The sequence below is a fragment of the Mesorhizobium dulcispinae genome, assembly GCF_033977345.1.
Classification (GTDB): Bacteria; Pseudomonadota; Alphaproteobacteria; order Rhizobiales; family Rhizobiaceae; genus Mesorhizobium; species Mesorhizobium dulcispinae.
In genome coordinates this window covers 1-57671 of record NZ_JAVIIY010000011.1, presented here as the reverse complement: position 1 = coordinate 57671, position 57671 = coordinate 1, and the positions used below count along the sequence as shown (strand labels likewise).

Annotated in this window: 46 protein-coding genes (1 of these 46 running past the window's edge); 24 read left to right on the top strand and 22 right to left on the bottom strand. The window is 62.3% G+C overall.

Features of this window, described 5'->3' with window-relative positions:
• The 3 genes in view from RFN30_RS22520 to RFN30_RS22510 are tightly spaced (at most 42 nt apart) and all read right to left on the bottom strand, a layout consistent with a single transcriptional unit that may run on beyond the window.
• Window positions 1-417, bottom strand: the 5' end (the start) of a protein-coding gene (locus tag RFN30_RS22520; protein ID WP_320264292.1) for a shikimate dehydrogenase. 417 nt of this gene lie to the left of the window's left edge; only the first 417 of its 834 coding nucleotides appear in the window; it begins with the start codon at window positions 415-417; its stop codon lies off the left edge, out of view.
• Window positions 410-1009 (bottom strand): Maf-like protein, encoded by a 600-nt coding sequence (locus RFN30_RS22515; RefSeq protein ID WP_320264291.1) that lies wholly within the window; start codon window positions 1007-1009, stop codon window positions 410-412. The genes RFN30_RS22520 and RFN30_RS22515 overlap by 8 nt, the downstream gene beginning before the upstream one ends.
• 42 nt (window positions 1010-1051) lie before the next feature.
• Window positions 1052-1873, bottom strand: coding sequence for a pyruvate, water dikinase regulatory protein (locus RFN30_RS22510; RefSeq protein ID WP_320264290.1), 822 nt, complete (start codon window positions 1871-1873; stop codon window positions 1052-1054).
• Between the two features lie 403 nt (window positions 1874-2276).
• On the opposite strand from RFN30_RS22510, the gene hemE reads away from it, so the two are divergent.
• From hemE to rho, 3 genes are all read left to right on the top strand, one after another.
• Window positions 2277-3305, top strand: a complete 1029-nt coding sequence (gene hemE / locus RFN30_RS22505) for a uroporphyrinogen decarboxylase (protein WP_320264289.1) — start codon at window positions 2277-2279, stop codon at window positions 3303-3305.
• Entirely contained in the window at window positions 3302-3856 is a 555-nt protein-coding gene (gene hemJ, locus RFN30_RS22500; RefSeq protein WP_320264288.1) for a protoporphyrinogen oxidase HemJ, read from the top strand. Before hemE ends, hemJ begins: the two co-directional genes overlap by 4 nt.
• 166 nt (window positions 3857-4022) lie before the next feature.
• A complete protein-coding gene (rho, locus tag RFN30_RS22495; RefSeq protein ID WP_320264287.1) occupies window positions 4023-5288 on the top strand; it encodes a transcription termination factor Rho in 1266 nt (421 codons plus the stop codon).
• A gap of 165 nt (window positions 5289-5453) precedes the next feature.
• Here the strand turns inward: rho and RFN30_RS22490 are convergent, their stop codons facing one another.
• Window positions 5454-7481 carry a thioredoxin domain-containing protein gene (locus RFN30_RS22490; RefSeq protein ID WP_320264434.1) on the bottom strand — a complete coding sequence of 676 codons (2028 nt, stop codon included), beginning with the start codon at window positions 7479-7481 and terminating at the stop codon, window positions 5454-5456.
• Between the two features lie 111 nt (window positions 7482-7592).
• On the opposite strand from RFN30_RS22490, the gene mnmE reads away from it, so the two are divergent.
• From mnmE to RFN30_RS22465, 5 genes are all read left to right on the top strand, one after another.
• Entirely contained in the window at window positions 7593-8906 is a 1314-nt protein-coding gene (gene mnmE / locus RFN30_RS22485; RefSeq protein ID WP_320264286.1) for a tRNA uridine-5-carboxymethylaminomethyl(34) synthesis GTPase MnmE, read from the top strand.
• 164 nt (window positions 8907-9070) lie between these two features.
• Window positions 9071-10945: a tRNA uridine-5-carboxymethylaminomethyl(34) synthesis enzyme MnmG gene (gene mnmG, locus RFN30_RS22480; protein WP_320264285.1), complete on the top strand. Its 1875-nt coding sequence runs from the start codon at window positions 9071-9073 to the stop codon at window positions 10943-10945.
• Window positions 10942-11586: a 16S rRNA (guanine(527)-N(7))-methyltransferase RsmG gene (gene rsmG, locus RFN30_RS22475; protein WP_320264284.1), complete on the top strand. Its 645-nt coding sequence runs from the start codon at window positions 10942-10944 to the stop codon at window positions 11584-11586. The genes mnmG and rsmG overlap by 4 nt, the downstream gene beginning before the upstream one ends.
• 17 nt (window positions 11587-11603) lie before the next feature.
• Entirely contained in the window at window positions 11604-12401 is a 798-nt protein-coding gene (locus RFN30_RS22470; protein WP_320264283.1) for a ParA family protein, read from the top strand.
• A gap of 67 nt (window positions 12402-12468) precedes the next feature.
• Window positions 12469-13359 carry a ParB/RepB/Spo0J family partition protein gene (locus tag RFN30_RS22465; protein ID WP_320264282.1) on the top strand — a complete coding sequence of 297 codons (891 nt, stop codon included), beginning with the start codon at window positions 12469-12471 and terminating at the stop codon, window positions 13357-13359.
• Between the two features lie 482 nt (window positions 13360-13841).
• On the opposite strand, the gene holA is transcribed toward RFN30_RS22465, so the two are convergent.
• The gene (gene holA / locus RFN30_RS22460) at window positions 13842-14885 is read right to left on the bottom strand and encodes a DNA polymerase III subunit delta (RefSeq protein ID WP_320264281.1); all 1044 of its coding nucleotides are present in this window, start codon (window positions 14883-14885) and stop codon (window positions 13842-13844) included.
• Between the two features lie 490 nt (window positions 14886-15375).
• Here holA and RFN30_RS22455 point away from each other — a divergent pair, with 490 nt between their 5' ends.
• The 4 genes from RFN30_RS22455 (at window position 15376) to lpdA (ending at window position 20701) form a co-directional block, all read left to right on the top strand.
• Window positions 15376-16608, top strand: coding sequence for a 3-methyl-2-oxobutanoate dehydrogenase (2-methylpropanoyl-transferring) subunit alpha (locus RFN30_RS22455; protein WP_320264280.1), 1233 nt, complete (start codon window positions 15376-15378; stop codon window positions 16606-16608).
• Window positions 16609-16610: 2 nt separating this feature from the next.
• Window positions 16611-17624 (top strand): alpha-ketoacid dehydrogenase subunit beta, encoded by a 1014-nt coding sequence (locus tag RFN30_RS22450; RefSeq protein ID WP_320264279.1) that lies wholly within the window; start codon window positions 16611-16613, stop codon window positions 17622-17624.
• A 19-nt stretch (window positions 17625-17643) separates the two neighbouring features.
• Window positions 17644-19005 carry a dihydrolipoamide acetyltransferase family protein gene (locus RFN30_RS22445; protein ID WP_320264278.1) on the top strand — a complete coding sequence of 454 codons (1362 nt, stop codon included), beginning with the start codon at window positions 17644-17646 and terminating at the stop codon, window positions 19003-19005.
• A 298-nt stretch (window positions 19006-19303) separates the two neighbouring features.
• Entirely contained in the window at window positions 19304-20701 is a 1398-nt protein-coding gene (lpdA, locus tag RFN30_RS22440; protein WP_320264277.1) for a dihydrolipoyl dehydrogenase, read from the top strand.
• Window positions 20702-20865: 164 nt separating this feature from the next.
• Here the strand turns inward: lpdA and RFN30_RS22435 are convergent, their stop codons facing one another.
• Window positions 20866-21969: a saccharopine dehydrogenase family protein gene (locus RFN30_RS22435; RefSeq protein WP_320264276.1), complete on the bottom strand. Its 1104-nt coding sequence runs from the start codon at window positions 21967-21969 to the stop codon at window positions 20866-20868.
• Between the two features lie 121 nt (window positions 21970-22090).
• On the opposite strand from RFN30_RS22435, the gene RFN30_RS22430 reads away from it, so the two are divergent.
• On the top strand, window positions 22091-22519 hold the full coding sequence (locus RFN30_RS22430; protein ID WP_320264275.1) for an Lrp/AsnC family transcriptional regulator: 429 nt from the start codon (window positions 22091-22093) through the stop codon (window positions 22517-22519).
• Between the two features lie 227 nt (window positions 22520-22746).
• Here RFN30_RS22430 and RFN30_RS22425 read toward each other — a convergent pair whose 3' ends face one another.
• The 5 genes from RFN30_RS22425 to RFN30_RS22405 form a co-directional block, all read right to left on the bottom strand.
• Complete coding sequence (locus tag RFN30_RS22425) at window positions 22747-24780, bottom strand: aldo/keto reductase (protein WP_320264274.1); 2034 nt, start codon at window positions 24778-24780, stop codon at window positions 22747-22749.
• Between the two features lie 57 nt (window positions 24781-24837).
• Window positions 24838-25923 (bottom strand): ABC transporter ATP-binding protein, encoded by a 1086-nt coding sequence (locus tag RFN30_RS22420; protein ID WP_320264273.1) that lies wholly within the window; start codon window positions 25921-25923, stop codon window positions 24838-24840.
• Window positions 25924-25933: 10 nt separating this feature from the next.
• Window positions 25934-26770, bottom strand: a complete 837-nt coding sequence (locus RFN30_RS22415; RefSeq protein ID WP_320264272.1) for a carbohydrate ABC transporter permease — start codon at window positions 26768-26770, stop codon at window positions 25934-25936.
• 13 nt (window positions 26771-26783) lie between these two features.
• Window positions 26784-27644 (bottom strand): carbohydrate ABC transporter permease, encoded by an 861-nt coding sequence (locus RFN30_RS22410; protein WP_320264271.1) that lies wholly within the window; start codon window positions 27642-27644, stop codon window positions 26784-26786.
• Window positions 27645-27899: 255 nt separating this feature from the next.
• Window positions 27900-29168, bottom strand: coding sequence for an ABC transporter substrate-binding protein (locus tag RFN30_RS22405; protein ID WP_320264270.1), 1269 nt, complete (start codon window positions 29166-29168; stop codon window positions 27900-27902).
• A gap of 106 nt (window positions 29169-29274) precedes the next feature.
• On the opposite strand from RFN30_RS22405, the gene RFN30_RS22400 reads away from it, so the two are divergent.
• Window positions 29275-30141 carry a helix-turn-helix domain-containing protein gene (locus RFN30_RS22400; RefSeq protein WP_320264269.1) on the top strand — a complete coding sequence of 289 codons (867 nt, stop codon included), beginning with the start codon at window positions 29275-29277 and terminating at the stop codon, window positions 30139-30141.
• Between the two features lie 8 nt (window positions 30142-30149).
• Here RFN30_RS22400 and RFN30_RS22395 read toward each other — a convergent pair whose 3' ends face one another.
• From RFN30_RS22395 to RFN30_RS22385, 3 genes are all read right to left on the bottom strand, one after another.
• A complete protein-coding gene (locus RFN30_RS22395) occupies window positions 30150-31514 on the bottom strand; it encodes a sensor histidine kinase (protein WP_320264268.1) in 1365 nt (454 codons plus the stop codon).
• 4 nt (window positions 31515-31518) lie between these two features.
• Window positions 31519-31899, bottom strand: coding sequence for a YkvA family protein (locus RFN30_RS22390; RefSeq protein ID WP_320264267.1), 381 nt, complete (start codon window positions 31897-31899; stop codon window positions 31519-31521).
• Window positions 31900-31967: 68 nt separating this feature from the next.
• Window positions 31968-32645 (bottom strand): winged helix-turn-helix domain-containing protein, encoded by a 678-nt coding sequence (locus RFN30_RS22385; protein WP_320264266.1) that lies wholly within the window; start codon window positions 32643-32645, stop codon window positions 31968-31970.
• Window positions 32646-32863: 218 nt separating this feature from the next.
• On the opposite strand from RFN30_RS22385, the gene RFN30_RS22380 reads away from it, so the two are divergent.
• Together RFN30_RS22380 and RFN30_RS22375 are read left to right on the top strand one after the other, a co-directional pair.
• Window positions 32864-33496 carry a methyltransferase family protein gene (locus RFN30_RS22380; RefSeq protein ID WP_320264265.1) on the top strand — a complete coding sequence of 211 codons (633 nt, stop codon included), beginning with the start codon at window positions 32864-32866 and terminating at the stop codon, window positions 33494-33496.
• A 119-nt stretch (window positions 33497-33615) separates the two neighbouring features.
• A complete protein-coding gene (locus RFN30_RS22375; protein ID WP_320264264.1) occupies window positions 33616-33813 on the top strand; it encodes a hypothetical protein in 198 nt (65 codons plus the stop codon).
• Window positions 33814-33826: 13 nt separating this feature from the next.
• Here the strand turns inward: RFN30_RS22375 and RFN30_RS22370 are convergent, their stop codons facing one another.
• Together RFN30_RS22370 and RFN30_RS22365 are read right to left on the bottom strand one after the other, a co-directional pair.
• A complete protein-coding gene (locus RFN30_RS22370) occupies window positions 33827-34045 on the bottom strand; it encodes a hypothetical protein (RefSeq protein ID WP_320264263.1) in 219 nt (72 codons plus the stop codon).
• Window positions 34042-34797 (bottom strand): COG4280 domain-containing protein, encoded by a 756-nt coding sequence (locus tag RFN30_RS22365; RefSeq protein WP_320264262.1) that lies wholly within the window; start codon window positions 34795-34797, stop codon window positions 34042-34044. Before RFN30_RS22365 ends, RFN30_RS22370 begins: the two co-directional genes overlap by 4 nt.
• A gap of 364 nt (window positions 34798-35161) precedes the next feature.
• Between RFN30_RS22365 and RFN30_RS22360 the strand changes: the two genes are divergently transcribed.
• The 5 genes from RFN30_RS22360 (at window position 35162) to RFN30_RS22340 (ending at window position 41329) form a co-directional block, all read left to right on the top strand.
• Window positions 35162-36181 (top strand): LLM class flavin-dependent oxidoreductase, encoded by a 1020-nt coding sequence (locus RFN30_RS22360; RefSeq protein ID WP_320264261.1) that lies wholly within the window; start codon window positions 35162-35164, stop codon window positions 36179-36181.
• 506 nt (window positions 36182-36687) lie between these two features.
• On the top strand, window positions 36688-37659 hold the full coding sequence (locus RFN30_RS22355; protein ID WP_320264260.1) for a sugar ABC transporter substrate-binding protein: 972 nt from the start codon (window positions 36688-36690) through the stop codon (window positions 37657-37659).
• 136 nt (window positions 37660-37795) lie between these two features.
• Window positions 37796-39298, top strand: coding sequence for a sugar ABC transporter ATP-binding protein (locus RFN30_RS22350; protein WP_320264259.1), 1503 nt, complete (start codon window positions 37796-37798; stop codon window positions 39296-39298).
• Window positions 39295-40311 (top strand): ABC transporter permease, encoded by a 1017-nt coding sequence (locus RFN30_RS22345; protein WP_320264258.1) that lies wholly within the window; start codon window positions 39295-39297, stop codon window positions 40309-40311. Before RFN30_RS22350 ends, RFN30_RS22345 begins: the two co-directional genes overlap by 4 nt.
• Before the next feature lie 16 nt (window positions 40312-40327).
• Window positions 40328-41329: a LacI family DNA-binding transcriptional regulator gene (locus RFN30_RS22340; RefSeq protein WP_320264257.1), complete on the top strand. Its 1002-nt coding sequence runs from the start codon at window positions 40328-40330 to the stop codon at window positions 41327-41329.
• A gap of 245 nt (window positions 41330-41574) precedes the next feature.
• Here the strand turns inward: RFN30_RS22340 and ocd are convergent, their stop codons facing one another.
• Together ocd and rocF are read right to left on the bottom strand one after the other, a co-directional pair.
• A complete protein-coding gene (gene ocd / locus RFN30_RS22335; protein WP_320264256.1) occupies window positions 41575-42633 on the bottom strand; it encodes an ornithine cyclodeaminase in 1059 nt (352 codons plus the stop codon).
• Window positions 42634-42635: 2 nt separating this feature from the next.
• Window positions 42636-43568 (bottom strand): arginase, encoded by a 933-nt coding sequence (rocF, locus tag RFN30_RS22330; protein WP_320264255.1) that lies wholly within the window; start codon window positions 43566-43568, stop codon window positions 42636-42638.
• Window positions 43569-43704: 136 nt separating this feature from the next.
• On the opposite strand from rocF, the gene RFN30_RS22325 reads away from it, so the two are divergent.
• Window positions 43705-44145: an Lrp/AsnC family transcriptional regulator gene (locus tag RFN30_RS22325; RefSeq protein WP_320264254.1), complete on the top strand. Its 441-nt coding sequence runs from the start codon at window positions 43705-43707 to the stop codon at window positions 44143-44145.
• Window positions 44146-44506: 361 nt separating this feature from the next.
• Here RFN30_RS22325 and RFN30_RS22320 read toward each other — a convergent pair whose 3' ends face one another.
• From RFN30_RS22320 to RFN30_RS22305, 4 genes are all read right to left on the bottom strand, one after another.
• Window positions 44507-45631, bottom strand: a complete 1125-nt coding sequence (locus tag RFN30_RS22320) for a DUF4268 domain-containing protein (RefSeq protein WP_320264253.1) — start codon at window positions 45629-45631, stop codon at window positions 44507-44509.
• A 212-nt stretch (window positions 45632-45843) separates the two neighbouring features.
• The gene (locus RFN30_RS22315) at window positions 45844-47334 is read right to left on the bottom strand and encodes a hypothetical protein (RefSeq protein WP_320264252.1); all 1491 of its coding nucleotides are present in this window, start codon (window positions 47332-47334) and stop codon (window positions 45844-45846) included.
• 417 nt (window positions 47335-47751) lie between these two features.
• Window positions 47752-48783: a substrate-binding domain-containing protein gene (locus RFN30_RS22310; protein ID WP_320264251.1), complete on the bottom strand. Its 1032-nt coding sequence runs from the start codon at window positions 48781-48783 to the stop codon at window positions 47752-47754.
• Window positions 48783-49862, bottom strand: coding sequence for a branched-chain amino acid ABC transporter substrate-binding protein (locus RFN30_RS22305; protein ID WP_320264250.1), 1080 nt, complete (start codon window positions 49860-49862; stop codon window positions 48783-48785). The genes RFN30_RS22310 and RFN30_RS22305 overlap by 1 nt, the downstream gene beginning before the upstream one ends.
• A 243-nt stretch (window positions 49863-50105) precedes the next feature.
• Between RFN30_RS22305 and RFN30_RS22300 the strand changes: the two genes are divergently transcribed.
• Both RFN30_RS22300 and RFN30_RS22295 read left to right on the top strand, forming a co-directional pair.
• Window positions 50106-51020 (top strand): tripartite tricarboxylate transporter substrate-binding protein, encoded by a 915-nt coding sequence (locus RFN30_RS22300; protein WP_320264249.1) that lies wholly within the window; start codon window positions 50106-50108, stop codon window positions 51018-51020.
• 1256 nt (window positions 51021-52276) lie between these two features.
• Window positions 52277-57671 (top strand): SpvB/TcaC N-terminal domain-containing protein (locus RFN30_RS22295; protein WP_320264248.1); only part of this gene is annotated, 5395 nt, incomplete at its 3' end.

The window sequence follows — 57671 nt, the reverse complement described above, 5'->3', positions numbered from 1 at the left end:
CGCGTGGATGACCGCGCGGGACGCGCCGCCTGCGCCCAACACCACAGCCGGGCCGTTCGCCGCCCAGCCAGGGGCGTGTTCGTCGAGATTGCCGGCAAAGCCGAGACCGTCCGTGTTGCCGCCCCACAGCACACCCTCTTCCAGCCAGAGCGTGTTGACCGCGCCAATCGCATCCGCCGCCTCGTCGCGGCGCTCGACCAAAGCGAAGGCCGCTTCCTTGTGCGGGGTCGTGACGTTGCCGCCGCGATAACCGTTCTCGCCCAGCGATTTCAGGAACACCGGGAAATCCTCCGGCCGAACGTCGATCGCCTCATAGCTGCCGTCGATGCCGTATTTCGCCAGCCAGTGGCCGTGGATCTTCGGCGAGCGCGAATGCGCGATCGGATGGCCGGTGACGAAGGCTTTCTTCTCAGCCATCGATAGCTCCCAGCGCGCGCAGTTCCTCGAGCAGCGGCAACAGCGGCAGGCCGACGATCGTGAAATAATCGCCCTCGATCTTTTCGAAGAGCTGGATGCCTTCGCCCTCGATCTGATAGGCGCCGACGCTTGCCAGAGCCTTGGCGCCGACCCGCGCCAGGTGCCGGCCGATGAAGGCCGGGTCGAGCTTGCGCATGGTCAGGCCGGCGATGCCGACATAGCGCCACAGCACCTCGCCGTCGCGGCAGAGCACGGCGGCGCTGTTCAGCTGATGGGTCTTGCCCGACAAAGCCAGGAGATGCCTTCGCGCGCCTTCCATGTCGGCCGGCTTGTGGAAGATTTCATCGCCCAGCGACAGCGTCTGGTCGCAGCCAAGCACCAGCGCGCCCGGCCTGCGCTCGCTGACCTCGGTCGCCTTGGCTTCGGCCAGGATCGAGGCGACATCCTCGGGAGACACACCGCTATCCTGCAAGGGCGCCTCGAGCGCGCGCTCGTCGACGTCTGCCGGAACAGCCTCGATGTCGAGCCCGGCATCGACGAGCATCGCCTTGCGGAACGGGCTGCCCGAAGCGAGGATGATTTTCTCGGCCATGATCTGTCGCGCTCTCGCGTCCCGGTTTATCGACGCAACGCGTTATCTCGTCTTTCCCCGCAGGGCAACGATGGCGGCCGCCGTTTCCTCGATCGAACGCCGGCTGACGTCGATCATCGGCCAGCCATGCCTGGTGCAGAGCTGGCGCGCATAGGCGAGCTCCTCGTTGATCGCGGCGCGGTCGATATAGTCGGTCGGCACATAGGCGCTGGTGTTGCCGAGGATGCGGTTTTGCCTGACATGCGATATGCGCTCGGCCGTGGCGACGAGGCCGACGATCAGCGGTGTCTTCGCGGCGATCAGGCTTTCCGGCAGCGGCACGCCGAGCACGATCGGAATGTTGGCGGTCTTGATGCCGCGGTTGGCGAGATAGATGCTGGTCGGTGTCTTCGAGGTGCGCGAAATGCCGATCAACACGATGTCGGCATCCTCCATATTGGCCGGCAGCTGGCCGTCGTCATGCTCCATGGTGAAATTCAGCGCATCGATGCGGCGGAAATATTCGGCGTCGAGCACATGCTGGGCGCCGACGCGGCGGCCGGCGGGCGTGCCGAGATAGGACTGGAAGACGGCAAGCACCGGCTCCAGCACCGAAACGCAAGGCAGGCCCATGGCGGCGCAGCGCTCGTCGATGCTGCGCGCCAGTTTCTGGTCGACGACCGTATAGAGGATGATGCCCGGCTCCTCCTCGATATCCTCGAAGACCTTGGCGACCTGCTTTTCCGTGCGGATCAGCGGATAGATATGCTCGATGGCTCGCGCGTCCTTGTATTGGGCCGACGCCGCACGGCCGGCCGCCAGCAGCGTCTCGCCGGTGGCGTCGGAAATCAGATGCAAATGGAAGAAGCTCTGGGGTTTGTTCACAAGGGTTGGTTCCAGGCTGTGGGCTATTGTGGACAAGGTCGGACAAAAACATCGCGCCGGCGGGAGCGACTGTATCAGATGGCACCTTGTCCACAATTCGCCCCGCTGTAGGCTTTGTCGCGGCGCTGGGGACAAAACCGGGGATCAACTTTTCTTGGGCCGCGTCGTCCACAGTACGGAATTCGAAACAGAGATGCCAAGCCGCTGACTCTAAAGCTTGAATCAGGTTCTTCCCCAGATCCCTCCAATTTGCGAATGAGGCCGCGCGACAATATGCTGACTGGCCTTTTCGAGCGGCAGACGGGACAGGTCGCAACCACCACAACCAACAGACTCTTAGAATCAGAAGACTCCTTTAAAATAGATATTTGATTTAATGGCACCCTGGAGAGGCAAGCGCTGGATGGCTGGGAAACGGATCATGCTGGACGTCCTCAAGGGCGAGACGGTTTCACCGCCGCCGCTCTGGATGATGCGCCAGGCCGGCCGCTATCTGCCGGAATATCGCGAGACCCGGAAGCGGGCCGGTTCCTTTCTCGACCTCTGCTACGATCCTGATCTTGCCGTTGAAGTGACGCTGCAGCCGATCGAGCGCTTCGGCTTCGACGCCTCGATCTTGTTCTCCGACATTCTCGTTGTGCCCAATGCGCTGGGCCGGGAAGTCCGCTTCGAAGAGGGGCAAGGGCCGATCCTGAAGCCGATTGCGGCGGCCGAGATCCCGGCGCTCAACGGCGAAACGTTTCACGTGAATCTCGAACCGGTCTACGAGACGGTCCGCCGGCTGCGCGCGAAGCTGCCGGATCAAACGACATTGATCGGCTTCTGCGGCGCGCCTTGGACGGTCGCGACCTATATGATTGCCGGCCACGGCACGCCGGACCAGGGACCGGCGCGGCTTTTCGCCTATCGCGAGCCGGAGGCCTTCGCCCGGCTCCTGAAGATACTGGCCGACCACTCGGCCGCCTATCTCATCCGCCAGATCGAGGCCGGCGCCGATGTGGTGCAGATTTTCGATTCCTGGTCGGGCGTGCTCGACGAGCCTTCCTTCGAGGCGTTCTGCGTCGAGCCCGTTGCCGAGATCGTCAGCCAGGTGAAGGCGGCGCACCCGGATATCCCGGTGATCGGGTTTCCGAAGGGCGCCGGCGAGCGCTATCGCGATTACAGGAAGAAGACGGGCATTACCGGGCTCGGGCTCGACTGGACCGTGCCGCTGTCGATGGCGAAGGAATTGCAGGGCGAAGGCGCGGTGCAGGGCAATCTCGATCCGGTTCGCCTGGTCGCCGGCGGCAAGGCATTGGCCGACGGTGTCGATGCCATCCTTCGCACGCTGGGCGACGGGCCGCTGATCTTCAACCTCGGCCATGGCATTACGCCGGAAACGCCGGTGGCGCATGTCGAGGCCATGGTGAAAATGGTGAGGGGCCACCGATGACCGACGACCGCAACAAGAATAGTGCGGGCAACGAGAACAGTACCGGCCAGGCGATGAAGCGCATGGTGATCGGCATTGCCGTTCTCGTCGTGCTGACGGCGCTACTCTATTTCGTAGCGCCGGACAGTTTCTACCCCTGGGCGAAGGCGATCCACGTCATAGCCGTCATCTCCTGGATGGCCGGCATGCTCTATCTGCCGCGGCTCTTCGTCTATCACGTCGATGCCGAGAAAGGCTCCGTGCAGTCCGAGACTTTCAAGGTGATGGAGCGCCGGCTGCTGCGGGGGATCATCAATCCGGCGATGATCGTCACCTGGGTGCTCGGGCTTTGGCTGGCCTGGAAGGGCTTCGCTTTTCAGGGCGGTTGGCTGCACGCCAAGATCGCGGCTGTGCTTCTGCTTTCGGGGCTTCACGGCTATCTCGCCGGCGCGGTGCGGAAATTCGCCGAGGACAAGAACGAAAAGCCGGCGAGGCACTGGCGGATCGTCAACGAGATCCCCACATTGCTTATGATCGTCATCGTCATCCTGGTCATTGTGAAGCCCTTCTGAGGCTCGAACGACCCCGCAAAAGGCGGCTTGCTCTTTCAGGCGACCGACGATAAAAGACGGGTCTTCCTTCCCGTCATGCGCCGCCCCTTTCTCGCTTTCGGCCGCGCCCGGCATTTGTCGCATACCAGCCGATATTTCTCCCCAAAGCCTGCCCAGAGTCTATCTAATGCAAGAAATGAAACTCACCGAGTTCAAGAACAAGAAGCCGCCGGAGCTGATCGCTTACGCCGAATCGCTCGAGGTGGAGAACGCCAGCGTCATGCGCAAGCAGGAGCTGATGTTTGCGATCCTGAAGAAGCTCGCCACCCAGGATGTCGAGATCATCGGCGATGGCGTGGTGGAGGTGCTGCAGGACGGTTTCGGCTTCCTGCGCTCGGCCAACGCCAACTACCTGCCCGGCCCCGACGACATCTATATTTCGCCCTCGCAAATACGGCGCTTTTCGCTGAAGACCGGGGATACGGTCGAAGGGCCGATCCGCAGCCCCAAGGAGGGCGAGCGCTATTTCGCGCTGCTCAAGGTCAACACCATCAATTTCGACGACCCGGAGAAGATCCGCCACAAGATCCACTTCGACAATTTGACGCCGCTCTATCCGACTTCGCGGCTGAAGATGGAGGTCGAGAATCCTACCAGCAAGGACATCTCGCCCCGCGTGATCGACTTGGTGGCACCGATCGGCAAGGGACAGCGCGCGCTGATCAACGCTCAGCCGCGCACCGGTAAGACGGTGCTTTTGCAGAACATCGCGCACTCGATCACTGCCAATCATCCCGAATGCTACCTGATCGTGCTTCTTATCGATGAGCGTCCGGAAGAAGTGACCGACATGCAGCGCTCGGTTAAGGGCGAAGTGATTTCCTCGACCTTCGACGAGCCGGCGGCGCGCCATGTGCAGGTCGCCGAAATGGTGATCGAGAAGGCCAAGCGCCTCGTCGAGCATGGGCGCGACGTCGTCATCCTGCTCGATTCCATCACGCGCCTCGGCCGCGCCTACAACACCGTGGTGCCGTCATCCGGCAAGGTGTTGACCGGCGGTGTCGACGCCAACGCGCTGCAGCGCCCAAAGCGTTTCTTCGGCGCCGCCCGCAACATCGAGGAAGGCGGGTCGCTCACCATCATCGCCACCGCGCTGATCGACACCGGCAGCCGCATGGACGAAGTCATCTTCGAAGAGTTCAAGGGCACCGGCAACTGCGAAATCCAGCTCGACCGCAAGGTAGCCGACAAGCGCATCTACCCGGCGATCGACATTCTGAAGTCCGGTACCCGCAAGGAAGACCTGCTGGTGCCGCGTTCGGACCTGCAGAAGATCTTCGTGCTGCGCCGGATTCTCGCGCCGATGGGAACGACCGACGCGATCGAGTTCCTCATCGACAAGCTCAAGCAGACCAAGACCAACACCGATTTCTTCGATTCGATGAACACGTGATTGGAGGATAGAGCCACTCTACGCTTCGTCATTCTAGGGCGGAGCAAGGAGCGAAGCGACGCGGCGCAGACCCTAGAATCCATGCCGTTCCTTCTGAGCTTTGCGGCGGTGCAGAATTCTGCTCCGCTGCGTTCTTCGGCAAACGTCACGGCATGGATCCTCGGGTCAAGCCCGAGGATGACGAAGCAACAATCCTTCCAACTCCGCCGCGTCCGTAACCGCCGGCAAACAAACCTGCCCCGTGCAATACCAGGCGCCGGGCTTGTCCATCGGCGGCAGCACGCCACCGGGCAAAAGCGGTCGATTCGCTTCCGTACCGATCGGCACGACGATATCGACCCGACGCGGATCGGGATTTCGATTCACGACCGGAACGAGGCTTGGGGACTCTGGCTTGTCTATGATAACGAGCTTCAGCGGTTCGAGAGCCAGCGCGCAGGCGTTGACGATGCCGGCCTGGCCGTAGGCCTGTTGCGCGGCGCGGCCCATGGCGTGTTCGGCGGTCGTCCAGGCTTTTTCCCATAACTCGGTATCGCCGGTGAGCGAAGCGAGCCTTACCAGCGCCTCGACGATCTGGCTGGTGGCCGAAGGGATCGCCTCGTCGACGTCGCCGCGGATGCGGATCGGCACGTCGGCGCTGTCGGATGCCGTCAGATAGTAGCCGGACTTCTCGCCGTCCTGATGCCAGCGGTCGAGCTCGGCGATGAATTGCCGGGCGCAGTCCGAATAGGCCGAATCGCCGGTCGCTTCGAACAGCGCGATCGCGGCATTGGTCATGGCGGCATAGTCGCTCGACAACGCCGGAAAGAGTTTTTTCTCGCCCAGCATTGAATGCGGCAGGCGGCGGTCCCGGCTGGCGTCGACGATATACGCGAAGGCCTTTGCCGAGGCGTCGACCCAGTCGGATCGTCGAAGCGAGCGCCCCGCTTCCGCCAGTGCTGCGATCATCAGGCCGTTCCAATCGGTAAGCGCCTTGCCGTCGCGGCCCGGCCTGACCCGCTTTTCGCGCGCCGTCAGCAGTCTCGCCTTCAGCGGCGCGAGCTCGGCATAATCTGCAATGCCCTGGCGCTGCTGGGCTTCGCTTTGGCGGATGATCGGCTTGCCTTCCCAGCCATGCGGGGCGGCGAGCTCGAAATATCGAAAGAACGAGGCCGAGTCGCTGCCGAGTGCTGCGTCAACCTCCTCCTTGCTCCAGGTGTAAAAAAGCCCCTCCTCGCCGTCGCTGTCGGCGTCGAGGCTGGCGGCGAAGGCGCCGCCTTCGACCCGCATCTCGCGCAGCAGCCAGGCGACGGTTTCTTCGATTCGTATCCGGAACAAGTCATTGCCGGTAGCGGCATAGGCCCAGTTGCACATGCGTACGAGCTGGGCGTTGTCGTAAAGCATCTTCTCGAAATGCGGCACCAGCCATTCCGCGTCGGTCGAATAGCGGCTGAGGCCGCCGCCGACGTGATCGTAGATGCCGCCGGCGAGCATTTTTTCGAGGCTGGTGAGCACGGCGTCGCGATGCGCGGTCTGGCCATCGCGCAGCCAGGACAGCCACAGACTGTGCATGAAGGGCGCATTGGGGAATTTCGGCGCGCCGCGCAGGCCGCCGAGGTCGCGGTCGATCATGCCGTCGATGCGGCCCGCGAGATCGGCAAGCATGCCGCGATCGAGCACCGCCTTGCCTTTCGCGCCGGCCAGCCGCTGCTCGACATGGGTCGTCAGGCCATCTGCGCTTTCGGCGAGGCTGTGCTGCTTTTCACGCCAGGCCTTGTCGACCGCTTCCAGCACCTGGACGAAACCCGGCCGGCCATAGCGTGCCTCGCGCGGAAAATAGGTGCCGCCCCAGAAGGGCTTGCCGTCGGGCGTCAGGAACATCGTCAGCGGCCAGCCCCCCTGCTCGCCCATGGCATGCAGTGCCGCCATATAGATCTGGTCGATGTCCGGGCGCTCCTCGCGATCGACCTTGATATTGACGAAGAGCCGGTTCATGACGGCGGCGACGGCGTCGTTCTCGAAGCTTTCATGCGCCATGACATGGCACCAGTGGCAGGCGGCATAGCCGATGGAAAGCAGGATCGGCAGTCCGAGTTCCTTGGCTTCGGCAAGGGCGTCCGGCGACCAGCCTCGCCAGTGCACGGGATTGTCGCTGTGCTGCTGCAGATAGGGGCTCGCCTCTTCGGCAAGCAGGTTTCGCGCGGGCAAGGTCACGATGGGCGGCTCGGCTTGGTTGATGAGCAATGCAATTCCGCGGAAGCTTGCGGGCTTCCGCGTGGAACGGCGCATGAATAGGAACCTAGGGTGGTTCGGCAGGTCGGGCAAATGGTAACTGCGAAGGATTCGATCGCGGCGCTGTCGAGCGGCCGCCTGCCCGCCGGTGTCGCAGTGATCCGCGTCTCCGGCCCCAAGACTCGATTCGTGATCGAAACGATCGCCGGCGGCACGGTTAAGGATCGGTTTACCACGTTGCGCAAGCTGAAGGCGCCTGACGGTTCGCTCATCGATCAAGGCCTTGTCCTGTTCTTTCCGGGGCCCGGCAGCTTCACCGGCGAGGACGTTGCCGAGTTCCATGTCCACGGCAGCCGCGCCGTTGCCGCGAAAATGCTGGAAACGATCACCGGATTCGAAGGCGTCAGACATGCCGAGCCCGGCGAATTCACCCGGCGCGCTTTCCTTAACGGGAAGCTCGATCTGGTCGAGACGGAAGCGCTGGCCGACCTCGTCAACGCCGAGACGGAGGCGCAGCGCCGCTTTGCCGTGCGCAATGCCGAAGGGGCGCAAAGCGCGCTCTATTCAAGCTGGCGCCGGCGGCTGATCCATGCGCGGGCCATGATCGAAGCCGAGATCGACTTCGCCGACGAAGAGGATGTGCCGGGCTCCGTGTCCGACGCGGTTTGGGCCGACGTGGCGGCGATGATCGCAGAGATCGAACGGCACATCCAAGGCTTCAAGGCCGCCGAAATCATCCGCGACGGTTTTGAGGTCGTCATCCTCGGTGCGCCCAATGCCGGCAAGTCCAGCCTGTTCAACGCGCTGGCCAAACGCGAGGCGGCGATTGTCACCGACGAGCCGGGCACCACGCGCGACCTGCTCGAAGTGGTGCTGGATCTCAACGGGATGCGGGTGGTGATTGTCGATACGGCCGGCCTGCGCGATGCCGCCGGCAAGGTGGAGACGATCGGCATCGAAAGGGCGCGCGCCAAGGCCGGTGGCGCCGACCTTGTCCTGCTGCTCGAAGACATGATCGATCCGCAGCCCGTGGGCGAGGTTCCGACAGGCGTTCCGTTGCTGAAGATCGGTACGAAAGCCGATCTCATGGGTACGCTCAAAGGGAGCTATGACCTGGTGATTTCCTCGAAGGACGGTTCCGGGCTTTCCGGACTGCTGGATGAAATCGCGGGGCGCGCGGCTGCTGCAATCGGAGACGCCGGCGATGTCCTTCCGTCCAGGCTGCGCCATGTCGAGCTGCTGAAGGAAGCGAAGGATTTTCTTATCGCGGCTGCGTCGGGAGCGAGGCAGGAGCTGCGCGCGGAGGAATTGCGGCTGGCTAGCGATCGCCTCGGGCGAATCGTCGGCGCCGTCGATGTCGAGGACATGCTCGACGTCATCTTCTCGCAGTTCTGCATCGGCAAGTGATTCACGTGAAACACAGAGCATCAACACGGAAGGTGTGATTCACGTGAAACGGCGGCAGGATGTGTCCGATGGATGTTTCACGTGAAACGAGTCCGGCCTTCGTCCTTGACAGCGAAGGCCGTCAGGGACATGTGTCGGGCAATCTCTGAAACCGGATTCTTGAAATGACCAATCACTATGATGTGGTGGTGGTGGGCGGCGGCCATGCCGGATGTGAGGCGGCGAGTGCTGCCGCGCGCGCCGGGGCCAGGACTGCGCTGGTGACGCTGCGTTTCGACACGATCGGCGTCATGTCCTGCAACCCGGCGATCGGTGGGCTCGGCAAAGGACATCTCGTGCGCGAGATCGATGCCATGGACGGGCTGATGGGGCGCATTGCGGATGCCGCCGGCATCCAGTTCCGTTTGCTCAACCGTCGTAAGGGCCCGGCTGTGCGCGGACCGCGCACCCAGGCCGACCGCAAGCTCTATCGCCTCGCCATGCAGGCTGCGATCAGCGAGCAGGCCAATCTCGACGTGGTCGAAGGCGAGGTCCTGGATCTTGAGATTGAGGACGGGCGGGTTGTCGCCGTACTGGTCTCGGGCGATCGACGCCTCGCCTGCGGCGCCGTGGTGCTGACCATCGGCACCTTCCTGCGCGGGCTGATCCACATCGGCGAGAAGAAGATCGTGGCCGGCCGCATGAACGAGCAGGCGAGCCATGGGCTTTCGGCGACGATGGCTCGCGCGGGCTTCAAGCTTGGACGGCTCAAGACCGGCACGCCCCCTCGCCTCGACGGCCGCACCATCGACTGGGCGTCGCTGGAAAGCCAGGCGGCGGACGAGGATCCGGTGCCGTTCTCGCTGATGACCGATCGGATCGCCAACCCGCAGATCCATTGTGGCATCACGCGCACCTCGACGGCGACGCATGAGTTGATTCGCCTCAATCTTAACCGTTCGGCGACGTATTCCGGCTCGATAGAAGGTATTGGTCCGCGCTACTGTCCTTCGATCGAAGACAAGATCGTCAAATTCGGCGACCGCGAAGGCCACCAGATATTCCTCGAGCCGGAAGGCCTCGACGACGACACCGTCTATCCGAACGGCATCTCGACCTCGCTGCCGGAAGACGTGCAGCTCGATATTCTGAAGACGATCCCCGGGCTGGAAAAGGCGACGATGCTGCAGCCGGGCTACGCGATCGAATACGATCATGTCGATCCGCGCGAGCTCATGACGACGCTGGAGACGAAGCGCGTCGAGGGCCTTTTCCTGGCCGGGCAGATCAACGGCACGACTGGCTATGAAGAGGCCGGCGCGCAAGGCCTGCTCGCCGGCATCAACGCCGCGCGCAAGGCATCGGGTGGCGATCCGGTCGTGCTTAGCCGCACCGAGGCCTATATCGGCGTGATGGTCGATGACCTCACCAGCCGCGGCATCGCCGAACCTTATCGCATGTTCACCTCGCGAGCCGAGTTCCGGCTTTCGCTGCGCGCCGACAATGCCGACGAGCGGCTGACGCCGCTGGCCGACCGGCTTGGGATTGCCTCGCCGGAACGCATGCGCCGGTTCGACGAGATGGCGGGTAAGCTCGACCACGCCCGCGCGCTGGCGAAGGTGGTCACCTTCACGCCAAATGAGGCGGCGCGCCACGGGCTGGAGATCAACAAGGATGGCGTCCGTCGCTCGGCCTATGATCTGCTTGCGCATCCGGGCGTCGATATGGCCTGGCTGGCCCGGGTTGAGCCTCGTTTCGCCACGCTTGATGCCAAGACGGCTGAACGGCTCGAGACGGAAGCGAAATATTCCGTCTATCTTGAAAGACAGCAGACCGATGTCGCGCAGATAAGACATGAAGAGTCGCGGCTCATTCCGGAGAGTATCGACTTCTCCGAAGTGCCTGGCCTTTCCAACGAGCTGAAGCAGAAGATGAAGATGCGCCAGCCGCGCTCGATTGCCGATGCGCAGCGCATGGAAGGCATGACGCCGGCGGCGCTTGCGATCATCGTCGCCCATGTCCGCAATGCCGAGCTCGCTGCGCGAAGGTCGGTGGCGTGAGCGCCGATGACGCTTGGGCGGACCTGCAGGCGGCGGCGGGTCCGGTTTCACGTGAAACATTCGAGCGCCTCAAGGCCTTCGAACGGCTCTTCCTGAAATGGAACCGCAGCATCAATCTGGCGGCGCCGTCAACGCTGGACGATGTCTGGCGCCGCCACATCCTGGACAGCGCCCAGCTTGCCCGAATCGCACCCGCGGCAATGCGTTGGGTCGATCTGGGCTCCGGCGGGGGTTTTCCCGGGCTGGTGCTCGGTTTCCTCCTGATCGAGCGCCCGGGCGCCTCGATCGATCTGGTCGAGAGCAACCGCAAGAAGGCCTCGTTCCTGCAATCGGTCATCGGTCAGTTCAATCTGCCGGCACGTGTGCTGGCGCGACGCATCGATGACAGCTATCCCCTTGTTTCCGCGCCGGAAATCGTGACGGCGCGGGCGCTGGCGGCGCTTCCGGACCTGCTCGATCTCGCCGCGCCGTGGCTGACCAAGGGCGCGCGTGCTCTTTTTCACAAAGGCCGGGATTACCGGGCCGAAGTGGAAGAAAGCGCTCACCGCTGGGCCTTCGATCTGGTAGAACATCCGAGCATGACCGATCCTCATGGCATCATCCTGGAAATCACCGATCTGCGCCCGGCGACCCCGCAATGAATTACTGGCATAGACCCATGAAAACTGGACCGCGTATCATCACTGTTGCCAACCAGAAGGGCGGCGTCGGCAAGACGACGACTGCCATCAACCTGGCCACGGCGCTGGCCGCGATCGGCGAGCGCGTGTTGATCGTCGACCTCGATCCGCAGGGCAATGCCAGCACTGGGCTGGGCATCGATCGCAAGGATCGAACCGTCTCGTCTTACGATGTGCTGACCGGCGAGTTGGGGCTAGAGGCGGCCGCGGTGCCGACCGCGGTGCCGGGCTTGTCCATCGTCCCTTCGACGCTCGACCTGCTTGGCATCGAGATGGAGATCGCCTCGGCGCCCGATCGCGTGCTCAGGCTGCGCAATGCGCTGCGCGCCGCCGCCGAACGCGCGGCGCCGTTCGGCTATGTGCTGATCGACTGCCCACCCTCGCTCAACCTTTTGACTTTGAATTCAATGGCGGCGGCCGATTCGGTTCTCGTGCCGCTGCAATGCGAATTCTTCGCGCTGGAAGGTCTCAGCCAATTGCTCGAGACAGTCGAGCAGGTGCGCGGCACGATCAATCCTGATCTCACCATCCAGGGCATCGTGCTCACCATGTATGACGGGCGGAACAATCTCGCCAATCAGGTTGTCCAGGATGTGCGCACCCATATGGGCGACAAGGTCTATGAGACGATCATTCCGCGCAACGTGCGTGTTTCCGAAGCGCCGTCCTACGGCAAGCCGGCGATCCTTTACGATCTCAAATGCTCCGGCAGCCAGGCTTATCTGCAGCTAGCCTCCGAAGTGATCCGCCGCGAGCGCAAGCTGCGCGCGGCCTGAGCGACGCGACAGGCCGATTTCCATTAACGAACAGCCGATTCGATTCCGTAACGATCTGGACAGGGTAATGAGCGAAGACCAATCGAGAAAAAGACTGGGCCGTGGCCTTGCGGCGCTGATCGGCGAGATCGATCGTCCGGCGGCGCCGGAAAAGCCGGGCGCGGTCGCGGCGGACGGCAAGGTGCCGATCGAGTTCGTCAGCCCGAACCCGAAGAACCCGCGCCGGCATTTCGGCGACGCCGAGCTCACCGATCTCGCGCAATCGATCCGCGAGCATGGCGTGGTGCAGCCGGTGGTGGCGCGGCCCTCGCCCGCGCAGCCCGGCCGCTACGAGATCATCGCCGGCGAGCGGCGCTGGCGGGCGGCGCAGCGTGCCGGCTTGACCGAGATCCCGCTCATCGTGCGCGACGTCAACGACCGCACCGCGCTGGAGCTGGCGATCATCGAGAACGTGCAGCGCGCCGATCTCAATCCGGTCGAGGAGGCGCAAGGCTACCAGCAGCTGATTGACGAGCATGGTTACACGCAGGCCGATCTCGGCCAGGTGATCGGCAAGAGCCGCAGCCACGTCGCCAACACGCTCAGGCTGTTGAAACTGCCCAACGTCATTCACGACATGCTGGTCGACGGCGACTTGTCGGCTGGCCATGCCCGCACTCTGGTCACCGCCCAGGATCCGGCCGGGCTCGCCAAGCGCATCGTCAAAGAGGGGCTTTCGGTGCGCCAGGCCGAGGCGCTGGCGCAGATGCCCGTCGGCCCGACGCCGGCCAAGGTGAAGTCCGCGGCGAGCGCACCGGAGAAGGATCCCGATACGCTGGCGTTGGAAAAGCTGATGACCGACACGATCGGCATGATCGTGAGCATCGAGCACAAGGGCAAGGGCGGTACGCTCAAGATCAATTACCGGTCGCTGGACCAGCTCGACGAGCTGTGCCGACGCCTGAAGGATGAGCGGTAAGTCTTTGATGCGGCGCGATTTAGCCGGCTAATGAAGTTCTGGCTTAAGATTAAGTTTCGAGCCTGATATATTAGTGATATCCAACAAGGGCTGGCCGCTGCGCCGGCCCCTATTTCTTACAGCGTCGGCGATTGGCGAAAGCGATGGTGACGCCCGATCTCCACCCTCGTGGGGGAGATGCCCGGCAGGGCAGAGGGGGGCGCGAAGGAAAGCCGACCTAGAGCGTTTCACCGTTTCACGGAAACGGCGAACCGCTCTATCTCTTTGTTTTTACGCAATTCCGGACGGAAAACCGTTACACACTTTTACTGGAATTGCTCTAGCTGCGCTTGCCGCGCATTCGTGAAATGCCAGCGGTTGTCTTTGTCGATTAGCTGATACGCCGGCGGGACAGCGCCCCCCTCTGGCTTGCCAGCCATCTCCCCCACAAGGGGGGAGATCAGCCGGCACCTCAGCTTTCGCCAACCGTCAACGCTGCTCTCCTACCGCTGCCCCAGCTTCGCGCTCTCCACCGCGATCCCAAGCAGCGCCTGGCGGGCCAGCGCCTCGGCCAAATCCGGTCGTTTGCGGGTCTGCAGCACTGCCGTCTGCAGCCGGTTCAGCGCCCGGCCGAGGGCTTCGCTGTTCCAGCGCTCGAGCGTCTTTTCCACCAGCTTGCGGCGTGAGAAGAAGACCGGCGGGCGGGCGCCGGCGACGACCGACGCGGCGTTGCGGCCGCCGGATTCCATCTGGCCGCGCATCACCTGGATCGCTTGCAATTGCCGCATTGCCGAGGACAGCACCAGGAAAGGGTGGCCGCCCGACTGGCAGTGGCGGGTGAAGGCAATGTCGAAATCGCCGACCTTGCCGTCGAGCACGGCGTCGACCGCGGCGTCGAAGGAGGCACCGGAGACGTCGCCTGACAGCGCGTTGACGTCGTCGACATCGATCTCCTTCTTGCCGTGGGCGTAAAGCACCAGCTTTTCGATCTCGCCGCGCGAGGCCAGGCGGTCGCCGCCGAGATTGCGGCGCAGCGCCTGGCGGGCGTCGAGCGTCATCGACATGCCGGCCTTGCGCAGCTCGTCGTCAATCACCGTGTCCAGATCCCGGGCCTCGTCGGCATAGCAGGGCAAGGCCATGGCATTGCCGGCGGCCTCGACGATCGCCCTCAAGCCTGTGCCTTTCTTCAGGTCGCCGGCCTCGATCAGAATGATCGCGTCGCGCGCGGGCTCGGCCGTCAGCGCCTTGATGTCGTCGGCCAACGCCTTCTGGCCGCTGGCATTGCGCACCCAAAGCAGCCGCCGGTCGGAAAACATCGGCACGGTGCGGGCCTCGTCGAGCAGACGGCCCTCGTCGCGGTCGACTTCCGAACCGTCGAGCTTGACGACCGAGAACGGGTCGTCGAGCGGCAGGCCGGTCTTCGCGGCGAAGGTCTTGGCCCGCTCGGCGACGAGGCCGCGGTCGGGGCCGTAGAGCAGGACGATTCCCATGGCAGGGTCCGGCCACGCCAGCCACGAATCGACCTCGTATCCTTTCTTCTGTGCCATGTCTGGTGAGTTAGCATGAGGCGGGGTGGGGAACCAGCGTCCTCTCCTTCTCCCCCTTGTGAGCCCCCTTTGTGGGAGAAGGTGTCGCCGAAGGCGACGGATGAGGGTGTTCCAGGGAATGCCAGCGTCTCACTCCGCTGGAACACCCCTCATCCGCCTCGGCGCTGCGCGCCGATCCACCACCGGGGGCGAGCCACGGGTCTTGCCCCTTCCTTCGGACCCCACAAGAAGGGGAGAAGGGAAGGCAGCGCCCGGCCTCGCGGCCCGTCAATTGCATTATCTGGCGGCAATCTCCTCGCAAACTTCCGCCAAATTGCGCGGCCGACGAAAACATCGACAAGAAATTTCGCCGCCATATCTGCATCTTGGCGCCTGTGTGCCGCATCGGTTTTCAGCAGCCGATGGCCGGGAGGACGGCCGCCATCTCGCCCGATGAAATGGCGGCGCGGATGTGCAAATATCGCACCGGCAACATTGGAGGACGAAGGTCATGGTCGATGCTGGAATGTTGCGCTTTCATGTGCCCGAGCCCGAGGTTCGGCCAGGCGGAACGCCCGACTTCTCGAATGTGACCATTCCCAAGGCCGGCTCGGTGCCGCGCCCGGAAATCGACGTCGATCCGCGCACCATCCGCGACATGGCCTTCTCCATCATCCGGGTGCTCAACCGCGCCGGCGAGGCGGTCGGGCCTTGGGCAGGCCTGCTCACCGACGAGGAACTGCTCGAAGGCCTGCGCAACATGATGACGCTCAGGACATTCGACGCGCGCATGCAGATGGCGCAGCGCCAGGGCAAGACCTCCTTCTACATGCAGCATCTTGGCGAAGAGGCGGTGAGCTCAGCCTTCCGCAAGGCGCTGCAGCCCGGCGACATGAATTTCCCGACCTACAGACAAGCCGGCCTGCTGATCGCCGACGGCTATCCGATGGTCACGATGATGAACCAGATCTATTCCAACGAGGCCGATCCGTTGAAGGGCCGGCAACTGCCGATCATGTACTCCTCGAAGGAGCACGGCTTCTTCTCGATCTCCGGCAACCTGGCGACGCAGTACATCCAGGCGGTCGGCTGGGCGATGGCCTCGGCGATCTCCAATGATTCCCGCATCGCCGCGGCCTGGATCGGCGACGGCTCGACGGCGGAGTCCGATTTCCACGCAGCGCTGGTCTTCGCCTCGACCTACAAGGCGCCGGTCGTGCTCAATGTCGTCAACAACCAGTGGGCGATCTCGACATTCCAGGGCATAGCGCGCGGCGGCTCCGGCACTTTCGCCGCGCGCGGCCTCGGCTTCGGCATCCCTTCGCTGCGTGTCGACGGCAACGATTATCTCGCCGTCCATGCGGGGGCGAAATGGGCGATCGAGCGGGCACGCCGCAATCTCGGGCCGACGCTGGTCGAATATGTCACCTACCGCGTCGGCGCCCATTCGAGCTCGGACGATCCGTCGGCCTACCGGCCGAAGGCCGAATCGGACGCCTGGCCGCTCGGCGACCCGGTTATCCGGCTGAAGAACCATCTCATCCACAGAGGCGTCTGGTCGGAGGAGCGCCATACCCAGGCGGAAGCCGAGATCCTCGAAACCGTGATCGCGGCGCAGAAGGAGGCCGAAAGTCACGGCACGCTGCATGCCGGCGGCAAGCCGTCGACGCGCGACATGTTCGAAGGCGTCTATGCCGAGATGCCGCCGCATCTCAGGCGCCAGCGCCAGCAGGCGGGGGTCTGACCATGCCCAGAAAAACTATGATCGAGGCGATCCGTGACGCCATGGACGTCTCGATGGCGCGCGACGAGCGCGTGATCGTCTATGGCGAGGATGTCGGCTTCTTCGGTGGCGTCTTCCGCTGCACGCAAGGCCTGCAGGCCAAATACGGCAAGAACCGTTGCTTCGATGCGCCGATCAGCGAATCGGGCATCGTCGGCTCGGCCATCGGCATGGCCGCCTACGGCCTTCGCCCTTGCGTGGAGGTGCAGTTTGCCGACTATGTCTATCCGGCCTACGACCAGATCGTCTCGGAGGCGGCGCGGCTGCGCTACCGCTCCAACAATGATTTCACCTGCCCGATCGTGGTGCGCATGCCGACCGGCGGCGGCATCTTCGGCGGCCAGACGCACAGCCAGAGCCCTGAGGCTTTGTTCACCCACGTCTCCGGCCTGAAGACGGTGGTGCCGTCCAACCCGCATGACGCCAAGGGGCTGTTGATCGCGGCGATCGAGGACCCGGACCCGGTGATCTTCCTCGAGCCGAAGCGGCTCTACAACGGCCCCTTCGACGGCCATCACGACAAGCCCGTGACGCCGTGGTCGAAACATGAGCTCGGCGAGGTCGCCGACGGCCATTACACCATCCCGCTCGGCAAGGCGGCGATCCGCAGGCAAGGTTCGGCCGTCACCGTGCTTGCCTACGGCACCATGGTCTATGTCGCGCAGGCCGCGGCCGAGGAAACCGGCATCGATGCCGAGATCATCGATCTGAGGACGCTTTTGCCGCTCGACCTCGACACGATCGTCGCCTCGGTGAAGAAAACCGGGCGCTGCGTCGTCGTGCATGAGGCGACGCTCACCTCCGGCTTCGGCGCCGAGCTTGTCGCGCTGGTGCAGGAGAACTGCTTCTACCATCTGGAAGCGCCGGTGACGCGGGTCGCCGGCTGGGACACGCCCTATCCGCATGCGCAGGAGTGGGAGTACTTCCCCGGCCCCGCCCGGGTTGGACGCGCGCTCGTCGAGACGATTGAAGCTTGAATAAGGGGGAAGCCTGAGGATGGGCGAATATGTGATCAAGCTTCCCGATGTCGGCGAAGGCGTCGCCGAGGCCGAGCTCGTCGAATGGCACGTCAAGATCGGCGACCTCGTGCGCGAGGACGCGGTGCTGGCAGCCGTCATGACCGACAAGGCGACCGTCGAGATCCCCTCGCCGGTCGACGGCGAGATCCTTTGGCTCGGCGCCGAGATCGGCGACACGGTGGCGATCGGCTCGCCGATCGTGCGGTTGAAGGTAGCCGGCGAAGGCAATGTTACGGCGGGTGCGAAATCGCCGGAGGCGGTGCCGACCCCCACCCCTGGCCCCTCCCCCCAAGGGGGAGGGGAAAGCGCTTCGACCGCCAAGGTCGACACCAAGCCGGCTATGGGTTCATCCAAAAAGGCTTCCTCGGGGAAAGTTGAGCCGGCGATGGCCACAGCGTCCCCCTCCCCCTTGTGGGGAGGGGCCAGGGGTGGGGGTGCTGCGCCGTTGACAGGCGCGCCGCGCGCCGAGGGCGAGAAACCGCTGGCCTCGCCCGCCGTCCGGCTGCGCGCCAAGGAAGCCGGCATCGATCTTCGCCAGGTTGCGGGCAGCGGCCCGGCCGGGCGCATCAGCCATGAGGACTTAGATGCCTTCCTGGCGCGCGGCCCGCAGCTTGTCCGCCCCACCGGGCTTGTCCCAAGGGACGGTGTCGAGGACATCAAGGTCATCGGCCTGCGGCGCAAGATCGCCGAGAAGATGGCGCTCGCCAAATCGCGCATTCCGCATATCACCTATGTCGAGGAGATCGACGTCACGGCGCTGGAGGAGCTGCGCGCCACGCTCAACAAGGAGAAGCGGACCGATCGTCCGAAGCTGACGCTGCTGCCCTTCCTGATGCGGGCGATGGTCAAGGCGATCGCCGACCAGCCGAACCTCAACGCGCTCTTCGACGACGAGGCCGGCGTCATTCACCAGCATGAAGGCATCCATATCGGCATCGCCGCGCAGACGCCCACCGGGCTCGTGGTGCCGGTGGTCAAGCACGCCGAGGCGCGCGACCTGTGGGATTGCGCCGCGGAGGTGAACCGGCTCGCCGAGGCGGCGAAGTCCGGCACGGCGAGCCGCGAGGAGCTTTCCGGCTCGACCATCACCATCACCTCGCTCGGCGCGATGGGCGGCGTGGCGACGACCCCGGTCATCAACTATCCGGAAGTGGCGATCGTCGGCGTCAACAAGATGATGGTGCGGCCGCTGTGGGACGGCACGCAGTTCATCCCGCGCAAGATGATGAACCTGTCCTCCAGCTTCGACCATCGCGTCATCGACGGCTGGGACGCCGCGGTGTTCGTGCAGCGCATCAAGGCGCTCATGGAGACGCCGGCGATGATCTTTGTGGACTAGTGGTTATGGACAAGGACGTTGCCCCCGCACCTTCGTCATCCTCGGGCTTGACCCGAGGATCCATGCCGTGCCCAACGCCGAAGGGCACGGCGGACCAGAATTCTGCACCGTTGCAACGCCTTGACGTTACGGCATGGATCCTGAGGTCTGCGCGCGTCGCTACGCTCCTTGCTCCGCCCCAGGATGATGAAGTTCGGGAGGGCTTGGCCAATCGCCAAGGCCCGCGACTGAATTCCCGACATCTATCGTTGCGGATTGCCTACCTGCCAAATTCCCCGTGCGAGGCGACGAGGGCCCAATGAAAGAAATCTCCTGCAAGCTGCTCGTCATCGGCGCCGGTCCCGGCGGCTATGTCTGCGCCATCCGCGCCGGCCAGCTCGGTGTCGACACCGTCATCGTCGAGGCCGGCAAACCGGGCGGCACCTGCCTGAATGTCGGCTGCATTCCGTCCAAGGCGCTGATCCATGCGGCGGAGGAGTTCGACAAGGTCGTGCACATGGCCAGCGGCAGGGACCCGCTCGGTATCGCGGTCGCCCCGCCTACGCTCGACCTGGTCAAGACCGTCGCTTGGAAGGACAGTATCGTTAGCCGGCTGAACACCGGTGTCGCCGGACTGCTGAAAAGGGCCAAGGTCAAGACCGTGCATGGCTGGGCCACGTTCCGCGATGGCAAGACCGTCGAGGTCGAGACCGAGACAGGGAATCAGGTTATCCGCGCCGAGGCAGTGGTGATCGCCACCGGCTCGGCGCCGGTCGAATTGCCGTTCCTGCCATTCGGCGGACCGGTGATCTCATCGACCGAGGCACTGGCGCTGAGCGAAGTGCCGAAAAAGCTCGCCGTCGTCGGCGGCGGCTATATCGGGCTGGAGCTCGGCATGGCCTTCGCCAAGATGGGCGCCAAGGTCACCGTGGTCGAGGCCTTGCCGCGGGTGCTCGCACAATATGATGCCGAGCTGACGAGGCCGGTGCTGAAGCGGCTCGGCGAGCTCGGCGTCGAGGTCATGACCGGCGCGAAGGCCAAGGGGCTGTCGACGAAGAGGGACGCTCTGCTGGTCGAGACGACCGACGGCAAGGACGGCAAGGTCGCTGCCGACAGGATTTTAGTCACGGTCGGCCGCAAGCCACTCACCCAGGGCTGGGGGCTGGATCAGATCGACCTCGACATGGCGGGAAAATTCATCCGCATCGACGACCATTGCCGGACCTCCATGCGCGGCATCTACGCCATCGGCGACGTCACCGGCGAGCCGATGCTGGCGCATCGGGCGATGGCGCAGGGCGAGATGGTTGCGGAGATCGTCGCCGGCCACAAGAGAAGCTGGGACAAGCGCGCGATCCCGGCGATCTGCTTCACCGATCCCGAGCTGGTCATCGCCGGCCTGTCACCGGAAGAGGCAAAGGCGCTCGCCGGCGAGATCAAGATCGGCCAGTTTCCCTTCGCCGCCAACGGCCGCGCCATGACGAAGCAGGGCGAGGACGGTTTCGTGCGCGTCGTCGCCCGCGCCGACAACCATCTGGTGCTCGGCATCCAGGCGGTCGGCCAGGGTGTGTCGGAACTGTCGGCCGCGTTTGGCCTGGCGCTGGAAATGGGCGCGCGGCTCGAGGACATCGCCGGCACCATCCATGCGCACCCGACGCAGGGCGAGGGTTTCCAGGAAGCGGCGCTGAAGGGGTTGGGCCACGCGCTGCATGTTTGAGCTCTCCCTTTTCCCCTTGTGGGAGAAGGTGTCGCCGAAGGCGACGGATGAGGGGTGTTCCAGCGGAGTGAGACGCTGGTGTTCCCTGGCGCACCCCTCATCCGTCTCGGCGCTGCGCGCCGATCCACCTTCCCCCACAAGGGGGGAAGGGAAGATCGCGTAGCTCAGCTCGCCAGCCGGCTCACCATCTCGTGCTGCGCATAGGCGCGGCCGAAGCGGTTGGCGAGGAATGCGTCGAGCGCGATGTCTTCCTGTCTGACGAAGCCCTTCGCCGGCAGCGAGCCGTCGGCAAGCATGTCGAGCACGGCGCAGATGCCGGAGGCGGTGGTGATCTGGATGGCGCTGCGCACGATAGTGCCGACGCGGTGCGAATAGATCTTGTTGGCGTAGGTTTCCTGCAGCAGGCGGCCGCTCTTGCGCCCCGAGACGGTGACGAAGACGATGACGACGTCCTGCAGCGTCGCCGGCAGCGCGCTCTCGAAGATGTCCTTCAGGACGTCGCGGCGGTGGCGAAGCCCGAGGTCGTTGAGCAGCGCCTTCATGATCGCAGCATGGCCGGGATAGCGGATGGTGCGGTAGTTCAGCGTGCGCACCTTGCCCTTCAGCGTCTCGGCCAAAGTGCCGAGCCCGCCCGAGGTGTTGAAGGCTTCATAGGTGACGCCGTCGAGCGAGAATTCCTCGCGCTCTTCGAGCGGCGGCACCTCGATCAGCTCGCCTTCGACGATCGCCTCGCAGGGCTCGCAATATTCGTTGATGACACCGTCGGTGCTCCAGGTCAGGTTGTAGTTCAGCGCGTTGGACGGATATTGCGGCAGCGCGCCGACGCGCATGCGCACGCTCTCCAGCGTGTCGAAGCGGCTGGCGAGATCGTTGGCGACGATCGAGATGAAGCCCGGCGCCAGGCCGCATTGCGGGATGAAGGCGCTCTTGGCGTCGCGCGCCAGCTCCTTCACGCGCCTGGTGCTGGCGACGTCCTCGGTGAGGTCGAGATAATGCACCCCGGTCTTGGCCGCAGCTTCGGCAATGCGCGTGGTGAGGTGGAAAGGGGCGGCGCTCAGCACCGCGAACTTGCCGGCAAGGGTTTTCTCCAGCGCGCCGGACTCTGCGATGTCGAGCTCCTGCGTCTCGACGCCGGCAGGCAACTCGGCGGCGGCGAGCTGGGCGGCCGAGCGGTCGACGAGCGTGACGTGGTAGTCACCCGTGGCGCTAAGCATTTCAGCGATGGTCGAGCCGATCTTGCCGGCACCGACGACAACGATGTTCTTCATGATCAATACCCCTGCCAATTCGAGTTGCCAGGAATCATCGCAGCTTGCCTGTCGAAAGGAAGCGTGGAACTGTACGAAATGAACTCTCTTTCTGAACGATCTGCCGAGATGTTTCGTCGAAATGATCACTGAAGCTGAACAGGCTCTGCTTTCGCTGCTGCGCGCCAACGCCCGCGCCTCGACGGCGGAGCTGGCGAGAAATCTCGGCGTGTCGCGCACCACGGTGCAAAGCCGGATCGAGCGGCTGGAGCAGCGCGGCATCATCGCCGGCTATGGCGTGAGATTATCGCCCGATTATGAGCAAGGGCTGGTCAAGGCGCATGTGCTGCTCACCGTCACGCCCAAGCTCGCCGACAAGGTGGTGCGCAGCCTGGAGGCGATGCCGACCGTCAGGACGGTGCATTCGGTGAGCGGCAATTTCGACATGATCGTCATCGTCGACGCCCCGTCGATCAAGGATCTCGACGCGCTGCTCGACCGGATCGGCGCGATGGAGGGGGTGGAGCGGACGTCGTCGTCGATTATTCTGTCGACTAGGGTTGATCGGTAGGGGCCATTTAGAGATGTCGGCGGGACAGCGCCCCCCTCTGCCCTGCCGGGCATCTCCCCCACTTGGGGGGAGATTGGCTGCTTCTGCGACAGCGCTCATTCTGCAACGCCGGTGATTGGCGAAAGCCGGCGTGACATCCGATCTCCCCCCAAGTGGGGGAGATGGCCGGCAGGCCAGAGGGGGGCGCGAAGGAATGAGGCGTTATTTCTTGCACCCCGAACTGACCCCTACGCCCTTCTCCGCTCCGGCCCCTCATCCAGCCACTTCAGATCCTCCGGCGTCAGCTTGATATCCAGCGCCTTGAGACTGTCCTCCAGCTCGTCCAGCGTGCGCGGGCCGATCAGCGGCACCGACGGGAAGGGCTGCGCCAGCACGTAAGCCAGCGCGACATGGATCGGGCTCTTGCCGAGTTTTCTGGCCAGTTCGATGGCGCGGTCGCGGCGGCCGAAATTCTTTTCCGAATACCAGACGCGCACCAGCTCCTCATTGTCGGTCCGGTCGCGGCCGGCGCGATCGGTGAAGAAGCCGCGGCCCTGGCTCGACCAGGCGAAGTTGGGCATCTGCCGCGCGGTCAGCCAGGCCTTCCAGGCGTCGGTCGAGGAGGTGATGCAGCCGGCCCAGATCGGTTCCAGCATCTCGGCCAGCGAGAAATTGTTGGAAAGCGCGCCCGGCTTCTGCTTGCTGTTCTTTTCGGCGTAGGCGATCGCTTCGTCCATGCGCTCCATCGTCCAGTTGGAGCCACCGAACAGGCCGCGGATGCGACCGGCCTTGACCTCCCGGTCCATGGCATCGACGAATTCGCCGACCGGCACGTCCGGATTGTCGCGATGCATAAAGTAGATGTCGACATGGTCGGTCTGCAGCCGGTCGAGCGACTGAGCGAGCTGCTTGCCGATCACATCGGGGTAGCAGAGCGGCGAATGCGCGCCCTTGGCGATGATGACCGACTGTTCGCGCACGCCGCGATTCTTGAGCCACTGGCCAAGCAGCGTCTCGGTGTAACCGGCGCCATAGACATAGCCGGTGTCGAACAGGTTGCCGCCGGCCTCGAAAAAGGCGTCGAGCAGGATCGATCCCGAGGAGAAGGTGCGGAAATCCTCGAAGCCGAGCGCCAGCCGCGAAACGGGTTTCGGCAAGCCCGGAATGGTCCGTTTGCCGATGTCGGTGCCGTTGGTCTGCAGCGGGCGGCCGGAGATGGTGTTGACCCGCTTAGCCGGCTTTTCGATCTCGTATTCCAGCCCGACGGCGGCGCGCCATTTGTCCAAAACACGCAGATTGTTGAGGCTGTCGGCCCAGCCCATGCCGGGCCAGGCGAGTTCCTGGCGGCCGGCTCGGATCGCCTCGCCGGCGGCATCGACCTCGAAGGAATAGAGGTGACGCGTCTCGTTGAGGCTGATCACCTCGCGCGTGCCGCCGGACCGGATCACGTCGATCCGGCCCGGTCCGACATCGCGGTTGCCACCGGCGAACCAGAAGTCGGGTACCTCGACCTGGCCCTTGGTGCCGAAAATGCGCAGAACATTGTCCTGGTTGAGCGAGATGCTGCAGGAGACCTCGGCGACGATGCCGCCGGGGAAGTGGAGCAGCGCCGAGGCCCATTCGTCGACGCCAGATTGGCCGAGATGGGCCGCGCCCACAACCTTATCGGGTTCGAGAAAAGGCTGTCCCGCCGCGGCGCCTGCGATCAGCCGCGCCATCGACACCGGATAGCCGCCGACATCGAGGATGCCGCCGCCGGCGAGCTCGTTGGCGTAGAGCCGGTGCTCCGGCATAAAGCCCGGCATGGCGAAGCCGAAGCTCGACTTGATCATGCGGACCTCGCCGATGACGCCCGATTTGATCAGCTCGACCAGCTGCAGCGTCTGCGGGTGCAGCCGGTACATGAAGGCTTCGCCCAAGAAGGTGCCGGCCTTGCGCGCGGCGTGCATCATGGCGTCGGCCTCGAAGGCGGTGAGCGCCAGCGGTTTTTCGCACAGAACATGCTTGCCGGCTTCGGCGGCCCTGATCGCCCATTCGGCGTGGCCGGGATGCGGGACCGAAATGTAGACGGCGTCGACTCCATCGTCGGCCAGCAACGCGTCATAGCCGTCGAGGATGCGCGCGCCCGGAAAGGCTTGCGCCAGCCCCGGCTTGCCGGGGTTGCGGGCGCCGAGCGCAACCAGCTCGCCGGTGCGCGACTGGACCACGCCGCCGGCAAAGGATTTTGCGATGCTGCCAGGCCCGAGGATACCCCAGCGAATTTTTCCAGATGCGGATGCCATGTCAAATCTCCATGAGGCCGGCGCCATGCCTGGCATGCCGGCAAAGAAAAATCGGGGTCAGCGAATCCTCGCGCCTGTCTTGTCGAAGAGCAGCGAGCGATCGGCCTTGATCGAGACGGTGAAATGGTCGCTGCTGGCGCGCTGGCGCCTGGCCTCGCGCTCGATGATCAGCTCCTCCGGCCCGGCGTCGGCGTAGACGTAGCTCACCGAGCCCAGATGCTCGGCGACGTCGGCCTTGACCGGTATGTCGCAGTCGCCCTCGCCTGCCTCGAAGAAATGCTCCGGTCTGACCCCGAGTACCACCTCAGCGCCCACGGCCGGCAACGCCTTGCAGAGCGGCTTGCGCAACCTGGCACCGCCATGGTTGACGAGCTCGACGATTGCTGCGCTGTTGGACGTCTCGACGACCTTCGCTGCGATAAAATTCATCTTCGGCGAGCCGATGAAGCCGGCAACGAAACGGTTGGCCGGGTCGTCATAAAGATCGAGCGGGGCGCCGATCTGCTCGACATTGCCACCTTTGAGCACCACGATCCGGTCGGCCAGCGTCATCGCCTCGGTCTGGTCGTGCGTCACATAGATCATGGTGATGCCGAGCTCCTTGTGCAGGCGTGAGATTTCCACCCGCATCTGGACCCTGAGCTCGGCGTCGAGATTCGAGAGCGGCTCGTCGAACAGGAAGACCTGCGGCTCGCGCACGATGGCGCGGCCGATGGCGACGCGCTGGCGCTGGCCGCCGGACAATTGCTTCGGCCGACGCTGCATCAGCTCGTCGATGCAGAGAATCTCGGCGGCGCGTTTCACCCGGCGATCGGTGTCGACCTTGGGGTTGCCGTTCATGCGCAGGCCGAAGCTCAAATTCTGCTCCACCGTCATGTGCGGATAGAGCGCGTAAGACTGGAAGACCATGGCGATGCCGCGGTCGGCCGGCTCGACGTCGTTGACCGTCTTGCCGCCGATGGCGATCTCACCGCCGCTGATGTCCTCCAGCCCGGCGATCATCCTGAGCAAGGTTGACTTGCCGCAGCCGGACGGGCCGACAAAGACGACGAACTCGCCGTCGGCGATGTCGATGTTGGCGCCGTGCACGACCTCGAAGGTGCCGAAGCGCTTGACGACATTGGTGAGGGTGACGGCGGCCATCGCGTCCTTTCTATTTGACCGCGCCGGCGGCGATGCCGGCGATGAAATGGCGCTGCAGGAGCACGAAGACGATGAGCATCGGCACGGTCAGCATCACCGCGCCGGCCATCATGCCGCCCCAGGATACCTTGGTTAGGCCGATCAGCGTGCCGAGCGCCACCGGCGCCGTCATCGCGCCGGGCTGGCTGTTGATCAGCAGCGGCCAGAGATAATTGTTCCACGAGGCGAGGAAGAGGATGATGGCTAATGCCGCCAGCATCGGCCGCGCCAAGGGCAGGGCGACGAAGAGGAAGATGCGCCATTCCTTGACGCCTTCGACCCGCGCGGCATCGAACAGCTCGGCCGGCATCATCGAAAAAGCCTGGCGCATGAAGAGCACGCCGAGCGAATTGAACAGCGGCGGCACGATCAGGGCGATCCAGGTGTTGGCGAGCTGGAAGTCGCGCGCGACCATGATGAATTGCGGGATCAGCACCACCGCATAGGGAAGCGTGATGGTGCCGAGGATGATCGCCACCACCAGCCGCTTGCCGAAGAACTCGTAGCGCGCCAGCGCCCAGCCGGCCATCGAGGTGAGCAGCACCGACAGGAAAGTATAGGTCACCGCCACCGAGACGGAGATGCCGATCGCGCCGATGAAATTGGTGTCCCGCTGCAGATTGTTGACGTTCTCGAGAAAATTGTCGTGCGGCAGAAGCTCGATGCTGGGGCTGAAGATGCCGTAGTCGGGCATGGTGGAGAACACCACCATCATCCACAGCGGGAACAGCCAGACCAGCGCCAGCGGCGTCAGGACAAGATGCAGCAGAATGCTGTGTCCAAGCCGTCTTTGGGAACGCGAGGTCATTTCGGCTCCCCCGTCATTTTGGCTCTCTCGTCAGCCAAAGCTGCACCAGCGTGATGGCGATGGCCAGCCCGGCCATGGTGTAGGCGATGGCCGAGGCGTAGCCGAAATTGAGCGAGCGGAAGCCCTGGCGGTAAAGCAGCAGGCCAAGCGTCTCGGTGCCGCCGCCCGGGCCGCCGCGTTCGGTGATCAGGAACGGCTCGGTGAAGAGCTGCATGGTGCCGATGATCGACAGCACGGCGCAGAAGACGATGACCGGCTTCAACAGCGGCAAGGTGATGTGGAAGAACTGTTTCACCTTGCTGACGCGGTCGAGCGTCGCCGCCTCGTAGACGTCGTCGGGAATGGACTGCAGGCCGGCGAGAATAATGATGGCGTTGTAGCCCGCCCAGCGCCAGGTCACCGCGATCATGATCACCGCCATGGCCGGCGTGACGTTGGAGAACCAGTCGACCTTGGGGATACCGACGCTATTGAGCAGCTTGTTGACGATGCCGAAATCGAGGCTGAACATCAGCCGGAACACCGCCGAATAGGCCACCTCGCCGACCACGACCGGGGCGAAGAAGGCGAAGCGGTAGAGGCCGCGCGCCTTCAGCAGCGGTGAATTCAAAAGCACCGCCATAACGATCGCCAGCGAGATCATCACCGGAACCTGGATGACGAGGATGAGCAGCGTGTTCTTCAGCGCGTTGAAGAAGGCGGGGTCGCCGATCAGGCGGCCCCAGTTGAAGGTCGGCGCGAAGCGCCACGGCACGGTGCGCGTCGCCTGGAAGGAGATCAGGAAGGAGCTGATGATCGGCCAGATCCAGAAGACGGCGAAGATCAGCAGATAGGGCGTGAGGAAGCGATACGCGGTGGCGTTGCGGTGGCGCATCGTCCTTCCTCCTTTCTCGGTTGCGCCTTCTTGGCGGGCGGTGTTGATTATGTTTTGAATGCTGGAGCAGCGCCAATTGTCGAGGTCAGCGCCGCCCTGTCTTGCCTTCTCCCCTTGTGGGAGAAGGTGGCCGCGAAGCGGCCGGATGAGGGGTTCCAGCTTGGCAACGACGGCAATCCGTCCAACACCCCTCATCCGGCTTGGCGCTGCGCGCCAATCCACGTTCTCCCACAAGGGGAGAAGGAAAAGCGACGCTCACTTCACCGGCAGGCCCGTCGCCGAAGCGATCTGGCTGGCGGCGTCGTCGAGCGCGGCCTTGGCGTCTGGATAACCCCCGGCCAGGTATTTGGTCTGCACGGCGCGGACGATGATCTCGGCGTCGCTCTGGAACTGCGTGCCGCGGCTCGGCACGACCTTCGGCAGCGTGGCGAGGATATCCTTCCACACCGCCTGGTCGCCCCAATAGGGCTGGCCCTTCGCGACGTAAGGATCCTCGAGCGCCGAGATCAGCGAGGGCACCAGGCCGAAATCCTTCAGCATGGTGATCTGGCCCTCATTGGTCTCCAGCGTGTATTTCAGATAGGCGTAGGCCGCTTCCTTGTTCTTGCTGGCCGCGGTGATGGCCAAGGAGGAGCCACCGAGATTGGCAGCGCGCGGGCCGTCGGCGGTCAGGCTGGGCATCAGGTAGACGCCCCATTTGCCGCCTTCCTTGGGCGATTCGGTGCGGATCGTGCCTTCATACCAGCCGCCATAGACCTGTGTGGCGACTGTGCCGGCGGTGTTGTTGGTGATCTTGGTCGACCAGTCGGCCGAGGAGACGATGCCGGCGTCCTTCATCTCCTTGACCTTGGTCATGGCGTCGACGCATTTCGGCTGGTTGACCGTGATCGACTGGCCGTCCTCGGCGAAATAGGCGCAGCCCTGCTCGTTGGAGATCATGCGGAAGAATTCGGTATCGCCGTTGAAATCGGCATTCGTCATCGTGACGCCGGGATTGGCCTCCTGGATCTTCTTGCCGGCGGTGATGAAATCGTCCCAGGTCTTGATCGAGGCGGGGTCGACGCCGGCCTTCTCATAGAAGTCGCGGCGGTAGAAGACGGCGACCGGGCCGGAATCCCAGGGCATGGCGTAGGCCTTGTCGCCGACCTCGAGCTCGGTGCGCTTGAAGTCAGGGAATTTCTTCTGGTCCTCCGCCGTGTAGCCCAGCGTGTGCAGGTCGACGAAGCAGTCGGGGAACTGGCTCCAGTAATTCTCGGCCTCGCCGTTCTCGATCGAGACGATGTCGGGCAGGCCGACGCCGCCGGCGGCGCAGCCAGCGATCGACTTGTCATAGGTCGGCTGGTTGCCGAGGTCCTGAACCGTGACCTTGATGTCGGGGTATTTCTTGTTGAAGCCCTCGACGGTCGACTTCAGCGACGAAGCGGCGATGTTCCAGCTCCAGATCGTGAGTTCGCCCGATTGCGCGAGGGCCGGGCCGCAGCCCAGGGCAAGCAAAAGCGTGGCGCAGGTCAGTGTGGTGCGCATTGAAATCCTCCCATTTCGTTTGCTCTCTCACCGTGAGCCTGGCTAGATTATGCGGCGCGGAAGGCTTGTCCCCGACAAAGGGAATAAGAAGTTGGCGGAAAGTAAGATGCCGGAGCGTCCGTTCTACCAGCCAGGCGCGAGCAGCGTCGAAGGCCTGCCGCTGGCTTTGCAGATGTTCCACAACCACCCGCTGGTGATGCTGAAGCCGCACTGGCATGCCCAGGTCGAGGTCAATTTCATCGTGCGCGGCAGCGTGCATTACCGCATGGCCGAGCATGAGATCTCGCTTTCGGCCGGCGAGATGTGCTTGTTCTGGGGCGGCCTGCCGCACCAGATGGACGATCTTACCGACGACGCCATCTATGCCGGCGCGCATCTGCCACTGGTGCATTTCTTCCGGCTGCATCTGCCGGCCGATGTCCGCCACCGGCTGATGACGGGCGCGACGCTGGTGACGGATGCCACCGACCAGTCCGACAACGACAATTTCAAGCGCTGGAACGAGTATGCGCGCTCGGGCGATGCGGCAAAGGCCGAACACGCCGTCAACGAGCTGCTGTTGCGGCTGGAGCGGGTGCGCTTCGAGCCCTACCGGCTGGTGCCGGAAACGGCAATCGGACACGGGGCCGGCAGTCCCTTCGACCAGCAGTCCTCGCGCAATGTCGGGCGCATGTGCGATTTCATCGCCGAGAATTTCCTCTACGACATCGACTGCGTGAACATCGCTTCCGCCGCCGACATCCATCCGAAATACGCCATGAGCCTGTTCAAGAAATCGACGGGCATGACGCTCAACGAATATGTCAATCTCTTGCGGCTAAGCTATGCGCAGGCGCTTTTGATGCATGAGGGCGCCAATGTGCTGAAGGTCGCCATGGATTCGGGCTTCGGCTCGCTCAGCGCCTTCAACAAGTCCTTCCGCAAGCTTGCCGGCATGTCTCCCTCCGATTTCCGCCGGGCGGGCGTCAGGTAGCCCATTGATCAGGTAGGCGATCTCACCGCTGGAAAGCTTACGATTACGGCGAGCCCCGGATTGTTGTCCTCCAGCGTGATCGCCGCGCCATGCAGGTCGGCTACCGCCTTGACGAGGCTGAGCCCCAAGCCGCTGCCCGGCGTCGTGCGGCTGGAATCCAGCCGGTAGAGCCGCTGGAAGACTTTTTCGCGCTCTCCGGCCGGGATGCCGGGGCCATTGTCGTGGACGTGGACCAGGACGCGGTCGCCTCGGCGGGTCACCGAGAGCTCGATCGCGGTGCCCGGTGGGCAATGCCTGAGCGCGTTCTCGACCAGATTGGCGAGCATCTGCATCAGCAGGTCGCGATCGCCGTGGATATACCATTTCGTCTCCGGAACGAGCGCGGTCGACAATGACTTGCCGTCGTCCTCGGCGACATCGGCATAGACCTCGCCGATGGTGTCGACGATGCTGCCGACGTCGAGATCGACGAAGCGCGCCTTGCGCGCGCCGGCCTCGATCTGGGCGATGCGCAGCAAGGCGTCGAAGGTCCCGTTGATCTGCAGGCTTTCGGCGCGCGCGTCGGCCAGCTCGCCGGTGACATCCTCGCCCGAAACGGTCTTGTCGGCGGCCTGCTCGAGGATCATCTGCAGGCGGTTGAGCGGCGTCTTCAGGTCATGCGCGATGTTGGCGCTGACCTCGCGCATGCCGTCGACCAGGCTCGACAGGCGATCGAGGGCGGCGTTCACCTGGGCGGACACGGCGTCGATGTCGTCGCCATTGCCGATCAGCGGGATGCGCGCGTCGAGTCTTCCGTGCGAGACGTCGACCATGGTGGCGGCGATGCCGTCGAGGCGCCGCTGGACACGCGAGGCGAGCAAGGCGCCGCCGGCGATCGCGAGCCCGGTGATGAACAGCGTGCCCCAGCCGAAGCTCATCAGCACGATGGTCTCCAGCTCGTCGGTCTCGGCGAGCGAGAAGGCGACCGTCAAACTGTTGCCGCCGACCTCGCCGGTATAGGCGCGGTACATCGTGTCGGGCGGCACGCCCGGCAATCGGACGGCGAACATCGAGAAACCGTCGGGCAGGTTGGACGCGGTGAAGTTTCCGGCCAGATGGTTGCCATTGGGGTCGGTCAGCGAGAAAAGCTGATCCTTGTCCGGGTTGAGATCGGCATTGTTGTCGACCGCGGCGACAAGATCTTCCCTGTCGGTCAGGGCCACGACCGAATAGGTCTCCTTGACGGATTCATCGAGCCGTCTCGCCAGGTTGGCGCTCATCAGCTGGTAGACGACCGCGCCGGACATGATGAAGGCAAGCACGAATAGAAAGGCAAAGGTCAGCGCCAGCCGGAACGGCGTGCTGCGCAGCAGGCTGACACGTGTTTCTTTCATCGCCCTAGGCGGACTTCGGCCAGAACAGCCACAGCAGCGCCAGCGCCGCCGCTATCCAGACCGCGATCATGAAGATCAGCCCCGCCTTGCTGACCGGCTTGGTGCGGCGCGTGGCCTCGTCGCGGAATTCCTGCATGAGGCCCGCCGGAACCAGCTTGACCGCGAGCAGGATGCCGAGTGGAACAATCACAAGATCATCCAGATAGCCGATGACCGGGATGAAATCCGGAATGAGGTCGATGGGGCTGAGGGCATAGGCCGCAACAGCTCCGGCGGTCGCCTTTGCATACCACGGCACACGCGGGTCGCGGGCGGCAAGCCACAGTGCCACGACGTCGCGTTTGATCCCACGCGCCCATTGCTTTGCAGAGTCCAGCATCGACATATCGCTTATATACGGACAGCCGGTCGCAGGCGCGAGATGCGATCAGGCATGGATCGTCAACCTTGGGGTCAATCTTGGGCGTGCAGGCTGTAGCCGGTGTTGCGCACGGTGTGGATGAGCGCCACGTCGAACGGCCTGTCCACCTTGGCTCTCAGCCGGCTGATGTGGGTCTCGACGACGCTGGTCTTGGGATCGAAGTGAAAATCCCAGACACGCTCCAGGAGCATGGTGCGGGTGATCACGCGGCCCTCGCCGCGCATCAGCACCTCGAGCAGGCTGAATTCCCGGGGCTGCAGGTCGATCGCCTGGCCCTGCCTGGTGACGCGGCGCATGATCAGGTCCATTTCGAGGTCGGCGACGCGCAGGCTGGTCTTCTGCTCCTGCGCCGCCGGCCGGCGGCCGAGCGCGTTGATGCGGGCCAGCAGCTCGGAAAAGGCGAAGGGCTTGACCAGATAATCGTCGCCGCCGGCCTCCAGCCCCTCCACCCGGTCGTCGACGCCGCCGATCGAGGTCAGGAATATGGCCGGCGTCTTGACGCCGGCCGCGCGCACCGCCTTGATCATCGACAAGCCGTCGAGGCCGGGGACCATGCGATCGGCCACGATGACGTCATAGGCATCGCGGGTCGCCGCGGCGAGCGCGTCATTGCCGTTGCGCAGGAGGTCGCAGGCATGTCCGGCCTCGCTCAGCCCCCTGACGACATAGTCGGCGGTCCTTGGGTCATCCTCAACCAGCAGCAGTCGCATCTTGGCCTATCATTGGGTGTCGAGTTCGGCGGCATGGTAGCATCGGCGATGACCCATTCCCACAAGCCGGGCTTACGCACGCCTGTCCGGGCCCTTACAAATTCGTAAGAAAGACCGAAAATGCTGATGAGGCCTCGCAATAGGGCAGGAGAAAGGCTAGTGGGGTAGCGTCCTGCCTGGGCCGGAGTGACGGAAACCGCCGGAGTGACTGAAACCCAATGGCTTACACATCGCTCAAGTCGGCGCCGAAAGCGTTCGACCAGCACAGACGCCTGATCGTCGTCCAGGCCGCCGCGGTGGTGGCCATCGTCCTGCTCTTGTTTTCCAAGCCGTTCCTTAGCGAGGGCTCGAGCGGGCACGAGCTGGTGGAGACTGCCGGCTTCGGCCTTGTGCTCGTCTGCTTCTTCGGCCGGCTGTGGAGCATCCTCTATGTCGGCGGCAAGAAGAACGACGAGTTGATCGTCTCCGGTCCGTTCTCGATGACCCGCAACCCGCTCTATTTCTTCTCGACCGTCGGCGCGGTCGGCATCGGGCTGATGTTCGGATCGGCGCTGGCGGCCGTGATGCTCGGCCTCGCGAGCTTCCTCGTCTTCCGCTTCACCGCAGGCCGGGAGGCCGAGTTCCTGTTCGGCAAGTTCGGCGCCGCCTACACCGCCTATGCCGAGCGGACGCCGCGTTTCTGGCCGAACCCGATGCTCTACCGCGACCAGGACCAATTGGTCTTTTCCACCAGCGCGCTGAAAAGCACATTCCGGGACGGGCTCTATTTCCTGGCCCTGTTTCCGCTCATCGAGACGGTCGAGCATTTTCATGTGATCGGCATGCTACCGACCTTGTTCACAATCTACTGATCGCGATTGGGCATTTCGCTGCCCGATCCACAAAGCCCGGCCGATTAGCCCAAAAGAAGTCAGGGGCAACGCCTTGAGTCCGTTCTGGCGGAGCATATACAGCCGTATAACTTTGGCTGATGGCTGGCGCGATGGACGTTCGCATATCGAAACACAATACGCTTGGACGGCTGTCGGTGTTTGAGCTCGACGCCTTGCGGGAAGCTTTCAAGCGATCGATTCGCGAGAACAACGTCACCGAAATCCAGTGGGCGGAGCACGCCGAGCTTTTCGTCAAAAGCGCGATCGGCAAAGAAAGTCGCACCATCCAGACTTAACCAGCCTGACTGGTTACATCCGGCCCTTGCCGCGCGCGCCGCGCCGCGTGCTTTCCAGTAGGATCGCCAGGCAGCCGACCAGGATCAGGACGCCGCCGGCGAGCGGCGGCAGCGCCAGAAGCTTCACGGCGCCGCCGACCAAGCCAATCAGGAGCAGCACCAGCAGCGCAAGGCTGCCGTCGTCGACGAACATGCCGACAAGCTCCTTCAGCACGAGGCGAATGATTTTCATCGGGCAATTTCCCCGACAGGCCTGACATAGGTGCTGCGCAGCCAGCGCACCATGGCAAAGGATGCGGTGGCGATGACGGCGAAGATGGCAAGCAGCGCAAAATCCTCGCCCGGCCATTCGGCGCCGAGGCCCTCGCCGGTCCAGAACACGCCGAAGCTGGTCAGCATCAGGCCGACGACGAATTTGAGCGCGTTTTCCGGCACGCGCGCCAGCGGCCGGTGCACCGCGAGGCCGATCAGCATCACCAGCACGAAGGCAGCCAACGCGCCGAAGCCGGCTTCAAGCGTCTGGCCGTGGGCGGCGCCGACGGCGATGACGATGAACACCACCTCGACCCCTTCGAGCAGCACCGCCTTGAAGGCCGCCACGCCGGCCAGATAGTCGGCGCGGCGGTCGCCGGCCTGGCGGCTCAGCGCGTCGGTTTGCCTGGAGAAGGCTGCCTCTTCGTCGCGGAGCGCGATGACGCCGGCGCTGCGCAGGATCGCCTTGCGCAGCCAGCGCATGCCAAACAGGATGAGAAGCACGCCGACCGCGAACTGCAGCAGCGTGATGGGGACGAGCGCCAGCAGCGGCCCGAAAGCCAGCACCAGCGCCGCCAGCACGGCGAGCGCCGATGCGGCGCCGGTCAGCGCCGGGCGCCAGCCGCGCGTCACGCCGACGGCAAGCACGATGGTGAAGGCCTCGACCACCTCGACGAAGGACGCCAGGAAGGAAGCCGTCACGGTGGAGAGAACGGGCGTCAGTTCATGCATGGAACGGGTACCGGCTCCGTGTTTCGCGGCCCTTTCCAGAATGCGGGTCGGTCCAGCCTTGTTCAACAGGCGATGAAGCACAAAGTATGGCGGATGGATAGATCGGCCGCGACGGCTGGACATTCTACCGCACGGCCAGGGTGGCACCGAGCATCTCGACGACCATCTCACGTCAACAGTGTCTGGATCCTGATCGATTGACGGTCTGTATCCGTTAGAGTTCCGTTGAACCGCCGTACGGCCTTGACTATTTGCCTTGCGCAATTCCGAAGCGGGAGCCGTTAAGCGCTTTTGCTGGTATTGCGTTGGAGCAACACGAGAATACGAGCGGCTCAGAGGGCCGCGCTGAAGCGGAATGGAGCGTATGAAGAAGATCGGGTTTCTGTCCTTCGGGCATTGGTCGCCCTCGCCGCAATCGGGCACGCGCTCGGGCGCCGACGCGCTCTTGCAGTCGATCGACCTTGCGGTCGCGGCCGAGGAGCTCGGCGCCGACGGCGCCTATTTCCGCGTCCACCATTTCGCCCGCCAGCTCGGCTCGCCGTTTCCGCTGCTTGCCGCGGCCGGCGCCAAGACCAAGCGCATCGAGCTCGGCACCGCCGTCATCGACATGCGCTACGAGAACCCGCTCTACATGGCCGAGGATGCGGGCGCGGCCGACCTCATCGCCGGCGGCCGGCTGCAACTCGGCATCAGCCGCGGCTCGCCCGAGCAGGTGATCGATGGCTGGCGCTATTTCGGCTATGTGCCGGAGGAGGGTAAGACCGACGCCGACATGGCCCGCCGCCACGCCGAGATTTTTCTCGACCTGTTGCGCGGCGAAGGGTTCGCGCAGCCCAATCCGCGGCCGATGTTTCCCAATCCGCCCGGCCTGCTCAGGCTCGAACCGTTCTCGCAGGGCCTGCGCGAGCGCATCTGGTGGGGTGCGGCAACCAACGCCACCGCCGTATGGGCGGCCAAGCTCGGCATGAACCTGCAGAGCTCGACGCTGAAGTTCGACGAGGGCGGCCAGCCGCTGCATATCCAGCAGGCCGAGCAAATAAGAGCCTTCCGCGCCGCCTGGAAGGAAGCCGGCCATGCCAGGGAGCCGCGCGTCTCGGTGAGCCGCAGCATCTTCGCTCTGGTCAACGACATGGACCGCGCCTATTTCGGCGGCAGCGAGGGCGAGGATCATTTCGGTTATATCGAACCGGAAAAGCGTGCCGTGTTCGGCCGCACCTACGCCGCCGAGCCCGACGTGCTCATAGAACAGCTCAAGGAGGACCAGGCGATCGCCGAGGCCGACACGCTGCTGCTCACCGTGCCCAACCAGCTCGGCGTCGACTATAACGCCCATGTCATCGAGTCGATCCTGAAGCACGTCGCGCCGGCGCTCGGGTGGCGGTGAGTTGGTTCCGTGCGCCAACCTCTCGGCGATGGTGATTGGCGAGAGCGGCGAAGCGCCTAATCTCCCCCCTTGCGGGGGAGATGCCGGCAGGCCAGAGGGGGGTGCTGTCCCGCCGGCATCTCAGCACTGGTTTCTTTACCTTTGGTCAAGCGTCGTCTCTCGGGCTTGACCCGAGAATCCATGTCGTGACGGCTCCCGTAAAATGCGCTTGCCAGAATTCTGCACCATGGCAACGCTCATAGGACACGGCACGGATCCTACGGTCTGCAAGTGTCGCTTCGCTCCTTGCTCCGCCCTTGGATTGACGAAGCGATAGGCTGCGTTCCTTCGCACCCCCCTCTGTCCTGCCGGACATCTCCCCCCGCAAGGGGGGGGATTGGCAGCTTCGGCGCCAGCGTCCTCCCGCCGGCCTTACCGCCGATATTGACATCTGGTAAAATCAAACCCTAGTCTGCCGCGTAATCGGTTACGTAACCGATTACGGCTCATTAAAAGTGGAGGAAAGCATGAGCAAGGTTTCAAATACCCATGGGCTCGAGCTGGGCTCGGTCTCGCGTCGCCGGTTCCTCAAGACCAGCGCGCTGGCGGCCGGAGCACTCACTTTGCCGCTCGGCCCGGCTCTCGCCGCCGACAAGCCGAAGGTCGGCCTGGTCATGAAGTCCTTGGCCAACGAGTTCTTCAAGCAGATGCAGGCCGGCGCAGAAGCGTATGCGGCCAAGAACAAGGACAAGTTCGATTTCGCCGCCGTCGGCATGAAGGACGAGCGCGACTTCGCAGCGCAGGTCGATGCGATCGAGAACTTCATCACCCAGAAATACAACATCATCGTCGTGGCGCCCGCCGACTCGAAGGCCATGGTGACGCCGATCGCCAAGGCGCTCAAGGCCGGGATCAAGGTCATCAACATCGACGTCGCGCTCGACGAGAAAGCCAAAAAGAAGGCCGGCGTCGACCTCGCCTTCTTCGGCCCGGACAACCGCGCCGGCGCCAAGCTCGCCGGCGACGCGCTCGGCAAGGCGCTGGGCAAGGGCGGCAAGGTGGTCATCCTCGAGGGCAATCCGGAGGCTGACAACGCCAAGCAGCGCAAGCTCGGCTTTGATGACTCCGTGAAGGAGTACAAGCTGAAGCTGCTCGACTCCAAGACGGCGCATTGGGAGACCGAGGAAGCCAACACGCTGATGACCAACTTCCTGACCCAGCATCCCGACATCCAGGGCGTGATGGCGGCTAACGATTCGATGGCGCTCGGCGTCGTCAAGGCGATCGACGCGGCCGGCAAGTCGGGCAAGATCAAGGTGGTCGGCTTCGACAACATCCCCGCCGTGGGTCCGCTGCTGAAGGAAGGCAAGATGCTCGCCACCGTCGAGCAGTATGGCGCCCAGATGGCGGCAATGGGCATCGATTACGGCCTGCGCGAGCTTGCCGGCGAGAAATTCTCCGGCTGGGTGAAGACAGACGTCAAGCTGATCACCGCTTGAGGCGAGCAAGGGCGCCGGTACTCCCTCTGGCGTTATCCATTCGCTTGTCTCATCATCGCCGTCGGCAAACTGCCGGCGGCGATGACGGCGCGCTCATACCGCCTTGCGGCAGAAGAGCGCCATTCAGGATTGCTGCATGGACGATGTGATTCTTTCCCTTGAAGGGGTCGGAAAAATCTTTCCCGGCGTCGTCGCGCTGAGCGGCGTCTCGCTGTCGATCGCACGCGGCGAAACCCATATCGTGCTGGGAGAAAACGGCGCCGGCAAGTCGACGCTGATCAAGCTGCTCGCCGGCATCTACCAGCCGGACAGCGGCACGATCGCCTTCAATGGCATGCCCTACCAGCCGAAGACACCGCATGATGCGCAGCAGAGCGGCATCCGCGTTGTGCATCAGGAGCTGAACCTGCTGCCTTATCTCAGCATCGCCGAGAATCTGATGCTGGAAAACCTGCCGCGCCGCGGCTTCGGTATCGTCGACCGCAAGGCGCTCAACCGGCGCGCCGTCGCGTTGCTGAAAGAGGTCGGCCTCGAGATCGATCCGAGAACGCGGGTCGAGGCACTCGGCGTCGCGCAGATGCAGCTGGTCGAAATCGCCAAGGCGCTGAGTTACGACAGCAAGCTTTTGGTGCTGGACGAGCCGACGGCGACGCTGACGCCGCCGGAGATCAAGCGGCTGTTCGCCATCATCAAGCGGCTGAAGGCAAAAGGCGTCACCATCATCTATATCTCGCACCGCCTGCACGAGGTGTTCGAGATTGGCGACCGGGTGACCGTGTTGCGCAACGGCAGGCTGGTCGCGACCCGCGACCTCCACGGCCTGTCGGTGCCGGATATCGTTCGCATGATGATCGGCCGCGACATCGCCGACGAATTCGGCTTCGATGCCTCGATCATGCCGGGCAAGGTCGCGCTCAGCGTGACCAATCTGAAGCGCGATGCTGCGACGCCGGAAATATCCTTTTCGGTACGGCATGGCGAGATCCTGGGCGTCGCCGGCCTGGTCGGCAGCGGCCGCACGGAAGCAATGCGGGCGCTGTTCGGCGCCGATGCGAAGCTCGACGGCGTCGTCGAGATCGACGGCAGGCCGGTGGCGATCGCGGCACCCAAGGATGCGGTGCGGCATGGGTTAAGCCTGCTTACCGAGGACCGCAAGGGCCAGGGCCTTCTGCTCGACCTGCCCGTGGACAAGAACATCACCATCACCGATCTCGGCAAAGTCTCGCGCCACGGGCTGGTCAACCGCATTGCCGAAGCCGCGGCCGCCAACGACCTGGTCGGCCAGCTGCGCGTCAAGGCAAGCTCGATCGAGCAGGCGGTGCGCAATCTTTCCGGCGGCAACCAGCAGAAGGTGGTGCTGGCCAAATGGCTGTTCCGGGGCACCTCGACGCTGATCCTCGACGAGCCGACGCGCGGCGTCGACATCGGCGCGCGGCGCGAGATTTATCAGCTCTTGTGGATGCTGGCGGCAGCGCAGAAGGGCATCATCATGGTATCGTCCGACCTGCCAGAGCTGATGGGCATGTGCCACCGCATCATCGTCTTTTCCAAGAACAAGATCGTCGGCGAGGTGCCGCGCGCCGAATTCGACCAGGAGCGCATCCTGTCGCTCGCCTATCAGGAGTATGTGCGACCATGACCGAGACGTCCGAACCGCTGGTGTCGGCGCCCGTTTCCCCCGGCAGGGCGAAGTTCCTGCGCTTCCTGATCCGCGACGCCGGCGTGCTCTTGGCGCTGGTGCTGATCACCCTGTTCTTCTCCGTCAGCGCGCCCTATTTCGCCACGCCCGACAATGCGCTGAAGATCTTCGTGCAGATCGCCATCAACACGGTGCTTGCGGCCGGCATGACGTTCGTCATCCTCACCGGCGGCATCGACCTTTCGGTCGGTTCGGTGCTGGCGCTGTGCACCGTGGTCGGCGCCACCGTCATGATCGACGAGAGCTTGTCGCCGGCCGTCGCGATCACGCTGGCGCTGCTCGCCTGCATGGCGACGGGTGCTGCCTGCGGCTTCCTCAACGGCTGGATCTCGACGCGCTGGAAGATCCCCTCCTTCATCGTCACGCTCGGCATGCTCAACATGGCTGCGGGCGCCGCCCGCGTCGTCAGCGACAATTCGACCATCACCGGCCTGCCGCAGAGCTTCGTCGATTTCGGCAACCTCATCATCGGCGGCTTCCTGCCGTCGATCTTCCTGGTCGCGGTGCTGGTGATCGCGGCCGGCTGGTTCGTGCTGCGCTTCACTGTCTTCGGCCGCATGGTCTTCGCCGTCGGCACCAATGACGAGGCGGTGCGGCTCTCCGGCCACAATCCGGACTTCTACAAGGTCGCCGCCTTCACCATCAGCGGCTTGACGGCCGGCATCGCGGCGATGGTCTATCTCTTGCGCTTGAACATCGGCAGCCCGATCGCCGGCGTCGGCTACGAGCTCAACGCGATTGCCGCCGTCATCATCGGCGGCACCAGCCTCAGCGGCGGCAAGGGCTCGATCATCGGCACCCTGGTCGGCGCCTGCATCCTGCAGGTGCTCTCCACCGGGCTGCAGCTGCTCGGCGTCGGCGACAATTTCAAACCCATCGTGATTGGCCTTGTCATCGTGCTCGCCGTCATCCTAGACGCTTATCGGGAGAGGCTGTTGCGGAGGATCCGCTAGGGGAAACGCAGGGACCATGACCACAATTGCCGATGTCGCACGCTACGCGGGGGTATCCGTCGCAACGGTCTCGCATGTGATGAACCGCACGCGCCATGTCGAGCCGGAGACGGCCGAGCGCGTGCGCGCGGCGATCACCGCACTGCGCTACAGCCCGAATTCGCTGGCGCGGAGCCTGAGGCGCGGCGAGACCAAGACCATCGGCCTGCTCTTGCCCGACAACTCCAACCCGTTCTTCGCCAGCGTCGCGCGCCAGATCGAGGATGCGGGCTTCGTGGCGGGCTATACGGTGATCCTGTGCAATTCCGACGGCAGCGCCGAGAAGGAAGAGCGCTACCTGTCGGTGCTGATGGCCAAGCAGATCGACGGGCTGATCTTTGCCGGCTCGTCCGACCATGCGCGGGTGTTCGCGAGCCTTTCCACCGCCGTGCCGGCGGTGCTGCTCGACCGCGAGATCCATTCCGTCCATGTCGATTCGGTGCTGGTCGATCACGACCACGGCGGCTATCTCGCCGGCCGCTACCTGGTCGGGCTCGGCCACAAAAGGATCGGCGTCATCGGCGGCCCCCGCGATTCGAGCTCCAGCCCGGCCCGCCTGCGCGGCTTTACCCGCGCGCTCGAGGAGGCAGGCCTCGCATTGTCCCCGTCATCGGTGGTCGATTCCGACTATCATTTCGCCGGCGGCCGCCTGGCGATGGAGCGGCTGATGGAACAGGCGCCGGAGATCACCGCGGTGTTCGCCTGCAACGACCTGATGGCCATGGGCGCCATCACCGCGCTGCGCTCGCGCGGATTGCGGGTCCCCGACGACATGTCGCTGGTCGGCTTCGACGACATTCCCTATGCGGTCACCACATGGCCGCCGCTGACGACGATCGCCCAGCCGGTCGAGAAGATCGGAACGCGGGCGGTGAGCCTCCTGCTCGAGCGCGTCGGCGAGCCCACAGCGCCGTCGCGCCGCGAGGTGCTGGCGCCGGTCCTGGTGGAGAGGGAAAGCTGCGCGGCTTTGCGCAAGTAGGTACCAACGTCCCCGTAACGGCAGGGCAATCGCATAGGTCAGCGCCAGCCCCCGCTCCGTCTCGGCGCTACGCGCCGAGCCACCTCTCCCCCACTTTGTGGGGGCGAGGAAACGCCAACCGCTGACGGTGCCGCCTTGAAAAGCTTGGGTTCCTCGCCCCGCCAGCGGCGGGGGAGAGGTGGCTCGGCGAAGCCGAGACGGAGAGGGGGAGCGCCCTATGCGATTGTCCGAACGTTTCGAAGGCCTCACGCCGCCGGCTGCATGGCGGCCCTGAGCAGCATGCCGAACAGGTCGCGCGGCTCGTCGGGATCGGCGAGCAGGTCGAGCTCCTCATAGAGGCCGGTGGCCTGGAGCTGGTCGCGGACATAGCGCAGCGCGGAAAAATCTTCCGTGGCGAAGCCGACGGAATCGAACAGCGTGATCTGTTCCGGCGCCTTGCGGCCCTCGGCCTGGCCGGTCATCACCTGCCACAGCTCGGTCACCGGATGGTCGGCGTCGAGCTGCTGGATCTCACCCTCGATGCGCGTCTGCGGCGGGAACTCGACGAAAATGTCGGAGCGCAGCAGGATGTCGCGATGAAGCTCGGTCTTGCCGGGGCAGTCGCCGCCGACCGCGTTGATGTGGACGCCGGAGCCGACCATGTTGTCGGTCAGGATGGTGGCGTACTGCTTGTCGGCGGTCACCGTGGTGATGATGTCGACGCCTTCCACCGCGTCCTGTCCGGTCGAGCAGATGGTGATGTCGAAACCCTTGCCGGCGAGGTTGCGGGCGCATTTTTCCGAGGCCGAACGATCGATGTCGTAGAGCCTGAGCCGGTCGATGCCGAGCAACGCCTTGAAGGCGATGGCCTGGAACTCGGACTGGGCGCCGTTGCCGATGATGGCCATGGCGCGCGAGCCCTTGGGCGCCAGGTATTTGGCGGCGACGGCGGAAGTGGCCGCGGTGCGCAGCGCCGTCAGGATCGTCATCTCAGTGAGCAGCATCGGATAGCCGGAGCCGACATCGGCGAGCACGCCGAAGGCGGTGACCGTCTGGCGGCCCTCGCGCATGTTCTTCGGGTGGCCGTTGACATATTTGAAGCCATAGAGCCGGCCGTCGCTGGTCGGCATCAGCTCGATGACGCCGTCATGGCTGTGCGAGGCGATGCGCGGCGTCTTGTCGAACAGCTCCCAGCGGCGGAAATCCTCCTCGATATAGGCGGCGAGCTCGGTGAGGAAGCGCTCGACGCCGATGGCGAGCACCAGCTTCATCATGCGATCGACGCTGACGAAGGGGACGATGGCAAGGCGTGAAGGCTGGGTCATAATCAAAGGCTTCCGGAATGGCTGCGGGTCGGGCGGTCCATGATGCGGCGGCCCATCAGGCTGGCGGTGAGGTCGACCATCAATGTGGCGGTGCGGCCGCGCTCGTCGAGGAACGGATTGAGCTCGACAAGGTCGAGGCTGGAGACCAGGCCGCTGTCGGACAGCATCTCCATCACCAGATGCGCCTCGCGGAAGGTGGCGCCGCCGGGCACCGTGGTGCCGACGGCAGGCGCGATCGACGGGTCGAGGAAATCGACATCGAGGCTGACGTGAAGCAGCCCGTTTGCCTCTTCGACTTTGGCCAGGAAAGCGCGCAGCAGTGGGGCGATGCCGTGCTCGTCGATGGTGCGCATGTCGTGCACCATTACGCCCGCTTCCTTGAGCGCGCGGCGCTCGGCCGGATCGACGCTGCGCAGGCCCATGGTGCAGATGCGGGCGGGGTCGACGGCAGCCGGCAGATCCGGGAAATAACCGTTGAAGCCGGGCCGGCCGCTGGCATAGGCGAGCGGCACGCCATGCAGATTGCCGCTGGTGGTGGTGTCGAGCGTGTGGAAATCGGGATGGGCGTCGAGCCAAAGCACGAAGAGCGGCCGGCCGCGTTCGGCGGCGCGGCGCGCCACGCCGGACACGGTGCCGGCGGAGATCGAGTGGTCGCCGCCGAGGAAGATCGGCATGGCATCCCTGGAAGCGGTGTAGGCGGCCTCGGCGATCGCCGACGTCCAGGCGGAAATCTCCGGCAGCGCCTTCAAGGCGAGATTGCCATGAACCACCGCGCGCGCCTGAGCCGGCTGCACGGCGCCCCAGTCCTCGACCTCATGGCCGAGCTCCGACAGCACCGAGACGAGCCCCGCGGTGCGCAGCGCGCTTGGCCCCATCTCGCATCCCATCCTGCCCGCGCCGTCCTGCACCGGCGCGCCGACGATCCTGCAGCGCATGATTGTTTTTTCGCCCTCTTGCGATTGATTGCTGGCAGTAAACCATCGCCGCCCGGCGGTTTGAACATGGAAAATTGGCATTTCGAGAAGGCTGATCTATCATATTGCTCAGATCGCCTGATCGAAATGGACAGTCATGGATGCGCTCGACGAAAGACTGGTGACGCTGCTGAGGCACGATGCGCGGCGCAGCGTCTCCGATCTCGCGCTCGATCTCGGCGTCTCGCGCGCGACGGTCAGGGCGCGCATGGAGCGGCTGGAAAAATCCGGCGAGATCATCGGCTACACGGTGGTGCTGCGCGCCGACGCCGTCGATCAGAGGATACGCGGCGTCATGATGATCGAGATCGAGGGCCATGCCGCCGACCGCGTGATCCGGGCGCTCGGCGGCTTTCCCGAGGTGTCGACCATCCACACCACCAACGGCCGCTGGGACCTGGTGGTCGAGCTCGGCACCGCCTCGCTCACCGATTTCGACGCCGTGCTGCGCCGGATACGGCTGATTCCAGGGATAACGGGGAGCGAGACCAGCCTGCTGTTGGCGACGCCGAGGACGACGAGGGCCAGGCTGGCGTAGGTCCGCAAAAGCTGCTTTCGGCCGGCCGCAAAAGCGAAAAAGCCGCGGAAAACCGCGGCTTTTCGTTTGCTTGATCCCGGAAGGGAAACTGGAGCGGGTGAGGCGATTCGAACGCCCGACCCCAACCTTGGCAAGCGAAAAATTACGCCGTCTCTCCAGCTTGCAGGAGTTCACTCGGTACGTCCAGAATACGCCAGAGGTCGCGCTCTCCGTTTGGACACTTGTCCCCCTGGACGTAACCGCCAAGGACTGTAGCGAATTCCCGCGCACTCGAGAGATCGTAACCGCGCGGTGACCCGCACACATCGGCGCCCGTCATTGTTGCGAGAGGTTGGAGCATCGGCATCAGCTGGCTGTCCGACTATTTCGGTTCGGATAGGACTGAACGAACTACCGGCTGCTGCCTGCGAAATGCCTTCTCCAACTGCACCATCGCGACGACCATGGCTTCAATCATTTGTGGCCAGCGTGTCTTGTCGAAGATGTCACCAGGCATCACGGCCTTTATCCGGCACGCCCGCTTATCATCCAATCTCTCCCATATCAGCGGCGACCCAAAATCCTCTTCAATCTGATCCTTGTGAGAGTGCAATAGGTCGAACACCTTTTCATTCTCGGTTTTGTCTCCACGGTCGATATAGATCTCCGCCCTGCTGGCATCCCCAGTTACTGAAAAGTTCAGGCCTATCCCTCGGACACCGGTAGAAGCCGAGATCCAATTCTGCTGCGAGGACGTGATGTTGCGATAGAGCTCAGAGCGTTTGTTAATTTCGGGTAAGAGCTGCCCCCAGAATTCTCGGCGAAGCGTATGGCGCGTGATTTGAGCCTCAGCGCCAGCGACTTCGTCCTGCGCTTTCGAAGCCAGTCCAATCATGAACTCCTCAGCGTCCCGCGTCGGAATTATCTGCTCAACTGTCAAAAACAACTCGTCATTCATGGTGTATGGCGTTGTTTTGAAGCACTGAAGCCGGACATTGAAATTCATCAACCAAAGGACCGTTGACGTCACCTCTTTTCGGAAATGCGCAGCCACCAGGATAATCCGCTGTGTCACGCCCTTGTTCAGGCTGAGCTCCTGAAACTCGTCGACGTCGAAGAACTCGCACAGTTTGTCTTCTGCCGATGTGGCAGGTGATGTCTTGGACAGAAACTCCTGATAGATGCTCCGGATATTTTCGCGTGAGAGACTCGCGCAATAGGAAGCGTACTTCAGCGCCTGCCAGGTGACATCTCGGCCCGCGTCGTCGAGCTTGTTCTCGATGATCACCAGAGACCCCTGCTTGTCGAGCGCGAGCAGATCAAGCCGCTCGTTCGTGTCGGAAAACCCAGCAAACTCCTTCTGAATTATCAGAAGCTCCTCTCCTAAAACCTCGGGATACTTGGCGATCCACTCCTGAAGATTGGCGCGCTCTTTGAGGCCGAGGTCGGAGAAAGTTCGAATTTTGAGCGGTATGATTTCGTTCTTCGCCCTATCGATTCTAAACATCGTCCTCCATTCTGCAGGTGCGCGGAAGAGCCTGCGTCGTGCCCATAGCGAAATATAAAATCCCTGTTGGAAAGCCTAAAGCAAGCACCGTCTGCACGTGTGGCGGGCCAACGCTAGCACGAGCGACTGGTTTTCGCCGTTCCTCCGGGCAAAGTGGAGCCTGCAGGCTTACGGCTCCGCGATGAACCAGATTTTGGGAAGCTGAATTGTCATCAGCTGGCCTCGATGCCGCGAACCAGCATCAGCAGCCTTTGGAACTCGGCGTTGTCGCTATCACCCTTCCAGAAGTTGATGAACTGGCAGACCACCTGGAGATTGCCCACCTCGTAATGCCCGGCGCTGTCAATACGATCTAACGAGGGCAGGAGGTTCTTGTCTGCCTCCGGGCCGAGAAACTGAAACGGGATGCCGGTGAGTGCGCATCGGTTGTCTTGAAGATCGAGCAGCGAAGCAATCAGCTTCTCCAGCTCGGCTGTGGTCATCCGCAGTTCCTTGTTCTTTAGGATGCGCTGGACTATCTGCCCATTTGCGTTCTTCACGGTGTTCTCGACCGACATACGCATGGCGATGATGGATTTCTCACGCCCACCGAGATAGCGCACCTGATCCCTGCCGCCCGCGGCCCTGGCGATCGAGCCCTCCGCTTCCATTTTCAGAAGCGTTGCGAACACCCAACAGAAGGAATGTGCATCGACCAGGCGGGCGCTTTTCAAACCGGCTGCCGTCTCGATGAGCGAACGCAACTCGGCGAGCGTCTGATTGTAGGTCGAATAATTCTCCCAACTGCATTGGCGCAAGGTCGATAAGTCGATCCCGGCCGCCCGGAAAGCGCGGTCGAAACCAGTCGGCTGGATCGGCATAAACCGGTCCATGTCCTTGAGAAAATAGAAATAGGCGAGGAGTGGATACTTGCCGCCCGTCAGTTCACTCAGGCGATCGAATGTTGCGCCCTCATCGGCGTTGCTGCGAAAAAGGCCGAACAGCAGTTGCTCGATCTCGCGACGCAGCTTCGGGTTGGATGCCGCCTCCAAGAGCGCACGGTGATCGCGGTTGGCATGCCCGAAACGATTCTGCCAGAAGACAAGATTGTTAGTGAGGTTGCTCCGGCTGTTCTGAATCTCGATTGCTTCGATCATGCGGTTCAGGATCGCACCGGAGCCGATGGCGGCTTCCGACCATTCCCCGGTGCGAAGCAGCCCGAGTGCGTAGGCGCGCAAGCGCGGCTTGTAGCTTTCCCAGTCGTAGATCAGCCCATCGGCGAAGCTTGCGAACGGCCGTCCCGATTTCGCCGTCATCAGTACTTGGAAGCGCGCGAAGGCTTCGCGGAAGGCGTGCGAATCAATGGCTGCAGAGGCGGCGAGTGCGGGGGCCGCGCGTCCCGGACCGGCATACCAGTCTAGGAATTTGGTTAGAGCGCTGGAGCTATCGATTTCGATGCGTAGGGTTGTCGGTGCCCGAAGCGGCAGAAGCGGCCCGTTGATGTTCGAGTTGCTATTCGAAGCGCTATCCATCAGGCGCACACCGTCGAGTTTCGGCGGTGCGGGCGGCTGGAACCAGATACGTGTCTCGGTGGCTTCGCGATGGATGGCTAGCACCCTGCCGGACGACGTGGTGAATCCGACCACATAATCGGTGGGGGGCTTGGCCGGCTCGCCAAATCGAGACCTAAGTATCGCTTCGGCATCCGCAATAGCGAGGGTCATTCCGCCGGTTCCCTTTCACCTTCTGCGGTAGCCGCATTCGGGTCGGCTAATCATCGCGTACCCCCATCATGTGCAGGGCGTGCACAATGAATTCCACCGCATCGCTAGACGCTTCAGCCTGCCGCTTCATCTTGCGGCCCGTCCGCAAAACTTCCTCTGTGGCTCCATTCACGATACCTGAATTTCAAGTTTCCGGCATTTTGTTAGAGCCTGTTTCAAAACTCGCTCGTGCGAGATTGTTGGCCTGCGGGGAGCAATGGTCGACTTGACGGCAACCGAGCAACTTCGCGGGCGAAGCAAACATTTTAAGGGAAGTTACCGAGGCAGTTTTCGGATTGGGATTTTGCCCGCCGAATTTGATTTCGCGGAAGCACGAGGCGAGAAAGCCGTCGGCAGGCCGGGTGCGCAGATGGGTGGCTAATATGTTACGGCGTCGCGTCCCGAGCAAACCTCCCAGTTGTCTGATCGACACACGTCCACGCCAATATAAATCGGGCCGGTTGGTGCTGCTGCGCCGTTCTTAATGTCTCTCAGAGCATACATCAGTGCGTACCCGATCCTGAATGGTCGTTGAAGTGCCTCGCCGTTCAAAAGGTTTTTCTTCCAAAGGCGCGTCCTAACGTCGTCTTGGCCTTCGAAGGTATCTGCTATCACGAATGCAAGGTAACGCGTTTGAATTGCCTGCGCATGATCCACCATGAAATCGCTGAAGGACGCTTCGTCAAAGCCGGTAAATCCCGACGCCGACACGAACGCGCCGAGGTCGCTGTTGTCAGTCAAGACCTCCTCAATTTTGCCCATGGTGGTCGCAAAATCATCGGTCGTGTAGACCGGACATCCGGCAAGCTCCGTCCATCCTCCCTGTCCATTAAGTTGATTCCCGGGAGCTTGAGGGCTGTGGGCTCCGGCCAAGGCGTCCCGAATGCCCCACAGCCTATCCTCGTTCCTTGTAGATGTGGCAGAGTTCGATTGAAGGCAGATCGACCCCCCTGCTGGTTTCAGCATCTTAATAAGCTTGCCAATATCAGCGCCTAGATCGTAGTCGTTTGATCCCACAAATACAGTGCGGAGTGATGTTGACCCTGCCGGCAGATCAACGTCCCATGCTACCACGGGAATGCCTGCCGCAGCGGCAGCCTTAAGCTCTCCGACCACGGACGGATCGTCGTATGCATCAACCGCAATGCCATCGACCTTACGGGCGACTAAATCGGCGAGGATCTTGGCCTGCCCCGCCGCGTCGTCGGCGGGCTGAGGGAAGCACACCAAATCCTGCCTTAATTCCAACTCGGCCTGCTTACAGCCATCATCAACACGTTGAAAAAACGGGTCGTCGTGTCTCGAAACGACATAAAATTCGTAAGGCGTTCGAGCCTGAAGAACCGAGGAGGGAGAAGATATCATCGTCCCCGCCAGTGCGAGCCATAGCCATCTTTTCCACGATATCACTATTGGCACTCCGTGAGGCGGTGCGCTGCCGATTTTACTTTCTGGTATGCCACGTAGTAGGCGTCATTCAGATCGCCTTGCTGCTTGAATGTTATATCCCCTAACGCGGTGCGAAAGCGAAATTTATTAATCGCGCTAACGACTTTGTCGCGCTCGAACGAAGACGCATTTATAACTGCGCCTGCCCAGATTTGCACGGCGGCGTACGTCAGGTCATCAATAGGTATAGTTGCAAGTCTGGAATCTTCTGCCAGATTTTCTGGCCTAGCCCAATAGTTTTTCGACGCTATCGCATCCTCTGCCAAGATAATCACACTGGGCATTGAGACGTGTATTTCATTCGCAAATTCGCCCAACCCAGGATAACGACCACCAAGATATACAAAGTCGATTGTGTCCGACTTCAAGCTGTCGACCTCTGAGGTATAATCGCCCTTTCCCGGGATGAACTTATCGTTGATGTCCGGCTGGCGGCTATGAGCTTTCATGGCAGAGACCACATCTGCAGTCAGAGCGTCTCCGTATAACGATCCATCCGACAAAACAGCGACCTTCTTTCCTGTTAAGCTGGCTAGAAACTCGCCGGCCACATGCCCTACGCCTGCAGTGGGACCGGGAGCGGGGTCACGGGCGCATATGCGAAATATCCCCGCCGTTGGAGACGTTTGCATGAAATCTACATTCGTGCTGTCTAGCGAAATCTGAAGGATGCTTTCCTTGTCGTAGATTGCGGAAGCGGTCATAGAATCCAGCAGGCAACGATGACCCAGGACCAGTACGGGAATTTGGCTTGCTAACTGGTTCGCGGCCGCGATTGCCCGTTTCCGATCGCATGCGTCGTCGGTGACCTGGAGAACAATCTTTTCGCCAAGCACGCCGCCGTAACGAGTGTTAAGATCGTCGACGGCCTTAGTGGCGCCAGCCTTCATCTGCCCACCAGCTGCTGCCTCGGAACCCGAAAGGGGGGCAGCGAGGGCTATGAGCACATCAGCGCTACAGATATTGCTCGCAGCTAGGCTGCCCACAGCAGCGAAGCCGAATATTGCAATGCAGCGACAGACGTTCATCTGAATGCCCAAGTCAACAGCTCACAGATGCAGCCTACAATGATACCCGCCACGTGTACATGCAGAAGTATCAGTGTCGGACTAGACAGACGCAGGAGTCCCAGCTCGCGCTCGAGAGGTGTCAAGGTTGTCGTGGCGGAACGAGTCACTTTCAGGTACGTTGTTGTGCTTGCGGAGGCGCGAAAGGAGCAGCACGTGAGGAGGAATAGGAGTTTCCCAGCTTTGTGGACCCTATCTCATTCGTTGGTCTTAATCATGGTCGCCGCGAGCTTCGATCCTGGCCAAGTTCGCGCCCAGCAAATGGACAATTTGCAGATATTGGTGCCGGGCGGAGGCGGCGCGGATTTGACGACTGGTGCGCAAACTCTGAAGAAAGGTCTTGAGGGGAGCGGGCTTGTAGGTAAAGTCACCATCAGCCGCCTTCCCGCTGGCGCGGCGGCTGTAACGGGGTCAATGAGCGGAGTTCCAAGTGTCATTGTGGCGGGACCGGATCAGGCGACTGCCCCCCTGAAGGAAACCAAGAGCGGTCGCCAAGGGCCTGAGCCTTTGGCTCTCTTGAGCGGTGAGTACTACGTCTTGGTTATCTCCAAGGCATCCGAGTTCAGATCACTGGCGCATCTCGTCGAGATGATGGTGCAAGACCCCAAATCCGTCACGTGGGTTTTGGCGGAAGGATCAAACGCGGAACTGGCCGTATTGGCAAACATTGCTCAAAGCCTCGACGTTGACCCCAACGAATTGAAGACCGTCACGTATACGACGGCTACGCAACGAGACGCTTTGTTGGGTGGGAGCTTCGCTGTTGCGGTGGGAACTCAGAGCGAATTTATCGATCAAATTGAGCGAGGCGATATTAAAGCGCTGGGGATTGCGGCGCCGGATCGAGTGGCGAGTATTGATGTTCCGACTCTCAGGGAGCAGGGAGTCTATGTTGAGGGGGGCTCTTGGACCGGCATCATGATGCCGCCTGGAAGTCGACCCGCGGACCGGGAGGCGGTTGGCTCAATTATAGGCAAACTTTCAAAAAGCCCGATCTGGCGAAAGCTGCTTGCCGAAAACGGTTGGCGAAATCTTTATAGGGACGAAGATCAGTTCAGTCGTTTCATCGGTCGCGAAACCGAAAGTACCCGAGTCAACCTTCAGGAAAGTGGCCTCACTCCCATTAAATAATTGAATAATGTGGAGTTTTTGCGGCTACAGCTGAAGTCGAGAACCTTGGGGTTCTGATTCCCGCAATCATTCTGCAACCAGTTCTGGCGACAGATTGCAATTGTCTCCGCACTAAAGTAGCTTTCTAGCAATTAAAGAGCGCAGGGAACCAACCAAGCGTATTCGGGGGGATGGGAATGCTGTCCTTTCTCGCGGGTGCAGCAACAGGAAGAGTTCGATTCTTCCTTGCTCTTTTGCAGTGCCTTTGGCTTACGGAAGTCAATAGAGCGCAGGCGGACTATCAGTTCCCTCGCAGCGCTGCAGACTCTCATGAGCAGCTCAACTACCCCATCGACGTCGAGATTGGTGTCAGACCAAGCGACGCAATAGCCGCGTACCTTGAGTATGATGCGCAAGGGCCATCGAACTCAGCAGAGGTGCGGCGCCGCATCAATAGTAATACAAACTCAGGCGGATACGTACGTTTCCAAGCAATTGGCGCTTGGTCCCATATCGTCGACCCAGTGGATCCGCGCGACTTAGTGGCCGGCAGAAACACTCTAGAATTCTTGAAGAACGATTTCGGGCAAATCCCGATTGTCTCGCATGCAAGACTTCGCCTTTGGGTAAAGGGGAACGACGGCAAGGCCAAATTAACCACCTTCGCTGCCGCGGAAACCTTCCTCACCGCGTCACTCTCGTGGGAGCCAGGTGCCGATCTGAATGCCCTCCCCAGGCTATCGGTTGAGCCCGCTCAGGGTCCACCGCTGGAGATCAGCTATCCGGAGAGCGGGCAGTACTTCGGTTCCCGCGCTTTGGTAAGAGGGACAGTGCGGGACGCGGCGTCTGGTCCGGTGCTAGTCCGTGTCGACGGGAAACCGGTCATCACATCTGGAGGGCTTTTCGAGATCATTGTTGATCGGAGCGACGCCGACGTCGGACGGTCCCCGTGGGCAATAAACGTGTCCGCCGAATTCCCTGATGGGCGGCTGATCAATAAGCAGATCAGCCTGTTTAGCCCCCGTGCCGACGAAGAGCTCAGCAAGCCCCCGACCCGCATTGCAATGGTCGAGCCTGGGCAACCGGACCAGGAGGTATTCGGAGCGCATCTCTCAGTACCGCCGGCGGCTAAGCCTGTTCAAGTTCGAGTGTCTTGCCAACGGAAACTTGAGACACCAGCGTCAGCGGAGTTTCTAAATACGACCGGCGGCCAATGCGCGTCCTACCAGATCGAAAAAGGCTCGCTATCAGACTTGGCAGTGTCATTGCCTGCGATCTTGACCAATCTTCCCGATGGCTTTGAACGAACGGACACGAAGCTGGTGGCTATGAACGGCGGATCCAGTGCTTGGTCGATCGTTCCCGAAAGCTACCTCGACATCCCAAACGAGAGGACCGTCGCCACACTGCGGGACCGGTCAAGCGTCGTAATCGCGGGGATTCTCAAGGGGCCGGGTCGCGAAGAGGGGCAACCTGTATCACAAACAAAGGATGGGCTGGACAAACTCACAGGCGGGATCGACCCACTAAGCGGCCGCGTGAGGCTCGCCCCTCCCGAACCTAACCCCTTCGGTTCGGCGAACCTGACCTTTCCTATGCTGCTCCGCCCCGTGCGTGGTGGCAACCAACCGCGGTTTTCTCTCTCATATAATTCTTTGCGGGGTGATGGGTTGGCCGGCGAAGGCTGGAACCTTGATCTGCCGACAATCTCGATCGAAACCAAATGGGGTGTACCGGAGTATTCAGTTGGTTTTGAGACGGACACTTATGTGTATGGCGATGGCGAGTTGGTCGGATATGATGACAAGGGGCATGAAATACCGGCCGCATATCGTAACAACTTCCTCAATCGCCCGATCCGAAGAGGGGGCTATACGTTCAAACTGCGCAGCGACAATAGTTTCGCTGAATTTCGGCGCCACGGAGATAATCCGCGGAATTATTGGTGGGAAGTCGTATATAAGAACGGGAACCGTGAATACTACGGCGGTGGTCCCTATTCCGATTCGGTGGTCGAATCTGCGGTGCGCCGGGATCCCAGTCGCCGGATTCACGATTGGGGCATTACGGCCGCGCTGGACCCGGATGGCAATCTGATCCTGTATAGCTGGGAGCCAGAGCGAGACTGTTCCGCCGAACTTCCCATCGCTTCTTGCGTTACATCGCTAATACCCAAAAGCATCGTCTATAACGAGCACTATGATTTGAAGGGAGCATCTGATCAGCGCCGAGCTGGGGTGACGGAAATAGGCTTCGGCTGGAGTCCGTGGACCCATGACACCGTTCCACCCCGTACGGATCGTGTGGTGAGCAGCCGAACAGGCGGACTGGTCGAACAAGCTGACCTACTCAAGAATATCGATATCACGTACGTCGATTCGGCAGGCAAAACGCAAACTTTTGTGGCGTACGATCTCAACTACCACGCTCCATCCGCCGCTAGCCTGCAAAAGACGCTTTTGACATCGGTTTCCGTGTCTGTTCCACCTGATGAAGATTGCCAGTATGACGTAGCGGGAGCTCCCGTGGCGGGGTGTCCCGGAAAGCGACAGGAAATAGCCTTCGACTATTTTTCCAATTTCGACCCCTTCCGTCAGATGACTGGCGCAGACCCCGCGCTGGGACATAGGCTAAACTTGGGGGCTTTCGGGCTATTGAACGACTATACCGGGGCAGCGCTTGGTTCGGCCTCGCTCCTGGGCACAAATACGTCAAGTGACGTTGGGTCCGGCGCCTACGTTGGTTGGTCCCCCAACCCTAGGAAGCAATTATCATTCGGGGCCAAAGTTGGCTATGTTGACCGAACCACGACGGGTAAATCCGCGCTCGTTGATGTAACTGGCGACGGCCTGCCGGACATGATCATGGATGGCAAGGGCGCCCTGATAGTCTGCCCGGCCGACAAGGATTCAGGTCACGTCGAATATCCTGACGCCAAATGTGGTCCTGCCCATCTCCGAGGTGGCGCTTCTCCTCAGATACTTTCCGAACAAGCCAGTTCGTTCAGCTTCGGAGGTGAGGTTCACTTAGCTCCGTACGCGATCTTTGGAGGAGCCTACACCTCAAGTCGAACAAGCCGATCGAGCTACTTTGCGGACGTTGATGGCAATGGGCTCATGGATTTCGTTCGCGATGGTGTTCCGTTTTACAACAACGGCCCGGACACGGACGGCCTTCCGATCTTCTCAATGAGTTCGGACTTTGTAAACGCTCCCCCAAGCGTCGCGGCAATCAGCTCCACAGCGCTGGCCAAACTGAACGACGCCTACAATGTGGCTCGGCAGCGGGCCCAGGCGGATCAAGACAATTTCCGGCCCACTGATGTGGTCCAGTCTTGGCGCGCTCCATTTACCGGCGTGATCGCCGTGAGCGGTGGAATCCTGGACACAAAGAAAGGCCCTCGCCCCGCACCCGATACAAAGGTTCTGGTAGAGCGATCAAGGAATTCCCAAGGCGTCCTACAATGTGCGGAAACCCAGAAGATAGTACCTGGAGCAGTAGTCAAGTGGGTTCCGGTACCTCGTGTTTGTGATTCCGAAAGTATGCCTGAGCAAGCGTCCATAGCAGCGCTCTCTAGTCAGCTTTCAACAGGAAGCCCTCTGTTTCTTTTCGTGCGTAAGGACGACGTTCTGTACTTCCGAGAAAACGGCGGTGCATCAGGCGGTGTAGACCCGGGGTTGGCCGACATACATCTGATTTATTCCACTCTGTGGGACGCGCCCAACCCAGCTCGAGCCGCGAATCGGCTGGCTTTGGTTCAAGCAGTCGTTGCGCAAGCCAAGAGCTGGAAGGAAGCCGATCTGATCGCTTGTCTAGTCCCGGGAGGCAGTCCGCAACCTTATTTGCCGTCCTGCGACGAATATGGCCGAAGCCCCTATGCGTTCTCATTGACCGACGACGTAGTCTTCTCTGCATCTGCTCTCGATGATGCATACATCGTTCCAGCCACACAATCACCAAACCTCACGTTCTCGGGAACGCTGACATTTCCGGCAGGCTCTCAGCCTGTGAAAGTAATGCTGCTTACCAAGGCGGCACCTCCTAACGTCTCGCCGAGCTCGCACGATCAATACCAATATCTAAGGGGCCTACTGCAGGAAGCAGGGGAACTCGCGACCCCAAGAGGGCCCGCAGACTGGAAAGAAGCGTTTGCAGCGTTCCTGCCCGGCTCGTGCTCGGCCAGTCCCATCTTTAAGGTACCTGGTCTCAGCACGCGTTGCGTTGGCACAAACGTAGTGGCATCGTTTGACAAGGTGCCTTTTTTAATCTGTCCTACGGGCACTTGTACCCCTCCGACTGACACCCAAGTCCGTCTTGAGGTGTCACCGCAATTTGGAGTGAGGACCTCCGAGCCTTACCAAGGTATCGTCGGTGCGTTGGCAGCAGCGAACGGGGCGCTCAATTACACCCAGCTACGGTGGACCGTCCCGCCGCGGATCGAATATCTGTCGGATCCGACGCCGCCTGTAGACCTCAATCGCTCAGACGTGGACCGTTCGACCCAGCTAAAGATGTCGGACAGAATCCCTCAGACTGTTTTTCTGCCGGCGCTTTTTCGAGGAAGATACCTTGAAATGCGCGACGCGGGCCTGATTGGTCCGCACGACAGAGGCCAGATCTATCAACGCGACGAAATTTACGAGGAGCGGGCATTCCTGAAGGCCAAGAATGTCGCTGCAGGTAAGGACCTATTCGACGATCCTGTTGTGGGCGAGGAAGGATATCGCCTCCCTGGCGACGTCGCAAAATGCAGCCGGCCCAACGGACAATGTGAGTATCGAATCTCGCATGTCTTCTTCACGGACTATCCCGCTTATGACGAACACGCCCCCCGAGCGATGGACTTTGAACTTCGCGTATTCGTGAATGGCAAATTGCAGACGCTTCAGTATTTGGGGACAGTTCCGCGGTTTGCGTGCGGAGTAAATCCCGTCAGTGGATATCCCAGTGAACATCTCGAGAGGTCTGTAGACTGCGGGCTCGAGAACTCGGCCCTGATCCTTCCCGATTCGCAGGCGCCTCCAAGCAATGTGGGAATTCAATTTCCCCTCAACGATGGAAATAGGGTCAGGGGGCGCGATCTGATTTATTCTTTCGAGGCAAAGCCTGGCGATATTCTGCAGGTCCAAGCGTCGGTACGCCCAGAATGGAATGCGCAGGCAACTATTCCGGATTTTGTCAGCGATTCAAGAGCCCACCCATGGGACAAGCCGTCCGATCACTGTGACCGAAATATCCATTCTCCCCGTCAAGTGGAGCTCCTAGTTGATGTCGACGTCAGGGCAGATACCTGCCGCACGTGGCTCGGGCTGAGGTCGACCGAGATACGGCTTGGTTTTGAGGACGGCTTGGGGCTTGCTGATGCCAAAAGTAATCGCAAGGATTTTGCTCGGCTCTTCGTCCCGCTAAAATACGCCCAGGAGCACTACCGCATTCAGACGCCTGCCGTTTTTCCTTCTGGGCATCTGAAGGTCGTTCATCCGATAGTGTCGACGGATCATCGTGGGTGGGGGCGTTTCGCTGTCAGGCGCCCAATGAGCGCTACTGCGCCGCCCTATCCTCAAGTCCAGTTTCCGGACAAAACAACGCCCAACAATCGGGGCGCCGCCGAGGACGTGGCCGTGGATTGCAGCGGTAGGAATGCTGCTGCGTGTAGCGCGTCAAGCTCGGTCATGAAGGCAGCCGCAGACAAGGAGGAAATCTTCCCGCTTTCTGCGATATATTGGGTCCAAGACGAGTCAGTGATCCACTCCAAGGTGCCGAGTGCCCGCAGTGCGGTGGCGAGTTCGGTTTCGGCGTTGGCTGCCACATGCGCTGCCACAGGGCCCATCCCAGTCGAATGCTTCCTGGGACCCGACGAAGATATATGGGTTGCAGTGGGCCAGGGGCTTCCTGCCACGAATCCGCCACCAAATACGATGGCCCAAAATACCGGCCGGCTTGGGCCGGATGACTTAGTCTCAATGATACCTCCGATCAACACCGGAACCCCAACAGGGACAAGCCCCTTTATACCGGTACCCGCACTTTACGATGAGAGCGAGTCGCTGTCGGCAAGAGTAGCGTCGCTTTCATCGATAACGACGACGGGCGAGAGCAAAACGCTCTATCTCGATATGAATGGGGACGGCTATCCAGATCCGATTATAGACGGCGCTGTATACCCGACTGCTCCAACTGGCATACCCAGGGACAAGTGGCTAGCCCAGTCGCCAAATTCTACTGTAGGCGCAGGGCAAACGCGACAGAGCCAGTCGCGTCAATTCGATTTGTCGGTGAACATAGGATCGGGGGGAGTGCCAACGGGAGCCGTCTTTGCGCCGCCGACTGGAGAAGGCTACAGCGGGCAGGCGGTAGGGTACGACACGGCTCGTGGCGTTTCGACCGAAGGAGCAACGGCTACGACAGCTGGCAAGTCCTCGCCGGATGGCGCTTTTGGGCTTTCGCTCGGCTTAAGCGCAAACTACGGGGTTTCCTTCGCCCCAACTGATTTCGTCGACGTCAACGGTGACGGACTGCCCGATGCAGTGGTATTCGATCAACCGAGCTATTTCCCTGGAGGCATCACTAGGCCAGGCTCGCTGAAGATACGGTTCAACCTAGTCACCTGGAACCAAAGTAAGCTTCATTTTGTTCGGCTTCTGTCACAAGAGCAGGAGTTTGATCGATGGT

Excerpts from the sequence above, each read along its gene's own strand:
- RFN30_RS22410 (WP_320264271.1), bottom strand. The coding sequence starts at position 27,644 with ATGCGCCACCGCAACGCCACCGCGTATCGCTTCCTCACGCCCTATCTG.
- holA (WP_320264281.1), bottom strand. The coding sequence starts at position 14,885 with ATGGCACAGAAGAAAGGATACGAGGTCGATTCGTGGCTGGCGTGGCCG.
- RFN30_RS22350 (WP_320264259.1), top strand. The coding sequence starts at position 37,796 with ATGGACGATGTGATTCTTTCCCTTGAAGGGGTCGGAAAAATCTTTCCC.
- lpdA (WP_320264277.1), top strand. The coding sequence starts at position 19,304 with ATGAAAGAAATCTCCTGCAAGCTGCTCGTCATCGGCGCCGGTCCCGGC.
- RFN30_RS22380 (WP_320264265.1), top strand. The coding sequence starts at position 32,864 with ATGGCTTACACATCGCTCAAGTCGGCGCCGAAAGCGTTCGACCAGCAC.
- RFN30_RS22300 (WP_320264249.1), top strand. The coding sequence starts at position 50,106 with ATGGTCGCCGCGAGCTTCGATCCTGGCCAAGTTCGCGCCCAGCAAATG.
- RFN30_RS22445 (WP_320264278.1), top strand. The coding sequence starts at position 17,644 with ATGGGCGAATATGTGATCAAGCTTCCCGATGTCGGCGAAGGCGTCGCC.
- rocF (WP_320264255.1), bottom strand. The coding sequence starts at position 43,568 with ATGCGCTGCAGGATCGTCGGCGCGCCGGTGCAGGACGGCGCGGGCAGG.
- RFN30_RS22455 (WP_320264280.1), top strand. The coding sequence starts at position 15,376 with ATGGTCGATGCTGGAATGTTGCGCTTTCATGTGCCCGAGCCCGAGGTT.
- RFN30_RS22370 (WP_320264263.1), bottom strand. The coding sequence starts at position 34,045 with ATGAAAATCATTCGCCTCGTGCTGAAGGAGCTTGTCGGCATGTTCGTC.
- RFN30_RS22470 (WP_320264283.1), top strand. The coding sequence starts at position 11,604 with ATGAAAACTGGACCGCGTATCATCACTGTTGCCAACCAGAAGGGCGGC.
- RFN30_RS22465 (WP_320264282.1), top strand. The coding sequence starts at position 12,469 with ATGAGCGAAGACCAATCGAGAAAAAGACTGGGCCGTGGCCTTGCGGCG.
- RFN30_RS22450 (WP_320264279.1), top strand. The coding sequence starts at position 16,611 with ATGCCCAGAAAAACTATGATCGAGGCGATCCGTGACGCCATGGACGTC.
- RFN30_RS22415 (WP_320264272.1), bottom strand. The coding sequence starts at position 26,770 with ATGACCTCGCGTTCCCAAAGACGGCTTGGACACAGCATTCTGCTGCAT.
- RFN30_RS22405 (WP_320264270.1), bottom strand. The coding sequence starts at position 29,168 with ATGCGCACCACACTGACCTGCGCCACGCTTTTGCTTGCCCTGGGCTGC.
- RFN30_RS22375 (WP_320264264.1), top strand. The coding sequence starts at position 33,616 with ATGGCTGGCGCGATGGACGTTCGCATATCGAAACACAATACGCTTGGA.
- RFN30_RS22400 (WP_320264269.1), top strand. The coding sequence starts at position 29,275 with ATGCCGGAGCGTCCGTTCTACCAGCCAGGCGCGAGCAGCGTCGAAGGC.
- RFN30_RS22320 (WP_320264253.1), bottom strand. The coding sequence starts at position 45,631 with ATGTTTAGAATCGATAGGGCGAAGAACGAAATCATACCGCTCAAAATT.
- mnmG (WP_320264285.1), top strand. The coding sequence starts at position 9,071 with ATGACCAATCACTATGATGTGGTGGTGGTGGGCGGCGGCCATGCCGGA.
- RFN30_RS22315 (WP_320264252.1), bottom strand. The coding sequence starts at position 47,334 with ATGACCCTCGCTATTGCGGATGCCGAAGCGATACTTAGGTCTCGATTT.
- hemJ (WP_320264288.1), top strand. The coding sequence starts at position 3,302 with ATGACCGACGACCGCAACAAGAATAGTGCGGGCAACGAGAACAGTACC.
- ocd (WP_320264256.1), bottom strand. The coding sequence starts at position 42,633 with ATGACCCAGCCTTCACGCCTTGCCATCGTCCCCTTCGTCAGCGTCGAT.
- mnmE (WP_320264286.1), top strand. The coding sequence starts at position 7,593 with ATGGTAACTGCGAAGGATTCGATCGCGGCGCTGTCGAGCGGCCGCCTG.
- rho (WP_320264287.1), top strand. The coding sequence starts at position 4,023 with ATGCAAGAAATGAAACTCACCGAGTTCAAGAACAAGAAGCCGCCGGAG.
- RFN30_RS22355 (WP_320264260.1), top strand. The coding sequence starts at position 36,688 with ATGAGCAAGGTTTCAAATACCCATGGGCTCGAGCTGGGCTCGGTCTCG.
- RFN30_RS22395 (WP_320264268.1), bottom strand. The coding sequence starts at position 31,514 with ATGAAAGAAACACGTGTCAGCCTGCTGCGCAGCACGCCGTTCCGGCTG.
- RFN30_RS22435 (WP_320264276.1), bottom strand. The coding sequence starts at position 21,969 with ATGAAGAACATCGTTGTCGTCGGTGCCGGCAAGATCGGCTCGACCATC.
- RFN30_RS22365 (WP_320264262.1), bottom strand. The coding sequence starts at position 34,797 with ATGCATGAACTGACGCCCGTTCTCTCCACCGTGACGGCTTCCTTCCTG.
- RFN30_RS22425 (WP_320264274.1), bottom strand. The coding sequence starts at position 24,780 with ATGGCATCCGCATCTGGAAAAATTCGCTGGGGTATCCTCGGGCCTGGC.
- RFN30_RS22430 (WP_320264275.1), top strand. The coding sequence starts at position 22,091 with ATGATCACTGAAGCTGAACAGGCTCTGCTTTCGCTGCTGCGCGCCAAC.
- RFN30_RS22340 (WP_320264257.1), top strand. The coding sequence starts at position 40,328 with ATGACCACAATTGCCGATGTCGCACGCTACGCGGGGGTATCCGTCGCA.
- RFN30_RS22390 (WP_320264267.1), bottom strand. The coding sequence starts at position 31,899 with ATGTCGATGCTGGACTCTGCAAAGCAATGGGCGCGTGGGATCAAACGC.
- RFN30_RS22385 (WP_320264266.1), bottom strand. The coding sequence starts at position 32,645 with ATGCGACTGCTGCTGGTTGAGGATGACCCAAGGACCGCCGACTATGTC.
- RFN30_RS22360 (WP_320264261.1), top strand. The coding sequence starts at position 35,162 with ATGAAGAAGATCGGGTTTCTGTCCTTCGGGCATTGGTCGCCCTCGCCG.
- RFN30_RS22420 (WP_320264273.1), bottom strand. The coding sequence starts at position 25,923 with ATGGCCGCCGTCACCCTCACCAATGTCGTCAAGCGCTTCGGCACCTTC.
- RFN30_RS22515 (WP_320264291.1), bottom strand. The coding sequence starts at position 1,009 with ATGGCCGAGAAAATCATCCTCGCTTCGGGCAGCCCGTTCCGCAAGGCG.
- RFN30_RS22345 (WP_320264258.1), top strand. The coding sequence starts at position 39,295 with ATGACCGAGACGTCCGAACCGCTGGTGTCGGCGCCCGTTTCCCCCGGC.
- RFN30_RS22325 (WP_320264254.1), top strand. The coding sequence starts at position 43,705 with ATGGATGCGCTCGACGAAAGACTGGTGACGCTGCTGAGGCACGATGCG.
- hemE (WP_320264289.1), top strand. The coding sequence starts at position 2,277 with ATGGCTGGGAAACGGATCATGCTGGACGTCCTCAAGGGCGAGACGGTT.